The sequence below is a fragment of the Pseudomonas sp. GW821-FHT04C07 genome (assembly GCF_059420325.1).
Window position 1 is genome coordinate 346029 of the sequence record NZ_JBWKTM010000001.1, and the last position, 53879, is coordinate 399907.

Below are 53879 nucleotides of genomic sequence, written 5' to 3' on the forward strand. Positions count from 1 at the left end.
CTTGAGCCGCACGTAAAGGGTTTTATCGACCCGCGCCACCAGCGTGCCGCCGTGATGAATCTTGAAACGCCGGGTCAGCCAATTAAGCATCGGGACGCGTGCCCAGGCCCATCGCCTGCCGGGCGAACCAGCGCTTGGCCGGCGGCAGCAGGTCGAGGCCAAGCAGGCCAATGTTACGACCCAGTGAAACCAATGGCTGCGTGCTGCCAAACAACCGGGTGACCTGATCGGAGAAGCCGACGGTCAATTGCTGATCCAGCCGTTGCCGCTCGCGATAGGCCTGCAAGGTGGCGAAGTCGCCCGGCATGCTCTCGCTGGCCAGCAACGTATCGGCCAGTGCCTGTGCATCTCGCAGGGACAGGTTGAAACCCTGACCGGCAATCGGATGCAGGCTGTGGGCCGCGTTACCCAGCACGGTCAGATGGGGACGAACCTGTTCTTCGGCCTCCACCAGCGTCAGCGGATAGAGATGCCGTACACCGACTTGTTTGAGGGCGCCCAGCCGATAACCAAACACGCCCTGCAACTCGCTCAGGAAGCTGCGCTCATCAAGGTTCGCCAGACGCTGGGCGTCCATGCCGATGCGGGTCCAGACCAGCGCGCAACGGTTTTCCGGCAGCGGCAGCAAGGCCATCGGGCCATCATCGGTAAAACGCTCGAACGCCATGCCGTTATGGGCTTCGCTCGGGGTGATATTGGCGATCAACGCGCTCTGGTTGTACGGACGTTTTTTGACGCCGATGCCCAACTGCTCACGCAAACCGGAGCGACCGCCATCGGCCAGCACCGCCAAGTCGCACTCAAGGGCAGTTTCATCGTCGAGGGTCAGGCGATAGCCATCCTCAAGCGGCTCCATGCGCGTAACTTCGGCCGGGCAGCGCCAACTGATCACGTCCTTGTCCAGGCCTTGCCAGAGGCATTGACCGAGCCAGGCGTTCTCCACCACATAACCGAGCGCCGGAACGCCCTCTTCCATGGCAGACAAGCGCGCGGTGGAAAACCGCCCGCGATCGGAAACATGGATCTGTTTGATCGGCTCGGCGCGGCGGGAGATTTCCTGCCACAGGCCGAGCCGCTGATAAATTTGTCGGGCGCCGAAGGACAGCGCCGAGGAGCGCGCGTCATAGCTCGGTTGATAGGTGTGGCCAGGCGCGAAAGGTTCGATCAGCACGATCTTCCAGCCGCGGGCCTTGGCCCCGGCTTGCAAGGCCAACGCCAGACTGGCGCCAACCAGACCGCCACCTATGATTGCCAGATTGACTCTGCTCATGCCGCTTGCATCCGGGCAGCCGCCATCAGCGCCTCGATCTCGGCCACCGTTTTCGGTACACCGCTGGTCAGAATTTCACAGCCCTGCCTGGTCACTACTACGTCATCCTCGATGCGCACGCCAATGCCGCGCCATTTCTTCGCCACATTTTGATTGTCCGGTGCGATGTAGATACCCGGCTCGACCGTCAGCGCCATGCCGACTTCCAGCACCCGCCATTCACCGCCGACCTTGTACTCACCAACGTCATGCACATCCATCCCCAGCCAGTGACCGGCGCGATGCATATAAAAAGCCTTGTAGGCTTCGCTGGCAATCAGCTCATTCACCTCGCCCTGCAACAAGCCAAGTTCCACCAACCCTGCCGTGATCACCTGAACCGTGGCTTCGTGCGCCTGGTTCCAGTGTTTGTTCGGCGCGATTTGGGCAAACGCTGCTTCCTGAGAAGCCAGCACCAATTCGTAGATCGCCTTCTGCTCAGGGGAAAACTTGCCGCTGACCGGCCAGGTTCGGGTGATATCGCTGGCGTAGCAGTCGATCTCGCAACCAGCGTCGATCAGCACCAGATCACCGTCCTTGAGCACTGCGTCATTTTGCTGGTAATGCAAGATGCAGCTATTGCGCCCAGAGGCGACGATCGAGCCATATGCCGGCATTTTCGCTCCACCTTTACGGAACTCGTAATCCAGCTCCGCCTCCAGGCTGAACTCATGCAAACCGGCACGGCTGGCCTGCATGGCACGAATATGGGCCTGAGAGGAAATCCGCGCGGCTTCGCGCATCACCTTCACTTCTGCCGCCGATTTATACAGGCGCATGTCGTGCAACAGATGATCCAGGGCAACGAATTCGTTCGGTGGCTGGGCGCCCAGGTGCGCTTTAGAGCGGATCACGTTGATCCAGTCCATCAGATGGCGGTCGAATTCCGGGTTGCTGCCCATGGCCGAATAGACCCGGTCGCGACCTTCAATCAGGCCCGGCAGAATATCGTCGATGTCGGTGATCGGGAACGCGTCATCGGCGCCAAAGTCGCGAATCGCGCCTTCCTGGCCAGCGCGTAAGCCGTCCCACAATTCGCGTTCGGCGTTGCGTTCACGGCAGAACAGCACATATTCGCCATGCTCACGACCGGGCATCAGGACCAGCACCGCCTGAGGCTCGGGGAAACCGCTGAGGTATTGAAAGTCACTGTCCTGACGGTAGACATGCTCGACGTCACGGTTACGGATCGCCACTGCGGCGGCAGGCAAAATCGCGATGCTGTTGGGTTCCATCTGCGCCATCAACGCCTTGCGGCGACGGGTGTACTCCGATTTCGGGATATGAATCATGGGCAGATGGATTTCCCTATCTAACGATTAATGCAGCGAAGGCTTGGCAGCCGGCTTCTTGGTCTCGGTGAATAACAGCAACGGCGCGACCCGCAGGTATTCCATGACTTCCATGTAGTCACTTTCACCGTCGTCGGACTCTTCCAGGGCGTCCTGAACCTGGGCGATAGCCGCGAGGTCTTGCAGGACTTCGCTGGCCTCGGTGCTCAGCATGCTGCTGTCACGGCAGTTCAGGCCGAAACCGCTGAGGAAGCCCTGGCACCACTGGCCCAGCGCGGCAGCGCGCTCGGTGAGCGGCGCGTCGTCGGTCGGCAACAGCAGAACGACGGTCATGTCGTCGCTGGTCAGCTCGCCCTTGACCATTTCTTGCAGGCCGATCAGGGCGTTGCGAACGTTGTCTTGTGGCTCGCCTTCGAGCAGTTCGGCGGCGTCGACCAGCCAGCCATCGACTTCAAAACCGGCGCCGGCGCAGCTGCGGCCGAGCAGCAGGCCATGCAATTCAGCAGGCGAGACGGGATGGCCGCTGGTGCTCAGCAGGTTGGCGAAGGCTTGATACGGAGAATTCTGAATGGGCATGGGTAGCTAGGCGCCAAGCGGCGCTATGTCTAGAATGAAGGCCTTGTATCCTACATCGACAGACTCGCCAAGACTATTAAAGGCTGTCCGCCAGTTACCGCCCATCAGACAAATCCCGTGGAACACTATGGAAGACACAGACCTGCAAGCGCTGATGGCTAGACTCGAACTGCTAATTACCCGGGTCGAGCAACTAAAGAGCCAAAACGGACTCCTATTAGCTCAGGAAAAGACCTGGCGCGAGGAACGCGCGCACCTCATTGAAAAAAACGAAATCGCCCGGCGTAAGGTCGAATCGATGATTTCGCGCCTGAAGGCCCTGGAGCAAGACTCATGAGTTCAAGCAATAGCGTTACCGTGCAGATCCTCGACAAAGAATATTCAATCATCTGCCCCCAGGAAGAGCGCAGCAATCTGGTGAGTGCCGCCCGTTATCTGGACGGCAAAATGCGCGAAATCCGCAGCAGCGGCAAAGTCATCGGTGCCGACCGCATTGCCGTGATGGCCGCGCTGAACATCACCCATGACCTGCTGCATAAACAGCAGCGCCCTGAAGTGCAGGTCAGCGGTTCGACCCGCGAACAGGTGCGCGACCTGCTCGATCGCGTCGATCTGGTGCTCGCCACCGATCCGGATGTCAGCAAGGGCTGATTCCTGAAGGTGGTTGCGCTATACTCGCGCCACTCCCTGGGGTGCTTGCCAGTTGGCGATGTCCCTGAGCCGATTCGCACTACCCTGGAGGTTGCACGTTGGGCCGGTGTGCATGTCCGCTAGACGGAAAGCCTTAAGGTCTACTGCATCTTCCACCTTGAACTTTCGGGTTCAAGGGCTAAGTCGACAGCGGTTCATCCGGGGAGCCTGAATTCCAGTCCAATGCCAGTTTCTTCAAACTGGCATTGGTTTTTTACGAGTGCGCCATCCTGCCGCGCTCGATCCTGATCAGCCAGAATCCATGACCGAACCTGCGCCGCTATCCCGCCCGCAACTTCGACGCATGCTGCGCAAAGCCCGCCGCGAACTCACACCCAGTGAACAACGCGAGGCGGCCCGCGGACTTTATCGGCAACTGGCACAGCACCCGCTGTTTCGCCGGGCCAGACATATCTCTCTTTATCTACCCACCGACGGTGAAATCGATCCGCGCTTGCTGCTGCGTGCCGCTCAGCGTCGGGGTAAGGCCACCTATCTGCCGGTACTCAGCGCCTGGCCGCGCACCAAAATGGTGTTCCAGCGCATTCGCCCCGGGGAAAAGTTGCAGCCCAACCGCTTCGGCATTCTCGAGCCACGGATCAACGCGGCCCGGCAACGCAAGGTCTGGGCGCTGGATCTGGTGTTGTTACCGTTGGTTGGCTTTGATGAGTTTGGCGGACGTCTGGGGATGGGCGGCGGTTTCTACGACCGCAGCCTGGCGTATCTGGCGCGTCGAAAAACCTGGCGCAAGCCGACACTGTTGGGGCTGGCCCATGAATGTCAGAAAGTCGAACGACTGGCTCAGGCGAGCTGGGATGTACCGATGCAAGGAACGGTCACGGACAGGAAGTGGTATATCGCCGGGTAGACGCCACTTGAGTCAGCGGCGCCCGGTGAGCACTATCAGCGCTTGAAGGGTTTTTGCTGAGCGACTTCAATCGGTGCATTGGCCTGGTTCGACCACAGGCTCTGCGCATAACCCGTGGTCACGACGCCCAAACCGAACAAAATAACCAAAATCCAGAGTAAATCCGGTTTGCGTTTCATCGATTGCCCCCCTTCAGGCATATCACACACGATGACAGCAACGGTTTCCGATATAGGCCGTGCAGCAGCGTCAAGCTTAAAAGCCCGGCATTTTGCGGTAACGTGAACCGACACGCAAACGGTGGCGTCAACCGACTGTCGGTTAGTCATAAAGTTGCCCGACAACGTGCCCAACCCCACTCCAGGAGCAAAAAAGATGGCCTATTGGCTAATGAAATCCGAGCCGCAAGAGCTCTCGATCAAGGGCCTGGAGAAGCTCGTTGAAGCGCGCTGGGACGGCGTGCGCAATTACCAGGCGCGTAACTTCTTGCGGGCGATGGCGGTGGGCGATGAGTTTTTCTTTTATCACTCCAGCTGCCCTGAACCAGGCATTGCCGGGATCGGGCGAATCGCCGAAGCGGCGTACCCGGACCCCACGGCCCTGGAGCCGGAAAGCGTGTATTTCGACCCGAAAGCCAACGCTGAGAAAAACCCCTGGAGCGCGATCAACGTCGCTCATGTCCAGACCTTCCCCAAAGTGCTCGGGCTGGGTTACCTGAAACAACAAACAGCACTGGCTGAGTTGCCGCTGGTTCAAAAAGGCAGTCGCCTGTCGGTGATGCCGGTAACCGCCGAGCAATGGGCAGCGGTTATGGCGCTTCGTTGATCGCGGCGCGGAGCACGGCTTGTCGGGGACCACGCCTTTTGTAGGAGCACGGCTTGCTGGCGATGGCGGTCTGAAGGCCACGCATGTTGTAGGAGCACGGCTTGCCGGCGATGGCGGTCTTGAAGGCCACGCATGTTGTAGGAGCACGGCTTGCCGCCGATGGCGGTCTGAAGGCCACGCACGTTTTAGGAGCACGGCTTGCCGGCGATGGCGGTCTGAAGGCCACGCATGTTGTAGGAGCACGGCTTGCCGGCGATGGCGGTCTTGGGGCCGCTATCGCGAGCAAGCTCGGCTCCTACAGGATCCAGCATTACTGGATAATCAAATTGTTGAACAACAGGTCATCAACCATCGGCTTGCCGGTTTCGTCGTTCATCACTTGCTGTGTCTGCTTCAAGGCTTCCTGGCGGAGCTTTTCCTTGGCTTCGACGTTACTCATGCTCTCGGTGGTTTGCTGGGAAAACAGCGCCACCAACTGATTACGGATCAACGGTTCGTTGGCCTTCACCGCTTGTGCCGCTTCATCGCCCGTCACACGCAAGGCCACGTCAGCTTTGAATACCTTGAGTTTCGGACTGCCATCCAGACCATAGTTGCCAACGAATGGCGGAGTCAGGCTGATGTAGCTGACTTTCGGTGCTGCACCCTCTTTGGCTTCTTCGGCCATCGCTGCCATTGGCAGAGACAGGGCCAGCATCAACATGATCCACGCTTTCACAATTCGCTCCTTATCCGGTTTGCAGTCTAGTGGCCAGTATGGCCACCAGGATACTGACCCGCCTGCCCGAGCCCAAGCACAAAGCTTATGGCTGACTATCAGGGCGGGGCATGCTCATTGACCGCTTGATTCACACACCTACACTTATCGGCCATCACTCCCAAAGGAATAGCCCTGATGAAAGCCGTGCTGTGCAAAGCCTTCGGCCCCGCCGAAACGCTGGTGCTGGAAGAAGTCGCCAGTCCTCAAGCAAAGAAAAACGAAATCCTGCTGGACGTGCACGCGGCCGGAGTGAATTTCCCGGACACGCTGATCATCGAGGGCAAGTACCAGTTCAAGCCACCCTTCCCGTTTTCACCCGGTGGAGAAGCGGCCGGCGTGGTCAGTGCGGTGGGCGAAAAGGTCAGCCACCTCAAGGTCGGCGACCGGGTAATGGCGCTGACGGGCTGGGGCAGCTTCGCCGAGCAGGTCGCGGTGCCTGGCTACAATGTATTGCCGATTCCAGCGGCCATGGACTTCAACACCGCCGCCGCGTTCAGCATGACCTATGGCACCTCGATGCACGCGCTCAAACAACGCGGCAATCTGCAACCCGGCGAAACCCTGTTGGTACTCGGAGCATCCGGCGGCGTCGGCCTCGCCGCCGTGGAAATCGGTAAAGCCATGGGCGCCCGCGTCATCGCCGCCGCCAGCAGCGCCGAGAAACTCGCCGTCGCCAAGGCCGCCGGGGCCGATGAACTGATCAACTACACCGAAACCAATCTGAAAGACGAAATCAAACGCCTGACCGACGGTCAGGGCGCCGACGTCATCTACGACCCGGTCGGCGGCGACCTGTTCGACCAGGCCATTCGCGCCATCGCCTGGAACGGCCGCCTGCTGGTAGTCGGCTTTGCCAGCGGACGCATCCCCGAATTGCCGGTCAACCTTGCGCTACTTAAAGGCGCCGCCGTAGTCGGCGTGTTCTGGGGTTCGTTCGCCCAGCGCCAACCGCAGGACAACGCGGCGAACTTCCAGCAGTTGTTCAGGTGGTTCGCAGAGAGCAAGTTGAAGCCATTGGTGTCGCAGGTTTATCCATTGGCGCAAGCGGCAAATGCCATTAATGATCTTGGCCAGCGCAAGGCAGTTGGGAAGGTTGTTGTTCAAGTTCGGTAAGTACAGGAATGATTACCCGAAAGGCTACGATGCCAGCAACGAAGACGAATTCAGCGCCAAGACAATTTTCGTCAAATACGTGCCGCGCAACAAAATGCTCTGGTACGTGGCCATGGCCAACGTCTTCGTCTATCTGCTGCGTTATGGCGTACCGGACCGGGCACCGACCTTGTGGCACACAAACCGCCAGTCAGGGCCGCGAAGCGCTCGCTTAATGCGAGCCTGATCTACAGCGCTTAAGCCGCGCCTCCAGATTCCGGTCTGGCATGGCGTGGCTACGCAGGGCGTTGACGGTCTGCTCGACATAATCGCGAGTGGTGCCGTAACGCCCGCAAGCGCTCTCGAACACCTGGCTCAGTACATGGTCCGGCAAGTTGCCGGCATAGCTGGGCAGGTGCCGCTCCAGCACAAATCCCAGGGCCTGTACCTGGCTTCCGTCTTCGAGACGGCAGCTGAGCCAGTGTGGGCGATAGGAGGGATAGGGCATTTCGCGTTGCCACAAGGCATACAGCGCGGCTTCCAACTGTTCGTCCGGCAGCCGATAGGCAAAGCCGCTGCAAGAGCCGCCGCGATCCAGGCCGAACACCAGCCCCGGCATTTCCGGCGTGCCACGGTGCTCGTGGGACCACAGGTACAAGCCGCGATGGTAACCATGCACTCGCCCGCGCATCCGCTCGACTGCCGTGCACTCAGGGCGCCAGATCAACGAGCCATATGCAAACAGCCAGACTGGCCCACCCTTGTGCCGGGCCATGGTGGCCTGCATTGAGCTGAGCAATTGTTCGTGAGTCAGCTGCGCGCCCAGATCAAGCCGCGGAGGGTAAGCCAGATTCAAAAAAGCAGATTCAATGGCTGTCATGGCAAATGGTGTTCGGCCCCACAAGTATTACAAGATGTAAGTAACTTTAGCCTAATAGAACATATAGCAGTAACCATAAAACGGAAAGTGCTAAAGGACGTATGACCCTCTATACATCACGACAGAGGCTAAACTCTGCACATCAATGCCCTGCGTATATAGCCTAATACCCTTTGATAATTATCTTAAATACCAGAATGAAATATGCATAAGCATTGCGCCCGTTCAGGATAAAGGACCATTGAGCAGCATTTTCCCCACCTATTACCGGGGTACCCTGCTTATCTGCTCTTCGGACGCCCGCGTACGACGGCCTCCCACAGGCGCAAGCCTATCTGTTTAATAGCGGCCACATGATGAAAAACCTATGGTTTTACGGTCTGCTGTCAATGACCCAGGCCTCCCACGCCCTTGCACTGGATAACTCAACGCCAGAAGACAAAGGCTTCTGGTACGTGCAGACCAGCATCTACACCAAACACTATTCGCCAGACCCCGATCACAATGACAACCAGGACCTGCTCGGCCTTGAACGCAATGACGCTAGCGGCTGGGTATTTGGCGCGGCGACCTTCCGTAACTCGTTCAGCCAGCGCTCGTACTACGCCTATGCAGGCAAGCGTTACGAAAGTGCTAACCATCCGGTGTATATCAAACTGACCGGTGGATTACTCGAAGGTTACAGCGGCCAGCATCAGGACAAGATTCCCCTCAACCGCTTCGGCGTGGCGCCGGTGATCATCCCGTCGCTGGGCGCCCACTACGGCCCGGTGGCCGCCGAGCTGGTGTTGCTCGGCGCCAATGCCGCGATGATCACCACCGGCGTACGCTTCTAGGCAGGATCAACCGGTCAAGGCCGGGGCGCGTAGGCAAACACGTCGGCGCGCATCTGATGTGCATCCATCCCGGCCTCCACCAGCGCATCGAGCGTGGCGTAGATCATTGCCGGCGAACCGCTGGCGTAGACGTACACGGCGGACAGGTCGCTGATATCTTCACAGACGGCTTCATGCAGCATGCCGCAACGCCCCTCCCAGCCGCAGAGATCGCTGACCACTTTGTGCAGATAGAGGTTGGGCGTTTGCTGCCATTGCTCCCAATGTTCGATCTGGTAAAAATCTTCCGGCCGACGCACGCCCCAGTACAGATGCACCGGATGCTTGAAGCCCCTGGCCCGGCAATGCTCGATCAAGCTGTGCATTTGCGCCATGCCGGTACCGGCGGCGATCAGCACCAGCGGCCCGTCGGGTAGTTCACACAGATGAGTGTCGCCAAAGGGCAACTCGACCCGCACCATCGGGCTGCGCTGCAGTTGCTCGAGCAGGGCTTGAGCACTGGTTTCTCGAACCAGTACGTGCAGCTCCAGATCACGCCCGGAATGCGGTGCGGAGGCCAGCGAAAATGCGGCTTTTTCGCCGCTATCACGCTCCAGCATCAAGTATTGGCCCGCATGATAACGCGGCGGTTTACCCGCCGGCGCCCGCAGCCGGACCCGCCAGACATCGCCGCCGACTTCAACACATTCACTCACCTGACACGACAGGCTGCGCACCGGCAGTTCTCCCAGCGCAAGGACGCCATCCCAGAGCACGATGCAGTCTTCCAGCGGCTCTGCAATGCAAGTGTAGAACTCACCGTGATCACGAACATCACCCGCCTGTTCGACCCGGCCCTCGACCAGCAGCGCACCACACACATGGCAATTGCCGTTGCGACAGCTCTGCGGGCATTCATAGCCCAGGCGTCGCGCCCCATCGAGAATCCGCTCGCCGGGCAATATCTCAAGCACTGCTCCGGACGGCTGCAAGGTTACACGCATCAATCTATTCCTAACTGATTCCAGATGGCATCGATCCGGCGGGTGACCGCCTCATCCTTGACGATAACCCGGCCCCACTCGCGAGTGGTCTCACCGGGCCATTTATGCGTGGCATCGAGTCCCATTTTCGACCCCAGGCCGGAAACCGGCGAGGCGAAGTCGAGGTAGTCGATTGGCGTGTTGTCGATCATCACCGTGTCGCGCTTGGGGTCCATGCGCGTGGTAATGGCCCAGATCACGTCGTTCCAGTCGCGTGCGTTGATATCGTCGTCAGTGACGATAACGAACTTGGTATACATGAACTGTCGCAAAAACGACCAGACACCCAGCATTACCCGCTTGGCATGGCCGGGGTACTGCTTCTTCATGGTCACCACCGCCATGCGGTACGAACAACCTTCGGGCGGAAGGTAGAAGTCGGTGATCTCCGGAAACTGCTTCTGCAGGATCGGCACGAAGACTTCGTTCAGCGCCACGCCGAGAATCGCCGGCTCATCGGGCGGACGACCGGTGTAGGTGCTGTGGTAGATCGGTTTGATGCGATGGGTGATGCGTTCGACGGTGAACACCGGGAAGCTGTCGACTTCGTTGTAGTAGCCGGTATGGTCGCCGTAAGGACCTTCGTCGGCCATCTCGCCTGGGTGAATCACGCCTTCAAGGATGATCTCGGCAGTCGCCGGAACTTGCAGGTCATTGCCACGGCACTTCACCAGCTCGGTACGGTTGCCGCGCAGCAGGCCTGCGAAAGCATACTCGGAGAGGCTGTCCGGCACCGGTGTGACCGCACCGAGAATGGTCGCTGGATCCGCACCCAGCGCCACGGACACCGGGAACGGCTGTCCCGGATGCTTCTCGCACCACTCACGGTAGTCCAGCGCGCCGCCTCGATGACTCAACCAGCGCATGATGACTTTATTGCGGCCGATGACCTGCTGGCGGTAAATGCCGAGGTTCTGCCGGTCCTTGTTCGGGCCTTTGGTAACCGTCAGGCCCCAGGTGATCAGCGGACCGACATCGCCAGGCCAGCAGGTCTGCACTGGCAACATGGCCAGATCGACGTCATCACCTTCGATGACCACTTCCTGGCAGACCGCGTCTTTGACGACTTTCGGCGCCATGGCAATGATCTTGCGAAAGATCGGCAGCTTCGACCAGGCGTCCTTCAAACCTTTTGGTGGCTCTGGCTCTTTCAGAAACGCCAACAGTTTGCCGATCTCCCGCAACTCGCTGACTGCCTCGGCGCCCATGCCCAGCGCTACGCGCTCAGGGGTACCGAACAGGTTGCCGAGCACCGGAATGTCATAACCGGTAGGGTTTTCGAAGAGCAGGGCCGGGCCTTTGGCACGCAAGGTGCGGTCGCAGACCTCGGTCATTTCCAGCACTGGGGACACCGGAACCTGGATGCGCTTGAGTTCGCCGCGCTTTTCCAGGCCGCTGATAAAGTCGCGCAAGTCGCGATACTGCATGCGTGAGCCTCGTTGTGGCCATGGCGTTCGGGGGCCTGAGTTTAGCGCCGAACCCACCTGTTCAGAATAGTGACCTGCCAGATCATCAATGGTCAGATAGCAAAAAGCCGGGTTTCCCCGGCTTTTGCTGACTTCCGCGATTTACTTGCGTTTCATCGACAGGAAGAACTCATCGTTGGTCTTGGTCTGCTTGAGCTTGTCGACCAGGAACTCGATGGCCGCGACTTCGTCCATCGGGTGCAGCAGCTTGCGCAGGATCCACATGCGCTGCAACTCGTCGTCAGCGGTCAACAACTCTTCACGGCGGGTGCCGGAACGGTTGATGTTGATCGCCGGGAAGACGCGTTTTTCAGCGATCTTGCGATCCAGAGGCAGCTCCATGTTGCCGGTGCCTTTGAATTCTTCGTAGATCACTTCGTCCATCTTCGAGCCGGTTTCAACCAGCGCGGTGGCGATGATGGTCAGCGAACCGCCTTCTTCGATGTTTCGCGCGGCACCGAAGAAACGTTTCGGTTTCTCCAGGGCGTGAGCATCGACACCACCGGTCAGGACCTTGCCGGAGCTCGGGATCACGGTGTTGTAGGCGCGAGCCAGACGAGTGATGGAGTCGAGCAGGATCACCACGTCTTTCTTGTGTTCGACCAGGCGCTTGGCCTTCTCGATCACCATTTCGGCAACCTGCACGTGGCGGGTTGGTGGTTCGTCGAACGTCGAGGCAACCACTTCGCCGCGCACGGTGCGCTGCATTTCGGTGACTTCTTCCGGACGCTCGTCGATCAGCAGAACGATCAGATGAACTTCCGGGTTGTTACGGGCAATGTTCGCTGCGATGTTTTGCAGCATGATCGTTTTACCGGCTTTCGGCGGCGCGACGATCAGGCCGCGCTGGCCTTTACCGATCGGCGCGCACAGGTCGATCACACGGCCGGTGAGGTCTTCAGTGGAACCGTTGCCGGCTTCCATCTTCATCCGCACGGTCGGGAACAGCGGGGTCAGGTTCTCGAAGAGAATCTTGTTCTTCGCGTTCTCTGGACGATCGAAGTTGATCGTATCGACCTTCAGCAGGGCGAAATAACGCTCGCCTTCCTTCGGAGGGCGGATCTTGCCGACGATGGTGTCACCGGTGCGCAAGTTGAAGCGACGGATCTGACTCGGCGAGACGTAGATATCGTCTGGGCCGGCGAGATAGGACGCGTCTGCAGAGCGGAGGAAGCCGAAGCCGTCCTGGAGAATCTCCAGCACGCCATCACCGGAGATTTCCTCGCCGCTTTTAGCGTGCTTTTTGAGCAGAGAGAAAATCACGTCCTGCTTGCGCGAACGGGCCATATTTTCTATGCCCATCTGTTCGGCCAATTCGAGCAGTTCGGTAATCGGCTTTTGCTTGAGTTCAGTCAGATTCATATAGGAATGACGTAATCATTTATGGAGGGGGGAAATTAAGCTTTTGGCTTAATGAGGCCGCGCCGCAGAGAAGGCGACAGGATCGCGTACTAATCGAAAAGGAGAGCGTCGGCGACGGCTTGCAGGGGGCAATGGAGAAACCAGTGCGGGGCCGAATGTACCACCTGAGTTTCAGAGCGTCTAGCCCTCTTTCATTAAAAAGCCCCGCGATTTGCGGGGCTTTTTATTAGGCAACTTGCAACGACACTCAGATGTTGGCGTCAAGGAATGCAGCCAGTTGCGACTTCGACAGTGCGCCGACCTTGGTGGCTTCGACGTTGCCGTTCTTGAACAGCATCAGCGTCGGGATACCGCGCACGCCGTGCTTGGCCGGAGTTTCCTGGTTTTCGTCGATGTTCAGCTTGGCGACGGTCAGTTTGCCAGCGTAGGTGCCAGCGATTTCGTCCAGAACCGGGGCGATCATTTTGCAAGGGCCGCACCACTCAGCCCAGTAGTCAACGAGCACTGGGCCAGCAGCCTGAAGTACTTCTGCTTCGAAGGTAGCGTCGGTGACGTGCTTGATAAGATCGCTGCTCATGGATGTCTCCGGGGGTTGTAAGCAAAAAAAAACGTTGCCCATCATAGCCGCCCTTCCCCCGTTCAGGAAGCCGCAGGTGATTGACTCTAACTATGGTGACGCATGAGTTTGGGTATAGCTCAACTCAGGACGTCGTGGGGGTCACGATGGCAATCCCGGTGCGCAGGGCTGCATTACGCACGTGCTCCTGCATGGCCTTCTGCGCGGCACCGGACGCACGACGAGCCAAGGCACGGAGGATCTTGCGGTGCTCCTGCCAGGTTTCCATAGCGCGTTCGGGCCGGATGAACGGTAACTTCTGACTCTCCAGAAACATCTCGGCACTGGTACTGAGAATGCTCAGCATCGCCTGATTACCACAGGCCAGCAGGATGCGCCGGTGAAACTCGAAGTCCAGCCGCGCCGCCGCGTCGAAATCTTCGGCGCGCAATTGGTTGCGCATCGCCTCGACATTGTCCTGCAACGCATCCAGCTCATCCGCCGTCAGCGTCACCGCCGCCAGACCCGCCGCAAAACCTTCCAGGGCATAGCGCAACTGGAAGATATCCACAGGCGACGCCTGGGCCGCGAAGGGCCAAAGTATCCCCGACTCGCTACGGGGCAGGTCGATGAGCGACTGCACGAACACCCCTTTTCCCGGCTGCACACTGATCACCCCCAGCGCGCTCAAGGACGACAACGCCTCACGCAACGACGCCCGGCTGACACCCAGTTGCAACGCCAGATCCCGTTGCGAGGGCAGCATATCCCCCGGCCCGAAGCCTTGTTCGGCGATCAGTTTTCGAATGGCTTGCAAGGCCACTTCAGGTACGGCGCGGGAGATCGAATTCATGGTTTTTTTGAGGAATCAGGCCTGAGACCGGCTAGTTGTAAAGCTATTGACGACGCACGGCAAGTCACGCCCCAAGCGGGTTCAGGCGTGCCGATGGACGCTCGATAACGGGGCAAAAAGCACTTCAACTGTTCAGACCAGTAAGACCGACAAACCCCAGATAAACCCTGCCTTCCAAAGCATTTAGAGGCTGCTGGCATGGGCTGTGCACTGTCCGAACGCAGAAATCACTTCCCTGGATTCGGAGAGTTGCCATGACCAAGCGTTGCAGCGCCCTGCTCACCGCCCTGTTTGCCAGTCTGATGCTGAGCCAGGCGCCCGCCCATGCCGACGGCCTGGACGATGTCGTCAAACGCGGCACCCTCAAAGTCGCCGTGCCACAGGACTTCCCACCCTTCGGTTCGATCGGGCCAGACATGAAACCCCGAGGCCTGGACATCGACACCGCTGCGCTGTTGGCCAAGCAACTCAAGGTCAAACTCGAGCTGACCCCGGTCAACAGCACCAACCGGATTCCATTTCTGACCACCGGCAAGGTCGATCTGGTGATTTCCAGCCTCGGCAAAAACCCTGAGCGCGAAAAAGTCATCGACTTCTCCCGCGCCTACGCGCCCTTCTATCTCGCGGTGTTCGGCCCGCCCGATGCGGCCATCAACACCCTGGATGACCTCAAAGGCAAAACCATCAGCGTCACCCGTGGCGCCATCGAAGACATCGAGCTGACCTCCGTGGCTCCGCAAGGCGCGACCATCAAACGCTTCGAAGACAACAACTCGACCATCGCCGCCTACCTGGCCGGCCAGGTGGATCTGATCGCCAGCGGCAACGTAGTGATGGTCACCATCAGCGAACGCAATCCCAAGCGCATTCCTGTCCTGAAAGTGAAACTCAAGGATTCGCCAGTCTACGTCGGCGTAAACAAGAACGAGCCGGCGCTGCTGGAGAAGGTGAATCAGATCCTGGCCAGCGCTAAAACCGACGGCAGCCTGGAAAAAAATTCGCAGCTGTGGCTCAAGCAGCCACTGCCGGCTGATCTCTGATCGCTGTCACGGAGGTTAGCCATGGCTTATCAGTTCGACTTTTTACCGGTGCTGGACAACACTGGCCTGCTGCTTCGCGGTGCGCTGTTCACCCTTGAGCTGACAGCCATCGGCGCGGTACTCGGGGTCAGCCTGGGGACCGTCGGCGCGGTGGTTCGGGCCTGGCAGATCAAGCCATTTGCAGCGATATTCGGGGTATATGTCGAGTTGATCCGCAATACGCCGTTTCTGGTGCAGCTGTTTTTCATTTTCTTTGGCCTGCCGTCACTCGGCGTACAGATTTCCGAATGGCAGGCCGCCGTGCTGGCGATGGTGGTCAACCTTGGCGCCTACTCCACGGAAATCATTCGCGCGGGCATTCAAGCGATTCCGCGCGGCCAGCTGGAAGCGTCGGCGGCTCTGGCGATGACTCGCTTCGAAGCCTTGCGTCATGTGGTGCTGCTGCCGGCGCTGGGTAAAGTCTGGCCGGCGCTGAGCAGCCAGATCATCATCGTCATGCTCGGCTCGGCGGTGTGTTCGCAAATTGCCACCGAAGAGCTGAGCTTCGCCGCCAACTTCATTCAATCGCGCAACTTTCGTGCCTTCGAAACCTATGCCCTGACCACCCTGGTTTACCTGTGCATGGCGCTGATGATCCGCCAATTGCTGAACTGGATCGGCCGCCGGTATATAGCAAGAAGCAGCACGAGGAACAGCCGATGAGCGATTTCACATTCCTGGACATCGTGCGCAACCTGCTCACCGGCCTGCAGTGGACGCTGGCGCTGTCGCTGGTGGCATTCATTGGCGGCGGACTGATCGGCTTGCTGGTCATGACTCTGCGAATTTCCGACAAGGCGTTCCCCAGTGCATTCGCCCGCACTTACATCGAACTGTTCCAGGGCACGCCGTTGTTGATGCAGCTGTTTCTGGTGTTCTTCGGCATCGCGCTGCTCGGCATCGACATTTCGCCGTGGCTGGCGGCCGCGATCGCGTTGACGCTGTTCACCAGTGCTTACCTGGCGGAGATCTGGCGCGGCTGCGTCGAATCGATTCCCCATGGTCAGTGGGAGGCCTCATCGAGCCTGGCACTGACGCCGCTTGAACAACTGCGCTACGTGATCCTGCCGCAAGCCTTGCGTATTGCCGTGGCGCCGACCGTGGGCTTCTCGGTGCAAGTGGTCAAAGGCACTGCCGTGACATCGATCATTGGCTTCACCGAACTGACCAAGACCGGCGGCATGCTCGCCAACGCCACCTTCGAGCCCTTCATGGTCTATGGCCTGGTGGCGCTCGGTTACTTCCTGCTCTGCTACCCCTTGTCCCTCAGTGCGCGCTACCTGGAAAGGAGACTGCATGCCTCTGCTTAGAATTTCCGCCCTGCATAAATATTACGGCGACCACCATGTGCTCAAAGGCATCGACCTGAGTATCGACGAAGGCCAGGTCGTCGCGATCATTGGTCGCAGCGGCTCGGGCAAAAGCACCCTGCTGCGAACCTTGAACGGCCTGGAGTCGATCAACGACGGGGTGATCGAAGTCGACGGCGAATACCTGGACGCCACTCGCGCCGACTTGCGCAGCCTGCGGCAAAAGGTCGGGATGGTGTTCCAGCAGTTCAACCTGTTCCCTCACCTGACCGTCGGCGAAAACGTGATGCTCGCGCCGCAGGTGGTGCAGAAAGTGCCGAAAGCCAGGGCTGCCGAACTGGCGCGGCAGATGCTTGAACGGGTCGGCCTCGGGGAAAAGTTCGATGCCTTCCCGGAACGCCTGTCCGGCGGCCAGCAACAGCGTGTGGCGATTGCCCGGGCGCTGGCCATGTCGCCAAAAGTGTTGCTCTGCGACGAGATCACCTCGGCGCTGGACCCGGAACTGGTCAACGAGGTGCTCAGCGTGGTCCGGCAACTGGCCAGGGATGGCATGACGCTGATCATGGTCACCCACGAAATGCGCTTCGCCCGGGAGGTTGGCGACAAACTGGTGTTCATGCACCAGGGCAAGGTGCATGAGGTCGGGGATCCGAAGATTCTGTTCGCCAATCCGCAGACGGCGGAACTGGCAAATTTTATCGGGACGGCTGAACACACGGTCTGAAGCAGACGATCGTTCCCACGCTCCCGCGTGGGAATGCAGCCCGTGACGCTCCGCGTCACTGCCCAAGCGGGACGCAGAGCGTCCAGTGAGGCATTCCCACGCAGAGCGTGGGAACGATCAACAGGCTCTTGTGTAGGAATGATCAATCAAAAGATCGCAGTCTTCTACAGCGCCTACGCGTTGGCGGCAGCGGTTGATCGTGGCAGGATGACAAGGTTATCGACCGAGACCCTTTAACCATGCCGCAATCCCAAGCCATTAATCTTTCGCTGATCGCCGCTATCGACCTGGGCTCCAACAGCTTCCACATGGTCGTGGCCAAGACCCAGAACGACGAAGTACGCCTTCTGGAGCGGCTCGGCGAGAAGGTTCAGCTGGCCGCCGGGATCGACGAGGAGCGTCAACTCTCCGAAGAATCCATGCAGCGCGGGCTCGATTGCCTGAAACGTTTCGCTCAACTGATCAACGGCATGCCCCCGGGCGCGGTGCGTATCGTGGGCACCAACGCCCTGCGCGAGGCGCGCAATCGTGGCGAATTCATCCGCCGCGCCGAAGAAATTCTTGGCCACCCGGTAGAGGTCATCTCCGGTCGTGAAGAAGCACGCCTGATCTACCTCGGCGTCTCCCACACCCTTGCGGACACTCCGGGCAAGCGCCTGGTGGCCGATATCGGCGGCGGCAGTACCGAATTCATCATCGGCCAGCGCTTCGAACCGCTGCTGCGTGAAAGCCTGCAAATGGGCTGCGTCAGTTATACCCAGCGCTATTTCCGCGACGGCAAGATCACCCCGGCCCGTTACGCCCAGGCTTACACGGCGGCGCGACTGGAGATCATGAGCATCGAACATGCCCTGCATCGCCTGACCTGGGATGAAGCTATCGGCTCCTCAGGCACCATCCGCGCCATTGGCCTGGCGCTCAAGGCCGGCGGTTACGGTACTGGCGAGGTCAACGCCGAAGGCCTGGCCTGGCTCAAACGCAGACTTTTCAAGCTTGGCGACATCGAGAAAATCGACTTCGAAGGCATCAAACCCGATCGCCGGGCGATCTTTCCGGCGGGTCTGGCGATTCTTGAAGCAATTTTCGATGCCCTCGAACTGCAACGCATGGACCACTGTGAAGGCGCCCTGCGCGAAGGCGTGCTCTATGACCTGCTGGGACGTCATCATCACGAAGACGTCCGTGAGCGCACTCTCAGCTCGCTGATGGAGCGTTACCACGTCGATCTGGAACAAGCGGCCCGGGTTGAGCGCAAGGCGCTGCATGCCTTCGATCAGGTCGCTATGGATTGGGATCTGGATGACGGAGTCTGGCGCGAACTACTGAGCTGGGCAGCCAAAGTCCACGAAGTCGGGCTGGACATCGCCCATTACCAATACCACAAGCACGGCGCCTACCTGATCGAGCACTCCGATCTGGTCGGCTTCTCCCGCGAAGACCAGCAAATGCTGGCGCTACTGGTGCGCGGCCACCGGCGCAATATTCCCAAGGACAAGTTCGCCGAATTTGGCGATGACGGCATGAAGCTGATTCGCCTGTGCGTGTTGCTACGCTTTGCGATTCTGTTCCACCACATCCGCGGCACCCAGGAAATGCCTCAGGTGGTGCTGCACGCCAACGGCGACAGCCTGGATGTGCTGTTCCCACAGGATTGGCTGGACGAGAACCAGCTGACCCAGGCTGACTTCGCCCTGGAAGCCGAGTGGCTGACCCGCGTAGGCATCGTGCTTAACGTTCGCTGAAAACAAAATGGCGATCCGCAAGGATCGCCATTTTTTTACATCTCTCAACCCTCGCCGGCGTTATCGAACACTCAGCACTGGATTGCTCAAGCGCTCCAGCAATGTTGCCTGGGCGCTGCGCGGGTTCTGGTTACCGGTCGGTGTGTTGCGAATGTATCGACCGTCCGACTGCAGGCTCCAGCTATGGGTGTTATCGGTGAGATAACTTTCCAGCTCTTTCTTGACCCGCAGAATCAATTTCTTGCCCTCGACCGGGAAGCAAGTTTCGACGCGCTTGTCGAGGTTGCGCTCCATCCAGTCGGCGCTGGACAGGAACATCTGCTCTTCGCCACCGTTGAGGAAGTAGAACACCCGCGTGTGCTCCAGGAAGCGACCGATGATCGAGCGCACATGGATATTGTGCGAAACCCCGGCGATACCCGGCCGCAGGCAGCACATGCCACGTATCACCAGATCAATGCGCACCCCGGACTGACTGGCCTTGTACAGCGCGCGGATGATCTTCGGATCGGTCAGCGAGTTGAACTTGGCAATGATGTGCGCCGGTTTGCCGTCGAGGGCGAACTGGGTTTCCCGGGCAATCATGTCGAGCATGCCCTTCTTCAGGGTAAACGGTGCGTGCAGGAGCTTCTTCATGCGCAGCGTCTTGCCCATGCCGATCAGCTGGCTGAACAGCTTGCCGACGTCTTCGCACAAGGCATCGTCTGAAGTCAGCAGACTGTAGTCGGTGTAAAGACGGGCGTTGGCGGCGTGATAGTTGCCGGTACCCAGGTGGGCGTAGCGGACGATTTCCCCGGCTTCACGACGCAGGATCAGCATCATCTTGGCGTGGGTCTTGAAGCCGACCACGCCATAGATCACCACCGCACCGGCCGCTTGCAGACGGCTGGCCAGTTGCAGGTTGGATTCCTCATCGAAACGCGCACGCAACTCGATCACCGCAGTGACCTCTTTGCCGTTACGCGCCGCATCGACCAATGCATCAACGATTTCCGAGTTGGCGCCGCTGCGGTACAGCGTCTGACGGACCGCCAGTACATGCGGATCCTTGGCGGCCTGACGCAGCAGGTCGACCACCGGTGTAAAGGATTCGAACGGGTGCAGCAGCAGGATGTCCTGCTTGCTGATCACGCTGAAAATGTTCTCGCTGTTTTGCAGCAGTTTCGGAATCTGCGGCGTGAACGGCGTGTATTGCAGCTCTGGATGGCTGTCCAGGCCAGTAATGCTGAACAGACGCGTCAGGTTGACCGGACCGTTGACCTGATACAACTCGGTCTCATTCAGGTTGAACTGCTTGAGCAGGTAGTCGGACAGGTGTTTCGGGCAAGTGTCGGCCACTTCCAGACGCACTGCATCACCGTAGCGACGGGAGAACAGCTCGCCACGCAGAGCGCGGGCCAGGTCTTCCACATCTTCGGTATCTACCGCCAGGTCAGCGTTTCGGGTCAGGCGGAACTGGTAGCAGCCCTTGACCTTCATGCCCTGAAACAGGTCATCGGCATGCGCGTGGATCATCGACGACAGGAATACATAGTTGTCGCCCGCACCGCCGACTTCTTCCGGAACCTTGATAATCCGAGGCAGCAGACGTGGCGCCGGGATGATCGCCAGACCGGAATCGCGACCGAAGGCGTCGATGCCTTCGAGCTCGACGATGAAGTTCAGGCTCTTGTTTACCAGCAGCGGGAACGGATGCGTCGGGTCGAGGCCGATCGGGGTGATGATCGGCGCGATCTCGTCGCGGAAATAGCGGCGCACCCACGTCTTGAGTTTGGTCGTCCAGTAGCGGCGACGAATGAAGCGGACCTGATGTTTCTCCAGCTCCGGCAACAGTATGTCGTTGAGGATTGCGTACTGGCGGTCGACCTGACCGTGTACCAGTTCGCTGATGCGCGCCAGCGCCTGGTGCGGTTGCAGACCATCGGCCCCGGCCTGTTCCCGGGCGAAGGTGATCTGTTTCTTCAGACCGGCGACGCGAATCTCGAAGAACTCGTCCAGGTTACTGGAGAAGATCAGCAGAAATTTCAGCCGCTCCAGCAACGGGTAGGACTCATCCAGCGCCTGTTCCAGAACGCGGATGTTGAATTGCAGCTGCGACAGCTCGCGATGGATGTACAGGCTGCTGTCATCCAGGCTGGGAAGCACAATCGCCGGCACCGGTTGATGCGGCTCGAACACTACCGACGGCGGGGCTTCCTGCTCCGGCGGGGTTTCGACGATTGGCTCGACCACAGGTTGAGCCTCATTTACTGCAACTTCGGTGAGTCCTTCGGTATTCATCGAGTGTTCCTGGGAGGGCTATTTTTGCTCTCGTAACAATTGAGCAGCACGAACGGCAAAGTACGTCAGGATGCCATCAGCGCCTGCACGTTTAAAGGCGGTAAGGGATTCAAGAATAACCCCTTCACTCAACCAGCCATTCTGGATCGCCGCCATGTGCATGGCGTATTCACCACTGACCTGATAGACAAAGGTCGGCACTTTAAATTCTTCTTTGACCCGAAAAAGGATGTCCAGGTACGGCATGCCTGGCTTGACCATGACCATATCCGCGCCTTCTGACAAGTCAGCCGCCACTTCATGCAGGGCTTCGTTGCTGTTGGCCGGGTCCATTTGATAGGAGGCCTTGTTGGCCTTGCCCAGGTTCAGCGCAGAGCCGACAGCATCGCGGAACGGGCCGTAATAAGCACTGGCGTACTTAGCGGAATAGGCCATGATCCGCACATTGACGTGATCGGCCAGCTCAAGGGCTTCGCGGATCGCCTGGATCCGACCGTCCATCATGTCCGATGGCGCGACCACCTGAGCACCGGCTGCGGCGTGGGATAGCGCTTGTTTGACCAGCGCATCGACGGTGATGTCGTTCTGCACGTAGCCTTCTTCGTCGAGGATACCGTCCTGTCCGTGGGTGGTGAACGGGTCCAGCGCCACGTCGGTGATTACACCCAACTGCGGGAAGTGCTCACGCAGCGCACGGGTCGCACGCTGAGCGATGCCATCCGGGTTCCAGGCTTCGGCGGCGTCGAGGGATTTGAGCTCCGGTGGCGTTACCGGGAACAGTGCCAACGCAGGAATCCCCAGCTCGACCCACTTGGCAGCTTCTTCGAGCAGCAAGTCGATGGTCAGGCGTTCGACCCCCGGCATCGAAGCGACTGACTCGCGACGGTTTTCACCGTCCAGCACAAAAACCGGGAGGATCAGATCGTCGACAGTCAGAACGTTTTCACGAACCAGACGGCGGGAAAAATCATCACGACGATTGCGACGCAGGCGGGTAGCTGGAAACAAACGGTTGGCGGGCGTGAAGCTCACGGCAAACTCCTGAGCCCGCGCTGGCGGGCGAGTGTGACAGTTATAAGCGGCCATTATGACGAACAGATTACAGTCGTGCTCACCCCTGTGACCGGTAGTCGCTGGCATTGTCCTTGTAGGAAATGTTCACGTCGAGACACATTTCGATACTTTCCTGAATGTGCCTGAAGGGTTAGGCTGCGCGTTCATTTCGCCAGCATCCAGACAATGCTCCAACAATTTCTTCAGGATTTCGGCTACTTCGCCCTATTTCTCGGCACGTTCTTCGAAGGCGAAACCATTCTGGTTCTCGCAGGCTTCCTCGCGTTCCGCGGATACATGGATATCAACCTGGTCGTGGTCGTGGCTTTCTTCGGCAGCTATGCCGGCGATCAGCTGTGGTACTTCCTGGGGCGCAAACACGGCCGCAAATTGCTGGCGCGCAAACCGCGCTGGCAATTGATGGGTGATCGGGCGCTGGAGCATATCCGCAAGCATCCGGACATCTGGGTACTAAGCTTTCGCTTCGTCTATGGCTTGCGCACCGTCATGCCAGTAGCGATAGGCCTGTCCGGCTATCCACCGGGGCGCTATCTGCTGCTCAACGGGATTGGTGCCGCCATCTGGGCCGCGGCCCTGGCTGCGGCGGCTTACCATTTCGGCGCGGTACTGGAAGGGATGCTGGGCAGCGTCAAGAAGTACGAGCTGTGGGTACTGGGCGCGCTATTGCTGCTCGGCTTCGCCTTATGGCTGCGTCGGCGCTTCAAGAACGCCCGCCTCGCAAAAAAAATCTACGAAGATGAACAGGTCCAAAAGGCCGAACACGCCGAACACGCCAAAACCAACAAACCTACGACGCCAGTCGAGTGAGTCGGTTTCTACAGCAGTAGAGACCGATGCCACTGAGCAAGCTGTAACTCAGCAGGCCGACCCAGCCCACCGCGTTGGCCGGCCAAAGCCCCAGGATCGGCGCCAGCCACACCAGTGGAACGTTCAGCGCAAGGCGCAGCAGTTCCAGCTTGAACGCCCACGGGCGATTCTCCAGGGCCACACCCAGCACAAACAAACCAAACGCCATGTAACTCCAGCCCAGCACCAGCGCGGCCGTCGGCAAACTTTCGCCCAGGTTCAGCAGATAGCTACCGAGCGCCGTGTACACAGCGAACTGCATCGCGACATACAGCTGCTGTCGCCCGTCCAGCGGCACCTCGAACTTGCGGAACTGGTTCAAGTCCGGCTTGGTCATCGGGTGCTTCGCTGCCACATCCGCCGGCCGCCAGCCGGTAGGCATGAACCAGATCCGCAGCTTGTCCCACCCGCTTTCGGTACGCCGTGCGTCACTGAGCAGCTGCGCATAAAACTGCAGATTGGCCCACAACGGGTTCCAGCTCGCCAGCGGCGTGGTCACGCCGAAAATCACTGGCTCGTTGTCGTCCTCTTCCTGGAATGAGCCGAACAAGCGGTCCCAAATAATAAACACCCCACCATAGTTGCGATCCATATAGAGAGCGTTCTGCGCATGGTGGGCCCGATGATTGGAAGGCGTGACGAAAAACCACTCGAACCAGCCAAGCTTGGGTATGTGCCTGGTATGTACCCAGAATTGATAGAGCAAATTCAACGCCGCGACACTGACGAACACCAGCAGCGGCACGCCGAGCACAGCCAGTGGCAGGTAGAAAATCCAGCTCAGCAGAAATCCCGTGCTGGTTTGGCGCAGCGCCGTGGACAGGTTGTAGTCCTCGCTTTGGTGATGCACCGAATGCGCCGCCCAGAGGATGTTGCGCTCATGGCCCAAGCGATGCAGCCAGTAGTAGCAAAAGTCATAGAAGACGAAGGCAAACACCCAAACCTGGACGCTCTCGGCCGACAGCTCGATCACTGCCAGATGCTTCAAGGCAAAAGCATAGGTGATCAGCCCTACACCTTTGGTCAACAGGCCCGTAGTGGTCGACAACACGCCGGTACTGAGGCTGTTGATCGCGTCTGCCACGCGATAATTACTCACGCCACGCCAGCGGTCAGCCAGTAACTCGACAGCGATCAACACAAAGAAAAACGGCACCGCATAAAGGATGAAGTTCATGACGCGACCTGATCAGAATCGTTATCCAAAGATTAGGTGGAGTCGCGCAATAACCCTATGGCAACGAGTGACAAATTAGTGGACATTTAACGCCATGAATCTGGAGAAAAACCCATGAGCAAAAAAGTTGCAGTGATTCTTTCCGGCTGTGGCGTGTATGACGGCGCCGAGATCCACGAAAGCGTGATCACCCTGCTGCGCCTGGATCAGCGCGGTGCGCAGGTGCAGTGCTTCGCCCCTGATATTGCCCAATTACACGTGATCAACCACCTGACCGGCGACGAAATGCCCGAGTCGCGCAACGTGCTGATTGAATCGGCGCGCATTGCCCGTGGCCAGGTAAAGGATATTCGCGAAGCCAGCGCAGAAGACTTCGACGCACTGATCGTGCCCGGCGGTTTCGGCGCGGCGAAAAACCTCTCCAACTTCGCCATCGAAGGTGCCGGCTGCTGCATCCAGACAGAAGTCCTGGCCCTGGCAGAAGCCTTTGCCGAGGCCGGCAAACCGGTCGGGCTGATCTGCATCTCGCCTGCATTGGCGGCAAAGATCTACGGCCCAGGCGTGATCTGCACCATCGGCAACGACGCCGATACGGCGGCAGCAATGAACAAGATGGGCGCCACCCATGAAGAGTGCGCCGTGAGCGATATCATCGAAGACAAAGCACGCAAACTGGTCAGTACCCCGGCCTATATGCTCGCGCAATCCATCAGCGAAGCGGCTTTGGGCATTAACAAACTGGTTGATCGGGTACTGGAGCTGACTGACGAAAACGAGGCGTAAAGCCGGCTGCATGATCGCTTGATCGTTCCCACGCTCTGCGTGGGAATGCAGCCCGTGACGCTGCGCGTCACATCCAGAGCATCCAGTGAGGCATTCCCACGCGCGAGCGTGGGAACGATCAGTTCAGCGCATCAGTCGCGTGAGGATCCGGTCCAGCGCATTGGCGAACGCCTGCTTCTCGCGATCACCGTGGGGCGATGGACCGCCGCCCATCTGGCCCTGATCGCGCAGGTCAGTGAACAAGTTACGCACTGCCAGCCGCTCGCCCATGTTCTGCGGGTCGAACTCCTTGCCACGCGGATCAAGGGCAGCGACGCCCTTTTTGATCAAACGATCAGCCAGCGGTACATCGCTGCAAATTACCAGCTCGCCGGGCACTGCGTGTTCGACCAGATAATCATCGGCCGCATCCGGGCCGCTGGGCACCACAATCAGCTTCACGCAGGCATAGCCCGGCTTGATCTGGCTCTGCCCCGCCACCAGCAGCACTTCGAACTGGCGCTTCAAGGCAAACTTGATCACCTGATCCTTCGCCGCCTTGGGGCAGGCGTCGGCATCGATCCAGACACGCATTTTGTATGTCCCTCTAAAAGCATCGCGGGCAACGACTGGGCGCCCCTACGCTAGACGGTGGGAGCGAGGCTTGCCCGCGAAATGAGCGAAGCGAATGCGTCAAGAAGCCTGCAACCGCCGCGTCTCTGCCATGCGACTACGGCTGTAAAGCACGATAATCGCCAGTATCGCCACTGCCTGGGCACTCAGTGAATAGGCATCAGCGTGGATCCCCAGCCAGTCGAAGTCAAAGAACGGTACCGGCCGGGTGCCGAAGACTCCGGCTTCCTGCAAGGCTTTGACGCCATGTCCGGCAAACACCACCGACAGCGCGCACAGCAGACCGGCGTTGATCCCGAAGAACAGCGCCAGCGGCAGTTTCGCCGAGCCACGCAGAATCACCCAGGCCAGACCGACCAACAGCACCAGCGCCGTCGCACCGCCCGCCAGCACCGCATTGTGACCGGCCGCGCCGGCTTGCAGCCAGAGGGTTTCATAGAACAGGATCACTTCGAATAGCTCGCGGTACACCGAGAAGAACGCCAGCATCGCAAAGCCGAAACGTCCACCGCCGCCGACCAGGCTGCTCTTGATGTAATCCTGCCAGGCAGCTGCGTGGCGGCGATCGTGCATCCATACACCCAGCCAAAGCACCATGACGCTGGCGAATAACGCCGTCGCACCTTCGAGCAATTCACGCTGGGCACCGCTGACATCGATCAGGTAAGCCGCCACCGCCCAGGTCGCCAGACCGGCCACCAGCGCCAAACCCCAACCGATGTTAACGCTGCGCACCGCCGACTGCTGGCCGGTATTACGCAGGAACGCCAGGACCGCAGCCAACACCAGAATCGCTTCCAGACCTTCACGCAGCAGGATCAGCAAGCCGGAGATATAGCTCAGGGACCAGCTCAGACCATCGCTGCCCAACAGACTGGCCGACTCCTTCAACCTGGCTTTTGCGATGTCCAGACGCTGCTCGACCTGAGCCATTGGCAAACCGTCCTGCAACGACTGACGGTAGGTCATCAGGGATTTTTCAGTGTCTTTGCGCACCTTGGCGTCGACGTTGTCCAGGGAGCTCTCGACCAGCTCGAAGCCTTCCAGATACGCCGCAACCGAGAGATCGTAAGCCTGTTCACGATCGCCAGCACGGTAGGCCGCGAGGCTCTTGTCCAGCGTCGCCGCGGTGTAGCCGAGCAACTGCGCCGGGCCGCGTTTGGCCTGCGGCGGCTGAGCGCGCTGGCCACGGAAAGTCACCGCGGCCTCAGGGCCTTCGGCGGCCAGCACTTCACCCGGAGTCTGGCGGGCCAGATCGGCGAGGTTGAAGTTCTTCTGGCTTTTCGCCGCAGCCGGGGCGGCGCTGAAGCTGGCGATGTATGTCGCCAGATCCCAACGCTGGCGATCATCCAGTTGATCGGCGAAAGACGGCATGTCCGTACCCTCGACACCCAATCCGAGGGAGTTGTAGATCGCGTAAAGGCTCAAGCGATCCATCCGCGCAGCATCGCGCAGGTCAGCCGGCGGTGGCGTCAGACCGACGCCTGCCGGACCGTCGCCAACGCCTGTGTCACCGTGGCACACCGAGCAATGCTGGGCATACAGCGGTGCACCACGAGTCGGGTCCGGTGTGATGATCGGGGCCTGGCTGACCTCGTAGGCCACTGCCAGTCTGGCCCCCAACTGCCGTGCTTGACGGCTGACAGCGGCACCGTCCTGGCGAGCCGTGACGGCGGCGCGCAGGCTACCGACACCCTGCTCCAGCTCGGCCTGTTCCGGTTTGCCCGGCAAGGCAACGATCAGCCCTTGCAGAACGCTCAGAAACTCAAGTTGCTCGCGATACTCGGGCTCATCAATGACCTTTCCCGCCTCAACCGTGGACGGGTAATCCGCCCCAATGTAGTCGAGCAAATGCAGCGCCTTTGGAGCGCCTTCCACGGTATCGGCCAGTAGATTGAAGCTGCATAGCGCAAACACCGGCAGCACCAGCCAGGCCAGGAAACGGGACGGGGCAGTCATTAATGAATCTCAATTGAAAATACGAAGTAACATATTGTTCACTTCGAATGAGTTTCACTCAAGCGCTGTCATGCACTCATGTCTAAGGCCAAAAAGCCGAAAAATCCTCCTGAACCCTTGCCATACAGGGTGTGGCGCCATTTTTGCCGCGAGCACAAATAATCTGACTACCCCAAGTATCCCGTCGGCCAGAGCTGCGAAAGCCCAGAAATATCGGAAGCCCTGATAGTGGCACCGTGCCAAAAAATGAAATTAAAAAGCCATTACATTGCCATCTTCGAAGTCTATAATGCCGTAGCCCGGTTATTCCTAAAGGGTATTCAAGCTCCTCTTCTAATGAGGAATTGGCAGGATAGTCTCTCTCCCTACCGATTGGTTCATCCAGCCCGACCAGCACGCTCGGCTGATTACGTTCAGGGAAGAAGTATTCCAAATGGCATCCCGCGCCCTCACTTCGCTCGCGCTCAGCGCAGTCACTTTGCTTGCCGGTTGTACGGCATTGCGCAGCTACGACACCGAGCTTCAGGAAACCAACCAGCAGTTGAGCACCGGTAACGTCGATGCCGCACTGACCTTGCTGGAAAAGAACAACCGCAGCGAAGACAAAGACCTGCTCTATTACTTCGAGAAAGGTGAACTGTTGCGTGCCAAAGGCGATTTGGCCGGTAGCCAGACCGCATGGAAAAGCGCCGATCAGGTGGTGGGGGCCTGGGAAGATTCGGTCAAGCTCGATACCGGCAAGTACCTGTCCCAGTTCGGCAGCTTTCTGGTCAACGACAAGGTCCGTCGCTACGAAGGTTATGACTACGAAAAAGTCATGCTGACCACCCAGATGGCGCTGAATTTGCTGGCCGTCAACGACTTCGACGGCGCCCGCACCGAAATCAAGAAGACCCACGAACGTGAAGCAGTCATCGCCGAACTGCGCGACAAGGAATACCTCAAGCGCGAAGACGAAGCCGGGAAGCAGGGGGTCAAGACCGAGTACAAAGACCTCAAGGGGTATCCGGTGGAAAGCCTCGATGCACCAGAGGTAGTCAATCTGAAGAACAGCTACCAGAGTGCTTTCAGCCATTACCTGGCCGGTTTCATCTACGAAGCTCTGGGTGAAAAAGACCTCGCCGCTCCGGGCTATCGTAAAGCCGCAGAATTGCGCCCCAATACCCCGCTACTTGAACAAGCGTTGCTGAACCTCGACAAAGCGGCCGGCAAGACCGAAGAAAGCGACATCCTGATCGTCGTGCAAAGCGGCCTGGCGCCCGCCCGCGACTCCATCCGCATCCCGCTGCCATTACCGATCAGTGGCAATCTGGTCATCACTCCCCTGTCGTTCCCGGTGATCAAGCCGGACACCTCGACCGCGACCTTCGCCCAGATCGGCGTGGACGGCCAGCAACAGAACCTGACACCACTCAACAGCACCACCGCCATGTCCCGTCGCGCCCTGCGTGACGATATGCCGGGGATCATTCTGCGCACCACTGTGCGTGCCGTTACCCGCGGCGTTGCACAAAAGCAGTTGAACGACGTCAACCCGCTGGCCGGCCTGGCCTTGGGTATCACTTCGACAGTGATGGAAGGTGCCGATACCCGTACCTGGCGCACCCTCCCTGACGCTACCCAGGTCACGCGCCTGCGCCTCAAGAAAGGCGAGCATCTGGTGAGTCTGCCCAACGCCCTTGGCGGCTCTCAGGTGATGGTCAAAGTCGATCAACACTATCAAGTCATCACCCTGCGTGTCGTAGGTCATCAGGTGTTCACCAGTGGCATCGCTGCCCATGTAACACCTGCTGCCAATCCGCAGGCCGTGGCCAGCCTCAAACAACCTTAAGCAGAGAGTCTTTCATGCGCTTCAAAATCATTGCTGTCGTCGCACTGGCCCTGCTGGCCGGTTGCGCCACCCCACCGCCGGAACCCGGCAGCGCGGCGAGCAAAGTCGTGACCATGGGCAAGCTGAACAACATCGTGGTCGGCGCCATGCGTGTCGCTCGCGAAAATGGCTTTCTGACCGTCAACGTTCAGCTGAGCAACACCAGCTTCAACAACAAGACCATGTACTACCGTTTCGCCTGGCTGGGACCAGAAGGCTTCCCGATCGGTGAAGAAGAAACCTGGAAAAGCCTGACCCTTTACGGCACGCAAACCAGCTTTCTGCCGGCCATTGCCCCTGTGGCGAAAGCTGTGGATTTCCGTCTGGAAATCAAAACGCCTTAAGTCATCCACCCGTTTCGTTCAGCTTTAGAGAGCATTCCCATGTTTGCACGCTTTTCGTTCCTCGCCGTTATCGCCCTTCTGGCCAGCGGTTGCGCCAACAATAATTCTCCGGTTCTGGGCGGAAAAAACATCGCTTACGGCGACAGCAAGGCTGTAGAGCTGGTAACCAACGAGTTCGGTTCCACCGACTTGCAGATGATCGCCGAAACCATGACCCGCTCCCTGGCCCAGTCCGGGATCCTGCAGGGGCGTCCGGTGGTACAGGTTTACGACGTGAAGAACAAAACCAGCGAGTACATCGATACCCGTGAAATCACCACCAGCATCAAGACTCAGCTGATGAAGTCCGGCACCGCCCGCTTCGCCAGCGACAACACCGCCATGCAGAGCCAGGTTGACCAGCTCAAGCTGCAAAACCAGAGTGGCCTGTACAAAAAAGGCACCGTGGCCAAGACCGGCAACATGATCGCCGCCAAATACCGTCTTGAAGGTTCGATCAGCTCGATCGTCAAGCGCAGCAGCGATTACAAGGACGTCTTCTACAAATTCAGCCTGCAATTGATCGACGTCGAAAGCGGTCTGGCCGAGTGGATGGACGAGAAAGAGATTCGCAAAACCACGGAGCGTTAAGCAATGCGTGCATGGATTGGCATCATCGGCCTGGCCTGCGCCTTTGGCGTTCAGGCGGCCCCGAAAATCGCGGTCACCGACCTCGCCTATCAGGAGCGGGTGGAGCAATACATCCACGTCGTTTCGGCGCAGAACAACTACCAGGCAGGCGTCTACCACGCCAGCGGTTCGTCGAGTTACAACGAGATCGAAGCCAGCAGCAGTTATATCGAGCAGGGTGAGCTGCGCAAATTCACCGGCGATATCAAGGGCGAGATTCTCAAGTCCGGGATGTTCCAGTTGGTGCAAGGTACGCCGCACACCGCCAAGTCCAGGGAAGACGTCTACGACGTGATCAAACGGATCAAGGCCGGTAACTACAAGGGCGCCGACTACGTGTTGTTCGGCACCTTGTCGGATATTGACTTCACCCGTGATATTACCTCGCTGGCCAACACCGACAGCTATTCGGCGATTCTCGGCCTGAGCCTTGTCGCCGACTTCAGCCTGATCAACACCCGGACCTTCGAAATCACCTCGGCGTTTACCGCCATGGGCGATGGGCAAGACACCAAACTGGTGAACAGCCAGGACGTCAAAGTCTCGCTGAACCGACCTCGAGTGGTTCGCGATGTGTCCAGGTCGCTGGGTGAAGATGTGGCCCGCCAGTTGAGCGAACAACTGGGTGGCCCCCGTTACGGGCAGCCAGGGCAAGCTCCATTGCAAAACAACCTGCCGCGGGATACGGCGCCAGTCATTCTGCGCTAAGCCCCAAACGAAAAAGGCGACCTCAAGAGGTCGCCTTTCTTGTGAGCTGAGTTTTTAAGTCGCGGCGCGGCGAATGGTCGCCAACAACCCGGCTGCGCCGATGAACAAACCGGCAAACGTGCGATTCATGCGACGCTGCTGCTTGGGTGTCCGCAGCAGGCGCAGCACCTTTGAAGCAAGACCGGTATAACCCGCCATCACGATCAAATCGACAATGATCATGGTCACGCCCAGGATCATGTACTGCCCCACCAGCGGCGCGTGCGGGTCGATGAACTGTGGCAACACCGCGAGCATGAATACCAGCGCCTTGGGATTGCTGACATTCACCAGAAAGCCACGGAATACCAGGGCCAGCGGTTTGCCGATCGCCCGAATCGCCGCATCGTCACTCATGTTGCTCGGCAGCGCCCGCCATTGCTTGACCGCCAGGTAGACCAGATAGGCCACACCAAACCATTTGATCGCATAGAAGGCCGTGGCCGAGGCCGCGAGAATTGCACCGACACCGGCGGCAACAATCGCAATCTGCATCGCCAGCCCCAATTGCAGGCCCAGAGCGTTCCAGTATCCGCGCCAGAAACCGTACTGCAAACCGCAGGACATCGACGCAATGGCGCCAGCGCCAGGAGAAAGACTGATCACCCAGCAGGCGGCAAAAAACGCCAGCCATGTTTCAAGCACCATCGCACACCTCACTCAGACTCGTTATAGGTGTCTAAGCTAATGCGCCTTCTGGCGAATGACTATCGATTTTTTGCAGGACAGATGGCCAGCGCAGCGCCTTGCGGCAGCCTTGGGCAGCGGCTAGAGGTTGCTCGGCTACTTTTCGCCTGAGTTCGACGGCAACACATCACTGCCACGCCAGCGGCGCACGGAGCGCTGGAAGAACAGACTGTTGGGGACTTGCACCATCGCGCTGCCATTGCCGGCTTCAGCCGACTCGATCAACGTGGTGTAAAGCAGATTGATCGCCACCACCCGGCCCTTGACGCCTGGCTTGTCGGTGGTGTCCACCAGTTCGACCACATCGCCCAAGCGAAACGGCCCAACGGTGAAAATCAGAATCGCGCAGAGCAGGTTGGAAAGTACGCTCCACATGGCGAAGAACGCCACCGCAGCCACCGCGACAAACCCCGACAAGGCAGTCCAGAGCACCGTCGCCGAGACGCCAAGGCGCTCCAGCACAAGGATCAGCGCGCTGCCCATGATCAGCCAGCGCAAACCTCCACGCAGCGGCATCAGCAACTGCGGCGGGAATGGGTAGCGCTCGCCCAGACGAGTCAGGCATTTGGCCACAAAACGCTGGGCCAGATAACCGGCCAGCAGGATCAGCAGAATTTGCCCGCCAAGCCACAGCGGCTCGACCCAGACCGCAGACAACGGGAGCTGGAACGCTCCCATCAGGACAGCGCCTCCAGCTCCGCCTGCATGCTCTCAAGCAGCTCCAGGGCTTGCATCCAGTTATCCTCCAGCTCGGCTTCACGCACCTTCAGCCTGGCTTGCTCAGCCAATAGATCGCGCAGCTCATCCTTGCGCGAGGCCTCATAGACCGCGCTATCACCGAGGCTGGTTTCGATCCTGGCGAGTTTTTCGTGGAGCTTGCCCAACTCAGCTTCAAGCTTATCGGCTTCACGCTTATGCGGCGCCAGTTGCTGACGCAACGCGGCAGCGGCCTGGCGCTGGGCTTTCTTGTCGGTTTTGTCGGCATTGACCGGCGTGTTGTTGACCGGCGCATTGCGCAGACGGTAGTCAATCAGCCAGCGAGCGTAGTCTTCCAGATCGCCGTCGAACTCCTGAACCTTGCCATCGGCAACCAGCAGGAACTCATCGGTGGTGCTTTTCAGCAAATGCCGATCGTGGGAAACCACCAGCACCGCACCACTGAACTCCTGCAAAGCCATGGTCAGCGCCAGACGCATTTCCAGGTCGAGGTGGTTGGTCGGTTCGTCGAGCAATAACAGGTTAGGTCGACCCCAGGCGATCAACGCCAGCGCCAGACGGGCCTTCTCGCCCCCGGAGAAATTCAGCACCGGCTCATCGATGCGTGCACCGCGGAAGTCGAAACCACCGAGGAAGTCACGCAAGGTCTGTTCGCGCTCGGTTGGCGCCAGACGCTGCAAATGCAACAGCGGGCTGGCCTTGGCATCGAGCGAGTCCAGCTGATGCTGAGCGAAGTAGCCCACCACCAGGTTCTCACCGCGCACCAGGCGACCAGCCAAAGGCTCCAGCTCACCGGAAAGGTTCTTGATCAGCGTCGACTTACCCGCGCCGTTCGGACCGAGCAGGCCGATACGAGCTCCCGGAGTGAGTTGCAGTTTGACCTTTTCCAGCACGGTCTTCTCGCCGTAACCCAAGCGGGCGTCAGAGAGATCAAGCAACGGACTGGAGATTTTTACCGACTCGCGGAAAACGAAATCGAATGGAGAATCAACGTGGGCCGCGGACAACTCTTCCATGCGCTCCAGGGCCTTGATCCGGCTCTGGGCCTGACGGGCCTTGGTGGCCTGGGCCTTGAATCGCGCGATGTAGCTTTCCATGTGCGCACGTTGTGCCTGCTGCTTCTCGTAGGCTTGCTGTTGCTGAGCCAGACGTTCGGCGCGGGCGCGTTCGAAAGCACTGTAACCACCACGATAGAGGGTGATCTTGCGTTGATCAACGTGGGCCACATGGTCGACCACGGCATCGAGGAAGTCGCGGTCGTGGGAGATCAGCAGCAAAGTGCCGGGGTAACTTTTGAGCCAGTCTTCCAGCCACAGAATGGCGTCGAGGTCCAAGTGGTTGGTCGGTTCGTCGAGCAGCAGCAGGTCCGACGGACACATCAGTGCCTGCGCCAGGTTCAGGCGCATTCGCCAGCCACCGGAGAAATCGCCAACCTGGCGATCCATCTGCTCGTTGGTGAACCCTAGACCCGCGAGCAGCTTTCGCGCCCGGGCGTCTGCGGTGTAACCGTCGGCGCTGTCCAGTTCGGCATGCAGACGCGCCTGAGCGGCACCGTCATGGGCCGCTTCGGCATCCGCCAGCTCACGCTGCACCTGTCGCAAGCGCAGGTCGCCATCGAGCACGTAGTCGACCGCCACCCGTTCAAGGGTATCGACCTCCTGGCGCATGTGGGCGATACGCCAGTCCGCCGGCAGGAAGCAGTCGCCCGAATCAGGGGTCAATTCACCCTGAAGCAAAGCGAACAAGCTGGATTTACCGGCACCGTTGGCACCGATCAGGCCGGCTTTGTGGCCGGCGTGCAGGGTCAGCTCGGCGTCTTCTAGCAGACGTTGCGGACCACGCTGTAATGTTAGGCTTTGAAGTCGAATCATAATGGCGGCGGAGTCTACCAGCTTCGCTCGCAACTGGCGCGAGTAGGAATATGTCCTCTGACCTGTGGAGCTCCACCCTCACGACCTACGCCAGGCCCGGCGTCGAAAGCGCGTGCCTGGAACTGCAAGCGGCAGGCGCCAATGTCTGCCTGCTGCTGTGCGCGGTCTGGCTGGGCCAGCGAAACGTGGCGTGCAATGCACAACGCCTGCAGCAGCTGCATCAACTGGCCGGACCGTGGCATGGCGATGTTGTGCAACCACTCAGGCAACTGCGTATGCAATGGCGCTCAATGGCCCTTCAGGATGTGCAACTGAATATTCTGCGCGAGCGCGTCAAAGCGCTGGAGCTCGAAGCGGAACGGCAACTGTTGTTGCGTCTGGAGACAACGGCGCGAGATTGGCCAGAAGATGAAGCAAAGGATTTAACAGCCTGGCTGGAAGGACTGGCGCCGCAAGCCGCCAACCTGAACCGCGACGCGCTAAATAAACTGCGCGTCGCGGTAACCGGCGCTTAGGACGCGCTGGTTGAGGTGGTGACGCTCGCTGAGGCTGCTGGTGCTGCAGCAGGAGAGGCTGCTGGAGTGCTCGCAGTCGGTGATGGCGACGTGACTGGAGCTTGCATCGCTGGCTTGGCCACAGCTGGAGCCGTTGCCGGTTTAGCGGCCGCGACCGGCTTTTTCACGGCTGGTTTTGCAGCCGGCTTGGCGGCAGGCTTGGCTGTGGCTTTCGGTGCCGCAGGCTTGGCGGCAGGCTTGGCAGCAGCCGGTTTTGCGGCTGCCGAAGCGGCAGGTTTGGCTGCCGGTTTAGCTGCAGCTTTGGCAGGCGCTTTAGCCGCGACTGCTTTTGCAGCAGCAGGCTTGGCGGCAGGTTTGGCAGCAGCGGTTTTAGCAGCAGCCGGTCTGGCCGCCGGTTTTGCAGCAGTCGCTTTCGCGGCAGCAGGTTTAGCTGCAGCCATTCTTGCAGCTGCTGGCTTGGCAGCGGCAGGTTTCGCAGCAGTCGATTTAGCGGCTGGTTTGGCAGCGCTGGCTGCAACTGTTTTTTTCACAGCAGGTTTTGCAGCGGCTTTGGCAGGTGCCTTGGCCGGCGCTTTAGCTGCAACCGGTTTGGCCGCTGGCTGCTTCGCCGGGGCAGCGGCAGGCTTGGCGGAGCGCAGGGTCAACGCTTTGCTGACAGCGTCTTTCACGCGACCAACACCCTGGGCCAGCTTCAGGCTTTCCTGGGCATCGCGCTTGAGTTGAAGAATGTAGGTGCGGGTTTCGGATTGACGATCCTTGAGCGCATCAAGCAAATCTTCAAGCTCCGTCACTGCGTCCTTGGCTTTGGCTTGCGCCTTGGCCTTTCCGGCCGTCGCAGCGTCCTGCAATTTGGTACGAGATTTGTGCAGTTTTTCCTGCGCTTTTCCGCGCTGCTTTTCCAGTTTGGCGAGCAGTTTTTCAGCATCAGCCAAGGCTTGGGAACAAGCGTTTTCCAAATGTTCGAGCAGACTGCCCGAGAGCTGTTGAAGTAAGTGCAACGGAGTATTTACAGGCTTCTTATTGGCCGACATGGTTTACCTCCTGGCTGACGTGACTGCGGCTCATACTAGACCTCTGCTGCTACCGCCGCTAGGGCATGTTGACAGTATCGAATGCTCTACGTTGCAGCGAATTGAAAATGTTCTTCACACCCTTGAAAGTTGCTCAGTCATCAGCGCGTTCACGCTGGCATAATCCATCGCATCTCAGGCCGGAGAGCGCCCATGTCGCGTTATCTTTTTTTATCGTTATGCGTGTTTTTTTCTTTGGCTCAGGCTGCTGAAAAAATCAAAGAAAATGACTCCCACGATCTCGCTTACAGTCTCGGTGCCAGCCTCGGCGAACGCCTGCGTCAAGAGGTTCCCGATCTTGACATTCAAGCGTTGGTGGATGGCCTGCAACAGGCCTATCAAGGCAAGCCGTTAGCCCTCAAAGAGGAGCGAATCGAACAGATCCTTACGGAGCACGAAGCTCAAGTCACAGAGAAATCGGCGCTACCGCAAAGCGAAATTGCCCTCCAGGAGGAGCATCGGTTTCTTTCAGCTGAAAAAGCCAAGCCCGGTGTTCGCGAGTTGGCGGATGGAGTTCTGCTGACCGAGTTGATGCCTGGCAACGGTCCAAAGGCAGGACCAAACGGCAAGGTCCAGGTTCGCTATATCGGTCGCCTGCCCGACGGCACAGTGTTCGATCAGAACAATCAGCCGCAGTGGTTTCGCCTTGATAGCGTGATCAACGGATGGCGCAGCGCATTGCAACAGATGCCTACCGGCGCGAAGTGGCGATTGGTCATTCCATCAGCCCAGGCATACGGTGCCGACGGAGCGGGCGACCTGATTGCGCCCTTTACACCACTCGTCTTCGAAATCGAGTTGCTCGGCGCCACTGACTGAGCAGCAGCACAAACGAAAAACGGCGCGCATAGCGCACCGTTTTGGAGATCTTTTTTGCTGAAGCGAAACTCAGGCCTGAGCCGGAGCCTCTTCTTTGTGAGCCGTGTGCAGCACTTCGATCAGGCAGTCTTCCAGTTCGAAGCGTTCATGCAACAGACCGCCCAACTCTTGGAATTTTTCCGCAACGCATTTTCCCGCGTCACAGAGATCATTGAACGCCAACAATTTTTCGGTGATCACATCGATACGGGGATAAATCGTCTCGGCCAACTCCAGCCCACGTTTGTCACCAAACGCTTTGGCTTCGCCGGTCAGCTGTTCGTAGATCTCGAAATGCCCGGCCGAAACGTAATCGACCAGAACTCCGCAGAACTCCTGCAACGGCTTTCGGTTCTCGCCCAGCGCTTCTGGCTTGGCGCCGAGAGCATCGTAGGCCCGAACCAGTTCGTGACGCTCCTGCAACCAGCGATCGATCAGCAGATGCACTCCACCCCAGCGTTCCTGAGCATTCTGACAACTTTCGAGCATGGTGATCTCTCTTCCCTTATGGGTCGTACCGCCCTACACCCGCCGCAAGACTTGAAAGATCAAGATTCGGCCAAGCAGAGCGCCACTGAACAACATAATTCCAATAACACTTGCGGGCCAGATTATGCCCGCACGACATCGGCTTCAAGGTACGCAGGAGATAAAGTTCATACAAGCGTTTAATCTCGAACACATCGCACCAGGACGATCATTACCTGGCCGCTGTCCGGCAGGTAAAACGCAAGAGGTGCAGCAGCTGAACAACGCCCAGAATCGTCATCCCGACGAAGAACAGCAGGCTCCATTCGGGGATGCTCATATCGAACAGCGTCCATGTGATTTGTGTGCAGTCTGCCGTTCCCTGAAAGACCCGCTTCAAGACATACCACCAAGACATATTTCCAAGCATGTACTCAAGGCCGGGAGAACACTCCAGCCACCGTACCGGGGGGGCATCTTGCAGCAATACATGGCGCCATGCGGTGACCAGCCCGCCCAGACAACTGAAGATGCTCAACAACCAGTACACACAACAACCCGACCGTTTTGGCCCATGCACGGCTGCGATCAGGCAAATACCCGCGAACACCATCAGAAAAAACCGCTGCACCATACTCAACGAGCAAAGTTGGAGCCCGACCGCATACTCCAGATACAACGAAGCGCTCAAGGCCAGAGCACCTGCAATGAAAGCCATGAAGAACAAGGATCGTGAAGAGGCCAAAAGCATGGCTTATCCGTAACAGAAGAGACAGGCAGTTACGGTAGAGGAAAGCGCTCAACCCTTTCAAGACAGGTCGTAGCGGACACTTCCTCAAGACTGTAAGGAATTCCCGGCAGAAAAGAGAGGATTGGGTGTAGCTCCATGTAAGACGCTGCCATCACGGACATTCATGCGCAGAAATTCCAGCGTCTCTGAACGGCTGGCCCCCTTGGCGCCAGAGCCAGCCGTGCGTGGTGCGTCTTACACCTGAGCCGGAACTGGCAGAGGTGAGGCCAGTAAGCGCTTGTCCAAAAGACCCAGGCCCTCTTGAAAGAGCTGATTGCTGCGCTCGGTGTCACCCAATTGAGCCAGCAAGCGTGCAAGTTCGGCACAGGCCTCTGGATTACGCTGTACTCGCAAACTGCTCTCCAGATAATCACGCGCCTTACCCCACAGACTGCTCTGCAGGCAAAGGCGACCAAGGGTCAGCAGCAGACTTGAATCCGCCGGGTGATCTTTCAACCAACCCTCGGCGAATTGCAATTGCCGCGCAGGATCGCGGCCACGAAGCAGCCCATAGAGCCGGGCCAGATGGCTGTCGTATTTGCGCTTGAGCGCACCACGCAGAATCTCTTCGGCCTCAAATTCTGCACCCAGTTGGCGCAGCTGTTCGGCGTACGCCAGCACCAGTTGCGGCTCCTGGCGCTGAGCGGAAGACAGTTGTTCCCAGGCCCGATTGAGCGATTGCAAACCAACCGCGCCATCTTCTTCCCGCCGAGCTGCCAAAGTGAGATTTTCACCCCAGGCTCTGCGCTCCAGTTCGGCCAATTCGCCAGGGGGCAGAACCTTGTCTTTGCGTAGTTCCGGCAACAGACGGATCAGCGCCGACCAATCGCCCCGCTGCTGATGCAGGCGCTGCAACTGGCGCAGGACCTGAATGCTGCGCGGATGGCGCTCATGCATGGCTTGCAGTGTGACGAGCGCGCCTTGCGTATCATTGCGGTCGGTCTGCAGCTGTGCGTGGCTCAAGGCAATCGCCAACTCGGCCTGAGGCTGGCGCTCAAGGGCCCGCTCCAGCAGGCTGTCGCTTTCGTCATAAAGACCCTGCTCGTTCGCCGCTCGCGCAGCGCCGAGGTAGTACAGTAATGGCTGACGCTCGGCTTCGGCGGCACGATGCAAGTGCCGCTGAGCGCTGGCCCAGCGCCCTTCAGCGAGGTCCATCTGGCCATGCTCGATCGCCAGTTGCACACGGCGACTACGGTTGCGGCGCGACCATGGATTGACCACGCCACCGGACGTTGTCACCAACCCGACCAGCATGTTTATCCCCCAGACCACCAGCCAGATGACTGCCAGCAGCGCCAGGGTCGCCCACAGGCTCGACTCATAGCGAAAACTCTTGTAGGCAATCAGGACATAGCCTGCGTGCTCGGCGATCGCCAGCCCCAGCAACGCCGCAGCGGCGATGACCACGAACACAATCACATAGAGACGCTTCATGGGCTGGTCTCCTGCACAGTATTCGCGGCAGGCTTGGCGGAAGTCTTCAGCGACTCTTCGGCACTCAGACTCCGACGCTCGAGGTAGGCCTGGACCGTGCCTAAAGTCGTCGTCAGATCAGGGGTGGTCACCGTAACCGGCTGCTTGCTCAACTCGGCGACGCGCTCAAGCATCACTTTGCTTTGCGGGTTGTCCTGGCTGAAGCTGCTCTTGAGAACATCCCGGGCCTCAGCCAATGCCTGGGTATATACCGGTGCCTGCCCATTCAGCGCAGCCCATTGCGCCTGCTCGAGAGCCAGGCTGAGGGCCAGACGTACCTGGGTCAGGCTCTGCCCCGCGAGCAGCGGCCGAATGCTCTTGTCGGCATTGAAGTCGATACGGATATAACGCGAGATTTCATCCCACCACTGCGTCCAGCGACTGGCGCCGTCGCCATCAGAAGTCAGGCCCGACAGCGAATCGCCGCGGTTCTGATACTCAGGCGCCAATGCGCTGAGTTCGACCACCTGATCACGCAAGGCTCCCAGTTGCAGAAACAACCCGGTACGGTCCGGCTGTTCAGTACTGCGCAGCGCCGCAAGGCTTTTTGCCAACTGCTCACGGGCGGCGAAGGATGCGGGGTCATTCTGTTCGCGCAGGATCTCGTCGGCGCCTTGCACCAACGCCTGGGCGCTGCTGATATCTTGCAACGCCGACAGGCGAAGGCTGGCCAGACGCAGCAGGTGCTCGGCTTCGGCCAGGCGCCAGTCCTTGCGGCTGGCGCCTAACACGGTTTCCAGTCGCTGACTCAAGCGCTGCTGATCGCCTTGCAACTGAGCCACCAAGCGTCGCCGACTTTCCAGCTCCTCGGCAGCAGGCAATTGCTCCAACTGCGCCGTCAGACGCTGTTCGCTGAGTTTGAGGGTTTGAGCCTGATCGCCGAGCGCCTGCAACTGCCCAAGCTGCTGCTGGTTATTGGCTTGCAGGTTGCGAACCTGCCAAATCCCCCAACCGCCAGCGGCAACGCCCGCAGCCCCCAACAACAAGGCCAGTATCACCAACCCATTGCCTCGGCGTTGCGGGGCAATGGTCGCAGCTTCAGTCGGCGCGTCGAGCGCAGGCTGGATATCATCTTTAGGCAAGGTTGTTTCGCTCACGTATCCATCCTTTGCGTTAGAGAACGGGTACGGGGTGCTCCCGTAACGCCGTTAGCAATGCCGCGGCACTGGCACCACGACAATCCACAACTTTTCTGGCCCCGGCAGCTCGCGCCATCTCAGCGACCCGAGGGCTTGGAACAAACAACGGCAACCGCGCCAACTCGGGCCAGGCTGTGCCTGCCAATTGGTGCAGGTGCACAAAACCCTGCCCACTGCTGACCACCAGGCCGTTCAGGCGTTCCGAGGCAATCCGCGCAGGCAACGCTGCGGGGGCATACTGCGGCAGGCAGCGACGATAAAGCTCCAGATAATCGACACTAACACCTTGCTCGCGTAAACGCTCAGCCAGCAGCTCACGCCCGCCCTCGCCCCTGAGGATCAACACCCGCGCGTCAGGCCGCGAGATAGCCTCGCGCAACTGTGGCAGTTCAAGCAATGCTTCGCTGTCATCTCCCGCCTGGGGATTGCTCACATCAAGACCGTAATCGGTCAGAATTTGCGCGGTGGCCGCGCCCACGCTGAACCAGCGCTGGATCGGTGGCTGCGGCCAATACTGGTCGACCAGATCCACCCCCAACCGGGCAGCAGGTTTACTGACGACAATCACCGCACAGTAGAGATCCAGGTCGAGAATCCTGGCGCGCTGTGTGCCAGAGACCGGCAGCGCCTCGATTTCCAGCAACGGCAAGCTGCTGCTGAAAACACCGGCTTCAGTCAGGATTGCCGCCAGCGCTGCTGACTCATCCGTCGGCCGGGTCAGCAGCAGACGCCAACCCTTCACTCTTCGCCAGCCTCGCCGTAGACCGCTTGCAGAATGGCATCGGCCCCCTGGGCCAGGAGGTCTTCAGCCACTTGCACGCCCAGTGCCTGCGCCGCGCTTTGCGGGCCTCGGGCCTCGGCGCTCAGCAGCAGACCACCGCTTGGGTCGCCGACCAGGCCGCGCAACCAGATCTGCTCGCCTTCAAGCACCGCGTAGCAGGCGATCGGCACTTGGCAGCCGCCATTCAGGTGCTTGTTAAGAGCACGCTCAGCCGTGACCCGAATGGCCGTGTCCTGGTGATGCAGAGGCGCGAGCAGGGCATGTATTTCGGTATCGGCGCTGCGGCATTCAATACCGACTGCACCCTGACCGCCCGCCGGCAGGCTGTCGTCGACACTGATCGAGGATCTGATGCGATCTTCAAAGCCCAGGCGAATCAAACCGGCGGCCGCCAGAATGATTGCGTCGTACTCACCGGCATCCAGCTTGGCCAGACGCGTGTTGACGTTGCCGCGCAGGAATCGGATTTTCAGGTCAGGTCGGCGGGCCAGCAACTGAGCCTGGCGACGCAGGCTTGAGGTACCAACCACACTACCGTTGGGCAAGTCATCAAGACTGGCGTAGGTATTGGAGACAAATGCATCGCGCGGGTCTTCGCGCTCGCAGATGCAATACAGACCGAGGCCTTCAGGGAAGTCCATCGGCACGTCTTTCATCGAGTGCACGGCGATGTCGGCTTCATGCCCGAGCAGGGCGGTTTCCAGCTCTTTGACGAACAGGCCCTTGCCGCCAATTTTCGACAGCGGTGAGTCGAGCAGCTTGTCGCCGCGACTGACCATGGGCACCAACGTCACGAGCAAGCCAGGATGAGCCTCTTCCAGACGAGCTTTGACGTATTCGGCCTGCCACAAGGCCAGAGCACTTTTGCGGGTAGCGATGCGGATTTCGCGAGAGGACATGGATCAATCCGTACTGAATAGATACGGCAGATAATAACAGCTCAGCCAAATCAGCTTTGACTTGAATCAGAGTCTGCGCGACCTCCCTGGCCTTGTATACCCGGAGATAGGGTGTGAAATCCGTGCGCAAGCGCCGGGCTAAAGCTGTTGCATCATTTTGCGCACGCCGGCTACATGTCGTCGGCTGACGATCAGGGCATCGCCGTTGAGGCCTTTGAGATACAGCTGAAAATGTCCAAGAGGTGTGCGCTGCAGGCGTTCGATTCGCTCGCGGGCCACCAGCGCGTTGCGGTGGATGCGCACGAAACGCTCGCCAAACTCGTCTTCGAGGGCTTTCAGCGGTTCATCCAACAGAACTTCGCCACCTTCATGGCGCAAGGTCACATACTTGTGATCGGCAATGAAATAGACAACCTGATTCAGCGGGATCAGCTCGATGCCTTTTCGGGTTCGTGCGCTGATGTGGCTGCGCGGACCATTACCACTTTCTGCAGCCGGACGGGTCAGGGCTGCAAGCTGGATGCGGTTGGGTCGCTCAGCCTTTTTCAGCGCTTCGAGCAGAAGCTCGGCGCGTACTGGCTTGACCAGATACCTCACCTCACTGACCTGAAAAGCCTCTAGGGCAAACTCGTCATGGGCAGTGCAAAACACCACCGCAGGTGGCGTCTCACGCTCGCACAGCCTGGCGGCCACTTGCAAGCCGTCGAGGCCAGGCATCCGGATGTCCAGCAACACGACATCCGGCTTAAGACTGTCAATCAGGGCCAGAGCCTCTTCGCCATTGGTGGCGCTCGGCTCCAGGACACTGTAACCCTCGAGCTCGCTGACCATACGGCTCAGTCTCTCTCGGGCCAGGGGTTCGTCATCAACGATCAGGACATTCATATTGCGCTGGATTCCTGCGTGAGTCTCGCACAAGGATAGCGTAGACAGGTGACGTGACATCCGTCACGGCGATCCACGCTAAGACTAGCGCGAGGGCCAAAAAGTGCCTCGGGTCGGGCACCTATATTTACCAGTGTCCGCTGATTACCGCTCCAAGCCCGTTCTGGCGCGGCATCGTCGTAGGAATTGCTGATACACAATACGAACACTTCCTCTTTATAGCTGGCTTCTACTCTGACCGCATCGTCCCCGGTTCGCGGTGCGACTCCTCGGATCAGAGCGGATCAGAGCCTTTTCCAGGAACGGTTGCAAGGTCAGTTGCGCGACAGGCAAATCATCTGCTGCGCCTACCCTCTAGTCCAACTGTAGACGCTCGCCAAGACGACATTGCCCAATCGACAAATATCGTTTTGTCAGCGCAAGCCCGTCACGCCAAAACATCAGCCTTCCAGGCTCGCCAGATTTGCCCGGAACAGCCCGCAAGGGTCGGTATCGCGTTCCCGCTCAGATACGGATTGACCACCAAGGTGGCAATCCGCCACAAACCAAGTCTCTGCGCACGCGGGCTCAACGGCAAGGTGCCAGGAGTCTCCTGGAGAAATAAAAAACGTACCGACCAGTGTCAACGACAGGATTGGCAACCCTGTTATTATCCGCAGCAACTTTTCACGCCATTTTCCTTCAGCAAATCACGAGCGAATTCATGAGCACTGACAAGACCAATCAGTCCTGGGGCGGCCGCTTCAGTGAGCCCGTCGACGCCTTTGTCGCCCGCTTCACCGCCTCCGTCACATTCGACCAGCGCCTCTATCGCCACGACATCATGGGCTCGATTGCACACGCCACGATGCTGGCCAAAGTCGGCGTCCTGACCGACGCCGAGCGCGACAGCATCATCGACGGTCTGAAGACCATCCAGAGCGAAATCGAAGCCGGCACGTTCGACTGGCGCATCGACCTGGAAGATGTGCACATGAACATCGAAGCCCGCCTGACAGACCGCATCGGTGTCACCGGCAAGAAATTGCACACCGGTCGTAGCCGTAACGATCAGGTGGCGACCGATATCCGTCTGTGGCTGCGTGATGAGATCGACCTGATCCTGGCGGAAATTACCCGCCTGCAAAAAGGCCTGCTGGAACAGGCCGAGCGCGAAGCCGGCACCATCATGCCCGGCTTCACCCACCTGCAAACCGCACAACCCGTGACCTTCGGGCATCACCTGCTGGCCTGGTTCGAAATGCTCAGCCGCGATTACGAGCGTCTGGTGGACTGCCGCAAACGCACCAACCGCATGCCGTTGGGCAGCGCCGCACTGGCCGGCACCACCTACCCGATCGATCGCGAACTGACCTGCAAGCTGCTGGGCTTCGACGCCGTCGGCGGCAACTCGCTGGACAACGTTTCCGATCGCGACTTCGCTATCGAATTCTGCGCTGCCGCCAGCCTGGCGATGATGCACCTGTCGCGCTTCTCTGAAGAGCTGGTGCTGTGGACCAGCGCACAATTCCAGTTCATCGATTTGCCTGATCGTTTCTGCACCGGCAGTTCGATCATGCCGCAAAAGAAAAACCCTGATGTTCCTGAGCTGGTTCGCGGCAAGAGCGGTCGAGTGTTCGGCGCGCTGATGGGCCTGCTGACCTTGATGAAAGGCCAGCCTCTGGCTTACAACAAGGACAACCAGGAGGACAAGGAGCCGCTGTTCGACGCCGCCGATACGCTGCGTGATTCGTTGCGGGCCTTTGCCGACATGATTCCAGCGATCAAGCCCAAACACGCCATGATGCGTGAAGCAGCATTGCGTGGTTTCTCCACCGCCACCGACCTTGCCGACTACCTGGTGCGTCGTGGCCTGCCCTTCCGTGACTGCCACGAAATCGTTGGCCATGCCGTTAAATACGGCGTGGACACCGGCAAGGATCTGGCGGAGATGAGCCTGGAAGAACTGCGCAAGTTCAGCGACCAGATCGAGCAAGACGTGTTTGCAGTGTTGACCCTGGAAGGCTCGGTCAATGCACGCGACCATATCGGCGGCACCGCACCGAATCAGGTCAAGGCTGCCGTGGCTCGCGGCCAGGCGCTTCTGGCCAGCCGTTAAGCAATCAAAAGCATCGCGAGCAGGCTCGCTCCCACAGGTTCAGCGTGATCCTTGTGGGAGCGAGCCTGCTCGCGATGACTGACTTCAGATCACTACAAGACTTACTTCTTGGCGCTGATCATCGCCAAAAACCCTGGCATCGCCGCTTCCTTGTCTGCCGCGATGCGCTTGGCATGCGGTGTCTGCTGCAATTGTTCAAGCAATGCCTTGGCCGCTGGCAGCTCGGCCAGCAGATCCAGATCGAAGAGCTTATGGCCAACCGCACAGGCTATGCTGACGCTGTACAGAAAGTACAAATCCGCCACGCTCAGTGTTTCGCCCGCCACGTACGGCGCAAACTTGCCGTGACGTCCCAGCGATGCAATCCCCAACAACAGCTCGGCCTTGGCTTTTTCCTTGATCGCTTCCGGCACTGACATGCCGAAGAAGGCCTCAGGGAAACAGGCGCGAGCCGGCAGCTCGATGTACAGCTCGATTTCCTTGGCCAGCGCCAGAACCTGGGCCCGCTCGAACGGTCTTTTGGGTAGAAGCGCCGGCCCCGTTTGCGTGTCTTCGAGGTACTGAAGAATCACGCTGGTCTCGTTGATGAAACCTTGCTCGACACCCAGCACCGGAATCTTGCCGCGCGGACTGATGGCCAGCGCCTCAGGGCTTTGACCGGCGTAAAACGCTACTTCCTCAAAGGGCAGGCCCTTCTCCAGCAACGCGTGTTTGACCATGTTGTAGTAGTTGCTGACGGAAAATCCATAAAGTTTGAGCATTACATGGCCTCCAGGCCGTGCAGGGGGTTGGCAGCGACTGTTATAGAACGTCGGGAGCACTCTCGCCAGCAGCATCGCACGGCTGAATGCAGGTAAACTGGCGACCTTTCCTTGAGGAGCCTGCCATGAGCGAGCCAGCCGATATCGACAACGACAACGACGAAGAAGAGTTCGCCGAAACCACCCTGATCGAAGCGATCGAAAACCAGATCGAAAGCGACAACCCGCCAGCGGCCAAGGCAACGTTCAACAAACTGACCCTGGTCGGTTACGAGCGTGAAGAAATCTTGAACCTGATGGCCCATGTGCTGGCCGTTGAAATCGACGCACTCCTCGAAGAAGACCGCGCGTTCAATACCGAATGGTATGAAGCCGCCCTGCGCGCACTGCCGGAGCTGCCGCCAGAGAAGAAATAACCCCTGTTCCAACTGTGAGGTGCCAATCAACCCGGCATTCCTCCAGACCCTGACTACACTGTTTACCACCCCGCTGTCGCACGACCCACGGGGTGATGCTGTCCCGGGCAAAAAAAGCCCTCAGTCAACACTGGACAGGCTGCATGAGTGCGGTCACCTTAGAGGCGCTACTGTCTAATTCCTAGAAAGTCTGGAGTCCTTATGTCGTATACCCCTGAGTTGGTTGCCGAACTGGAAATCCTTGCACTCTTTAACCTGGGGAGCTCCCAGGAAGGCCTGAAAATTCATCAGACCGCTGCCCCGAAAGCCATCGCTGCCGCACAACGCCTGTTCGACAAAGAGCTGATCACTCAACCCGATGGCGGTTATCTGACCAGCCTGGGCCGGGATGCTGCCGAGCATGCCCAAGGGCTGCTGACGATTCTGGCCGTTCAAGAAGCCGCATAAACACCCGCGTATTGCCCACGGGATCCCCTCAAACGGATTCCGCGGGCGCACTTTCGCCACCCAATAAAATCTGACGCCAAAAATAAAATTCAGCTTAAAGGTCGAAGTCTTGAGCCTGTAAACTGCTAGCCGCCCTGAGACCTCCCACATTCGAGCTCCGCGAGCCGGTTTGAGTTTGACATGACCCGCACCCATGAAATCCGCCCCGATCTGGACGAGGGAATCGATCGCAAGGTTCTCAGCCAGCTGCGCGCACGGTTTCTGAAACTCAACGAGGGCCGCATGGCCCGCGCGATGGAGGGATTGTCGCCACGCCAGCAAGTGGTTTTGACTCTGTTGCCACTGTTCTTTCACGTCAACCATCCGCTGTTGCCGGGCTATGTTTCGGGCAGCACGCCGGCCGGGCTGTCGAATTTCGAGCCTGACGCCACAGTACTTGCCGAAGCGCAACGCCTGACCCGCTCCTTTTCGTATAAGCCCCGCCACGGTAATCCGTCGCGGCCGATTCACGGTTTGTTCCTGATGGGCAGCCTCGGCACCCTCGCTCAGGCCGATCAGAGCGACATGGACGTGTGGGTCTGTCACGCCTCGGACTTGAGTGAAAGCGAACTCACTGAGCTGCGTAAAAAGTGCCAGTTTCTGGAAGTCTGGGCCGCCAGTCAGGGTGCCGAGGCGCATTTCTTTCTGATCGACCCGCAACGCTTCGTCTGCGGCGAACGCGACACCCAATTGAGCTCCGACAACTGCGGAACCACGCAGCATTATTTGCTGCTGGACGAGTTCTATCGCACGGCCATCTGGCTCGCCGGACGCACGCCGATCTGGTGGCTGGTGCCGGTGTACGAAGAGTCCGGTTACGATCAGTACACTCATACGCTACTGTCCAAACGCTTTATCCGCGCCGACGAAACCCTCGATCTCGGCCACTTGGCACACATTCCGCCCGGCGAGTTCATCGGGGCCGGGCTCTGGCAGTTGTTCAAAGGTATCGAGTCACCCTACAAATCAGTGCTCAAACTGCTGCTGACCGAGGTCTACGCCAGCGAACACCCGAACGTCGAATGCCTGAGCCTGCGCTTCAAGCAAGCAGTGTTCGCCAACCGCCTTGATCTGGATGAGCTCGACCCGTACATCGTGGTCTACCGGCGCATCGAGGAGTACCTCACGACCCGAGGCGAGCCAGAACGGTTGGAGCTGGTTCGGCGCGCCTTGTACCTCAAGGTCAATCGCAAGCTGACCGGCAACAGCGGCCAGCGCAGCAAAAGCTGGCAGCGTCTGCTGCTGGAGCGGCTGGCTCAAGAGTGGGGCTGGGATCACCGGCAATTGGCGATGCTCGACAGCCGCAGTCAATGGAAGGTCCGTCACGTCAGTTCCGAGCGCCGCGCACTGGTCAACGAGCTGAACTACAGCTACCGCTTCCTGACCCAGTTCGCCCGCACCGAACAAACCGTCAGCCTGATCAACAAACGCGACCTCAACGTACTGGGTCGCAGGCTGTACGCGGCCTTCGAACGCAAGGCCGACAAGATCGAGTTCATCAACCCCGGCATCGCGCCGGACCTGGCCGAAGACACACTGACCCTCGTCCAGTCAGCGAACAAGAAAGAATCCGGGCAGACCCACTGGGGCTTGTACAACGGCAACCTGGGCAATCTGGAGTGGGAGAATTTCGCGCCGATCAAGCGCAGCCGCGAACTGCTGGAACTCCTGACCTGGTGCCACCGCAACGGCGTGATCGACAGCAGCACTCGCCTGGCCTTACACCCCGGCAGCAGCGACCTGAGCGAGTTCGAGCTGTTCAACCTGCTGGGCAGCCTGCAACAGACCATCGCCCGGCCCCTGACCAGCGTCAGCGAAGAACAGCTGCTGCGCGCCAGCGTGCCGAGCGAGGCGCTGATTCTGGTGAACGTTGGCGTCGACCCACTCAAGCACCACCGCGACCTGAACATCCTGATGACCACCGAGCGCACAGACTCGCTGAGCTACGCCGGGGTACGCGAGAACCTGGTGCTGACCCTCGATCAGGTCACGCTCAACAGCTGGAACGAAGTGCTGGTCAGTCGCTACGACGGCGCCCACGCCCTGCTCGACTGCCTGCGCGATTACCTCAACAACCTGCCGAGCGGCCCGGAGCAACCTCGACTGCGAGTGCGCTGCTTCTGCCATAACCGTGCGCAGTTCATCGCCCAACGTGTCGAAGAAGTCCTCGATACCGCGCAGAACCTGCTGCTCAGCAAGCTCAATCATCGCTACCTGATTCAGGTCCAGCAGCATTACCACGTGTTGGAACTGGTTCCCGGTCAGGTCAACCATGTCGCGCTGGCGAGCCTGCCGGCGCTGCTCGATTACCTGAGCGAAGACCTGACCCGTTACAGCCCGCTGCAACTGGACCCAATGGCGCTGGAGGATCACGATCTGGCGTTGATCCTGCCGATGGGCCAGCCCGACTGCATTCAGGTGTTCTACCGCATCAACGATGCCTGTGCCGAGTTGTACGTGCTCGATGAGTTCAATGCCCTGTGGCAACAGCGCCAGCCATATCACGACGAACAAAGCCTGCTGGTGCCACTGCAACGTTTCCTGCAATCGATCCTGTATCGCCGTGACGCGCTGCTGCCGATGGATGCCGCTCAACCGATGACGGTGCTGGGAACCCTGTACTACCAACTGCTGCCGTCGGGCACCAACCGTGCACGCCGGGTCGAACCACGGCCGGCGCCGCAGACACCGGTGAACAAGCCGTTCTACGACGTCCAGGCGATTGTCGGCAAAGCCGTACCCGGGCAAGGTCAGGTCACCCTGTATTGCAATCAGCGAGAGTTTTGCGAATTGGAGCACGGCGACCGGCTATTTGCCGTGGTCGCACAGGAGATCGTCGGGCAGCGTCGCGAGGCGCAACAGTATCGCTGCTACATCACCGACCTGGACCTGTCCGGCCTGCTCGGTGATGGTCAGAGCTCAAGCAATCTTTACCTGCGCTACAAGGCAGACCTGGAGCGCGCATTGAACAAGGCGCTCGAACAGGTCTGAGGTGTTGTCAGAATGAGCAGTCACCGCCATTCTTTGGCTGCGACTCAACCTCAAGCAGTGTGAGCTTCAGAGTCTTGCCGCCTGGTGCCGGCCAATCGATGTGCTGGCCAACCTTCAAACCGAGCAATGCGCTGCCTACCGGCGCAAGAATGGAAATCCTGCCTTCGTCGGCATTGGCGTCCTGTGGATAAACCAGGGTCAGGTGATAGTCCTTGCCGCTGCTTTCTTCACGGCAATGCACACGCGAGTTCATGGTCACGACATCGGCTGGCACTTCATCGTGACCGACCAGCGTATCGGCGCGATCCAGTTCGGTTTGCAGCGCGATAACACCTGGCAGCGAGTCATCCAGGCTGTCGATCAAACGCTCCAGACGTTGCACGTCCAGGCGGGTAAGGATGATGGAAGGTGCGGTCATGATTGAGGCAGGCTCCTTTTTTCTGCACGACAAAAGCAAAACCCCGCCAGAAATAGGCGGGGTTTTCACGGACCTCGATGAGTTGAGGCGTATCTGGACACTATCACAGCTCAAAAAATATACAAGCCAATGCCGGACAGCCCGCACGATCCCTGTAGGAGCTGCCGCAGGCTGCGATCTTTTCGGCGCGACGCGACTGGAGCAGATGTCTGAACAGGCAAGATCAAAAGATCGCAGCCTGCGGCAGCTCCTACGGGTGGCTTGCGGTCTTGCGTAGCTGGGCCTGGGCGCAAATCACCCGTCGCCGCTCGTCATCGGCCGAGCGCCATTCGCGGATATCTTCGACGTGGCGGAAACAGCCCAGGCAGACTTTCTGCTCGTCCAGTCGACAGACGCTGGTGCATGGCGACGGCACAGCCGCGCTGACATTGCTGTACAGCGGTTTGGGCGCACGGGTGGGAGCTGCCTCGCTCACAAGATCACAGCCCTTCGAAATCGAGTTCGACGTCGGCCTGCTGCTTGACGATGCGCTCAAGCATCTCACCGAGCTGCTCTTCGCTCTTGTCACACATCCAGCGCTCGCTTTCTTCGTCGTAGTCGAAATGGAAGCCGCCGGACACTGCCGCCAGCCACAGCTGACGCAGCGGTTCCTGACGACTGAAGATCAACTGGCTACCGCCTTCGAACTTGACGGTGAGTACACCGGCCGAGCTTTCCAGATCAACATCCAGGCCACTCTCGTCGAAAATATCCTCCAGCGTCTGCTGGGTGGCATCGACCAGATCGTGGAAACGGGCTTCAGTCAAACTCATCGCAGGAACCTCAAAAAGTGTCTACTCACGCTCAAGCGCCGCAAGATACGGCCGAGCCCCAGCGATTGCAAAGGATACTGACCAAGCACCGGTATCCACGCGCCTCGCACTGCTTGACCACCTGCCACAGGCAAAGGCCCGCCGGACGGGTGGTCCGTCGCATAGGCAAGCTGCCGGGTGGCCGGTATACTCCGGCGCAATTAACGTATTTTCAAGGATTTCGCCATGAAGCGCCTGATCTCCTCCCTTGCTGCGCTCGTCGCGGTTGCCTGCCTTGTTGCTGCCTGTGGTCAAAAAGGTCCGCTGTATCTGCCCGATGACAGCAAATCTCCTGAAGACCAGGCAAAGTCGTCGCAGTCAAAAGCGCACCAGCACAGCACCGGTACCAGCACCTACTAAGGGAACATCATGGACGCTTTTAACTACCGTGACGGCGAGCTGTTCGCGGAAGATGTTGCCCTGTCCGCCATCGCCGAACGCTTTGGCACACCCACCTACGTCTACTCCCGCGCGCACATCGAAGCCCAGTACCTGGCGTACGCCGATGCCCTGGCCGGCACGCCGCACCTGGTCTGCTTTGCGGTCAAGGCCAACTCCAACCTGGGCGTACTGAATGTCCTGGCGCGTTTGGGCGCCGGTTTCGATATCGTCTCCCGTGGCGAACTGGAGCGCGTTCTGGCCGCTGGTGGCCAGGCTGACAAGATCGTCTTCTCCGGCGTCGGCAAGACCCGTGATGACATGCGCCGCGCCCTGGAAGTCGGCGTGCACTGCTTCAACGTCGAGTCGACCGACGAACTCGAGCGCCTGCAAGTCGTCGCTGCCGAACTCGGTGTTCGCGCGCCGATCTCGCTGCGGGTCAACCCGGACGTCGATGCCGGCACACACCCATACATTTCTACCGGTCTTAAAGAAAACAAGTTCGGCATCGCCATTGCCGACGCCGAAGACGTGTACGTCCGTGCCGCCCAACTGCCTAACCTGGAAGTGGTCGGCGTCGATTGCCACATCGGCTCGCAACTGACCACCCTCCCGCCCTTCATCGATGCCCTCGACCGCCTGCTGGCGCTGATCGACCGTCTGAGTGATTGCGGAATCTACCTGCGCCACATCGACCTCGGTGGCGGTTTGGGTGTGCGTTATCGCGATGAAGAGCCGCCATTGGCTGCCGACTACATCAAATCCGTACGCGAACGCATCGACGGCCGCGACCTGGCGCTGGTGTTCGAACCGGGCCGCTTCATCGTCGCCAACGCCGGCGTGTTGTTGACCCAGGTCGAGTACCTCAAGCACACCGAACACAAAGACTTCGCCATCGTCGACGCGGCCATGAACGACCTGATCCGTCCGGCGCTGTATCAGGCCTGGATGGACGTCACGGCCGTGCGCCCGCGTGCAACCCCGGCGCGCGCCTACGATATCGTCGGGCCGATCTGCGAAACCGGCGACTTCCTCGCCAAGGATCGTCAGCTGGCGCTGGAAGAAGGTGACTTGCTTGCCGTGCATTCGGCCGGTGCTTACGGTTTTGTCATGAGCTCCAACTACAACACTCGCGGCCGTTGCGCCGAAGTGCTGGTTGATGGCGATCAGGCTTTTGAAGTGCGTCGCCGCGAGACGGTAGCCGAGTTGTTTGCTGGCGAAAGCCTGCTGCCGGAGTAAAACCATGCTGCTGCGTTTTACCAAAATGCACGGCCTGGGCAATGACTTCATGGTCCTCGACCTGGTCAGCCAGCACGCGCATATTCTGCCCAAGCACGCCAAGCAATGGGGCGATCGGAACACCGGTGTCGGCTTCGATCAACTGCTGATCGTCGAAGCGCCGAGCAACCCGGACGTGGACTTCCGCTATCGGATCTTCAACGCCGACGGTTCCGAAGTGGAACAATGCGGCAACGGTGCGCGCTGCTTCGCGCGCTTCGTGCTGGACAAACGCCTGACCGCAAAACGACAGATCCGCGTCGAGACCAAAAGCGGCATCATCGAACTGGATATCCGCAGCGACGGCCAGATCAGAGTCAACATGGGCCCGCCGCGCCTGGTTCCGGCCGATATTCCATTTGAAGCCCAAGCTCAGGCCTTGAACTATCCGGTCGAAGTCGACGGCAAGACCGTCGAGCTCGCCGCGGTGTCCATGGGCAACCCGC

At 59.2% G+C, this 53879-nt stretch carries 58 protein-coding genes, 1 other RNA gene and 3 pseudogenes (2 of these 62 cut by a window edge); 28 read left to right on the plus strand and 34 right to left on the minus strand.

Annotated elements, in window-relative coordinates; translation table 11 throughout:
- The 4 genes and pseudogenes from AC07UI_RS01590 to AC07UI_RS01605 form a co-directional block, all read right to left on the minus strand.
- Positions 1-60: pseudogene (locus AC07UI_RS01590) on the minus strand (tetrameric acyl-CoA thioesterase); its annotated part reaches 21 nt to the left of the window's first position; the annotation flags it as partial.
- 22 nt (positions 61-82) lie between these two features.
- Positions 83-1270 carry a 2-octaprenyl-6-methoxyphenyl hydroxylase gene (gene ubiH, locus AC07UI_RS01595; protein ID WP_494990812.1) on the minus strand — a complete coding sequence of 396 codons (1188 nt, stop codon included), beginning with the start codon at positions 1268-1270 and terminating at the stop codon, positions 83-85.
- Positions 1267-2601 (minus strand): Xaa-Pro aminopeptidase, encoded by a 1335-nt coding sequence (pepP, locus tag AC07UI_RS01600; protein ID WP_494990813.1) that lies wholly within the window; start codon positions 2599-2601, stop codon positions 1267-1269. Before pepP ends, ubiH begins: the two co-directional genes overlap by 4 nt.
- A gap of 27 nt (positions 2602-2628) precedes the next feature.
- Positions 2629-3177 carry a YecA/YgfB family protein gene (locus AC07UI_RS01605; RefSeq protein ID WP_494990814.1) on the minus strand — a complete coding sequence of 183 codons (549 nt, stop codon included), beginning with the start codon at positions 3175-3177 and terminating at the stop codon, positions 2629-2631.
- Positions 3178-3304: 127 nt separating this feature from the next.
- Between AC07UI_RS01605 and AC07UI_RS01610 the strand changes: the two genes are divergently transcribed.
- The 4 genes from AC07UI_RS01610 to AC07UI_RS01625 all read left to right on the plus strand — a co-directional run bounded on the left by AC07UI_RS01610 (position 3305) and on the right by AC07UI_RS01625 (position 4735).
- A complete protein-coding gene (locus AC07UI_RS01610) occupies positions 3305-3514 on the plus strand; it encodes a TIGR02449 family protein (protein WP_007982902.1) in 210 nt (69 codons plus the stop codon).
- Positions 3511-3828 carry a cell division protein ZapA gene (locus AC07UI_RS01615; protein WP_494990815.1) on the plus strand — a complete coding sequence of 106 codons (318 nt, stop codon included), beginning with the start codon at positions 3511-3513 and terminating at the stop codon, positions 3826-3828. The genes AC07UI_RS01610 and AC07UI_RS01615 overlap by 4 nt, the downstream gene beginning before the upstream one ends.
- Before the next feature lie 30 nt (positions 3829-3858).
- Positions 3859-4037: non-coding RNA, 6S RNA (gene ssrS, locus AC07UI_RS01620), on the plus strand.
- A gap of 92 nt (positions 4038-4129) precedes the next feature.
- Complete coding sequence (locus AC07UI_RS01625; RefSeq protein ID WP_494990816.1) at positions 4130-4735, plus strand: 5-formyltetrahydrofolate cyclo-ligase; 606 nt, start codon at positions 4130-4132, stop codon at positions 4733-4735.
- Between the two features lie 35 nt (positions 4736-4770).
- On the opposite strand, the gene AC07UI_RS01630 is transcribed toward AC07UI_RS01625, so the two are convergent.
- On the minus strand, positions 4771-4914 hold the full coding sequence (locus AC07UI_RS01630; protein WP_494990817.1) for a hypothetical protein: 144 nt from the start codon (positions 4912-4914) through the stop codon (positions 4771-4773).
- Positions 4915-5110: 196 nt separating this feature from the next.
- On the opposite strand from AC07UI_RS01630, the gene AC07UI_RS01635 reads away from it, so the two are divergent.
- Entirely contained in the window at positions 5111-5560 is a 450-nt protein-coding gene (locus tag AC07UI_RS01635; protein WP_494990818.1) for an EVE domain-containing protein, read from the plus strand.
- A 185-nt stretch (positions 5561-5745) separates the two neighbouring features.
- Here the strand turns inward: AC07UI_RS01635 and AC07UI_RS01640 are convergent, their stop codons facing one another.
- Both AC07UI_RS01640 and AC07UI_RS01645 read right to left on the minus strand, forming a co-directional pair.
- Positions 5746-5871: a hypothetical protein gene (locus tag AC07UI_RS01640; RefSeq protein ID WP_494990819.1), complete on the minus strand. Its 126-nt coding sequence runs from the start codon at positions 5869-5871 to the stop codon at positions 5746-5748.
- Entirely contained in the window at positions 5871-6278 is a 408-nt protein-coding gene (locus AC07UI_RS01645; protein ID WP_494990820.1) for a flagellar basal body-associated protein FliL, read from the minus strand. Before AC07UI_RS01645 ends, AC07UI_RS01640 begins: the two co-directional genes overlap by 1 nt.
- A gap of 177 nt (positions 6279-6455) precedes the next feature.
- Between AC07UI_RS01645 and AC07UI_RS01650 the strand changes: the two genes are divergently transcribed.
- The gene (locus AC07UI_RS01650) at positions 6456-7433 is read left to right on the plus strand and encodes an NADPH:quinone oxidoreductase family protein (RefSeq protein ID WP_494990821.1); all 978 of its coding nucleotides are present in this window, start codon (positions 6456-6458) and stop codon (positions 7431-7433) included.
- Positions 7432-7602, plus strand: a pseudogene (glpT, locus tag AC07UI_RS01655) (glycerol-3-phosphate transporter); the annotation flags it as partial. The gene AC07UI_RS01650 and the pseudogene glpT, both read left to right, overlap by 2 nt.
- Positions 7603-7644: 42 nt before the next feature.
- On the opposite strand, the gene AC07UI_RS01660 reads toward glpT, so the two are convergent.
- Complete coding sequence (locus AC07UI_RS01660) at positions 7645-8292, minus strand: gamma-glutamylcyclotransferase (RefSeq protein ID WP_494990822.1); 648 nt, start codon at positions 8290-8292, stop codon at positions 7645-7647.
- Positions 8293-8648: 356 nt separating this feature from the next.
- Between AC07UI_RS01660 and AC07UI_RS01665 the strand changes: the two genes are divergently transcribed.
- Entirely contained in the window at positions 8649-9128 is a 480-nt protein-coding gene (locus tag AC07UI_RS01665; protein WP_494991178.1) for a sn-glycerol-3-phosphate transporter, read from the plus strand.
- 14 nt (positions 9129-9142) lie between these two features.
- On the opposite strand, the gene AC07UI_RS01670 is transcribed toward AC07UI_RS01665, so the two are convergent.
- From AC07UI_RS01670 to AC07UI_RS01690, 5 genes are all read right to left on the minus strand, one after another.
- Complete coding sequence (locus tag AC07UI_RS01670) at positions 9143-10111, minus strand: CDP-6-deoxy-delta-3,4-glucoseen reductase (RefSeq protein WP_494990823.1); 969 nt, start codon at positions 10109-10111, stop codon at positions 9143-9145.
- The gene (gene ubiD, locus AC07UI_RS01675; RefSeq protein ID WP_494990824.1) at positions 10111-11577 is read right to left on the minus strand and encodes a 4-hydroxy-3-polyprenylbenzoate decarboxylase; all 1467 of its coding nucleotides are present in this window, start codon (positions 11575-11577) and stop codon (positions 10111-10113) included. The genes AC07UI_RS01670 and ubiD overlap by 1 nt, the downstream gene beginning before the upstream one ends.
- A 141-nt stretch (positions 11578-11718) precedes the next feature.
- Positions 11719-12978: a transcription termination factor Rho gene (gene rho, locus AC07UI_RS01680; protein WP_025216061.1), complete on the minus strand. Its 1260-nt coding sequence runs from the start codon at positions 12976-12978 to the stop codon at positions 11719-11721.
- A 247-nt stretch (positions 12979-13225) separates the two neighbouring features.
- Complete coding sequence (trxA, locus tag AC07UI_RS01685; RefSeq protein WP_064680366.1) at positions 13226-13555, minus strand: thioredoxin TrxA; 330 nt, start codon at positions 13553-13555, stop codon at positions 13226-13228.
- A gap of 124 nt (positions 13556-13679) precedes the next feature.
- Entirely contained in the window at positions 13680-14387 is a 708-nt protein-coding gene (locus tag AC07UI_RS01690; protein WP_494990825.1) for a FadR/GntR family transcriptional regulator, read from the minus strand.
- Between the two features lie 254 nt (positions 14388-14641).
- On the opposite strand from AC07UI_RS01690, the gene AC07UI_RS01695 reads away from it, so the two are divergent.
- From AC07UI_RS01695 to ppx, 5 genes are all read left to right on the plus strand, one after another.
- Complete coding sequence (locus AC07UI_RS01695) at positions 14642-15427, plus strand: transporter substrate-binding domain-containing protein (protein WP_494990826.1); 786 nt, start codon at positions 14642-14644, stop codon at positions 15425-15427.
- 21 nt (positions 15428-15448) lie between these two features.
- A complete protein-coding gene (locus AC07UI_RS01700; protein ID WP_494990827.1) occupies positions 15449-16129 on the plus strand; it encodes an amino acid ABC transporter permease in 681 nt (226 codons plus the stop codon).
- Entirely contained in the window at positions 16126-16776 is a 651-nt protein-coding gene (locus AC07UI_RS01705; protein ID WP_494990828.1) for an amino acid ABC transporter permease, read from the plus strand. The genes AC07UI_RS01700 and AC07UI_RS01705 overlap by 4 nt, the downstream gene beginning before the upstream one ends.
- Positions 16763-17500, plus strand: a complete 738-nt coding sequence (locus AC07UI_RS01710; protein ID WP_494990829.1) for an amino acid ABC transporter ATP-binding protein — start codon at positions 16763-16765, stop codon at positions 17498-17500. The genes AC07UI_RS01705 and AC07UI_RS01710 overlap by 14 nt, the downstream gene beginning before the upstream one ends.
- A gap of 239 nt (positions 17501-17739) precedes the next feature.
- Positions 17740-19242 carry an exopolyphosphatase gene (gene ppx, locus AC07UI_RS01715; RefSeq protein WP_494990830.1) on the plus strand — a complete coding sequence of 501 codons (1503 nt, stop codon included), beginning with the start codon at positions 17740-17742 and terminating at the stop codon, positions 19240-19242.
- Positions 19243-19302: 60 nt separating this feature from the next.
- Here the strand turns inward: ppx and ppk1 are convergent, their stop codons facing one another.
- Together ppk1 and hemB are read right to left on the minus strand one after the other, a co-directional pair.
- Positions 19303-21522, minus strand: a complete 2220-nt coding sequence (gene ppk1, locus AC07UI_RS01720; protein WP_494990831.1) for a polyphosphate kinase 1 — start codon at positions 21520-21522, stop codon at positions 19303-19305.
- An 18-nt stretch (positions 21523-21540) separates the two neighbouring features.
- Positions 21541-22554, minus strand: coding sequence for a porphobilinogen synthase (hemB, locus tag AC07UI_RS01725; protein WP_494990832.1), 1014 nt, complete (start codon positions 22552-22554; stop codon positions 21541-21543).
- Between the two features lie 207 nt (positions 22555-22761).
- Here hemB and AC07UI_RS01730 point away from each other — a divergent pair, with 207 nt between their 5' ends.
- Positions 22762-23403: a DedA family protein gene (locus AC07UI_RS01730; RefSeq protein ID WP_494990833.1), complete on the plus strand. Its 642-nt coding sequence runs from the start codon at positions 22762-22764 to the stop codon at positions 23401-23403.
- Here AC07UI_RS01730 and AC07UI_RS01735 read toward each other — a convergent pair.
- Positions 23384-24619 (minus strand): sterol desaturase family protein, encoded by a 1236-nt coding sequence (locus AC07UI_RS01735; RefSeq protein WP_494990834.1) that lies wholly within the window; start codon positions 24617-24619, stop codon positions 23384-23386. The genes AC07UI_RS01730 and AC07UI_RS01735 overlap by 20 nt on opposite strands.
- Positions 24620-24733: 114 nt before the next feature.
- Here AC07UI_RS01735 and elbB point away from each other — a divergent pair, with 114 nt between their 5' ends.
- The gene (elbB, locus tag AC07UI_RS01740; RefSeq protein WP_494990835.1) at positions 24734-25402 is read left to right on the plus strand and encodes an isoprenoid biosynthesis glyoxalase ElbB; all 669 of its coding nucleotides are present in this window, start codon (positions 24734-24736) and stop codon (positions 25400-25402) included.
- 123 nt (positions 25403-25525) lie between these two features.
- Here the strand turns inward: elbB and AC07UI_RS01745 are convergent, their stop codons facing one another.
- Both AC07UI_RS01745 and AC07UI_RS01750 read right to left on the minus strand, forming a co-directional pair.
- Positions 25526-25975, minus strand: coding sequence for a YaiI/YqxD family protein (locus AC07UI_RS01745; RefSeq protein WP_494990836.1), 450 nt, complete (start codon positions 25973-25975; stop codon positions 25526-25528).
- Positions 25976-26074: 99 nt separating this feature from the next.
- Positions 26075-27973: an FTR1 family protein gene (locus tag AC07UI_RS01750; RefSeq protein WP_494990837.1), complete on the minus strand. Its 1899-nt coding sequence runs from the start codon at positions 27971-27973 to the stop codon at positions 26075-26077.
- 433 nt (positions 27974-28406) lie between these two features.
- Here AC07UI_RS01750 and AC07UI_RS01755 point away from each other — a divergent pair, with 433 nt between their 5' ends.
- The 4 genes from AC07UI_RS01755 to AC07UI_RS01770 are packed head-to-tail and all read left to right on the plus strand — an operon-like array spanning position 28407 to position 31564.
- Complete coding sequence (locus AC07UI_RS01755) at positions 28407-29804, plus strand: COG3014 family protein (RefSeq protein WP_494990838.1); 1398 nt, start codon at positions 28407-28409, stop codon at positions 29802-29804.
- A gap of 14 nt (positions 29805-29818) precedes the next feature.
- Entirely contained in the window at positions 29819-30187 is a 369-nt protein-coding gene (locus tag AC07UI_RS01760; protein ID WP_494990839.1) for a YcfL family putative periplasmic lipoprotein, read from the plus strand.
- A gap of 39 nt (positions 30188-30226) precedes the next feature.
- The gene (lpoB, locus tag AC07UI_RS01765) at positions 30227-30817 is read left to right on the plus strand and encodes a penicillin-binding protein activator LpoB (protein ID WP_494990840.1); all 591 of its coding nucleotides are present in this window, start codon (positions 30227-30229) and stop codon (positions 30815-30817) included.
- A gap of 3 nt (positions 30818-30820) precedes the next feature.
- The gene (locus tag AC07UI_RS01770; RefSeq protein ID WP_494990841.1) at positions 30821-31564 is read left to right on the plus strand and encodes a penicillin-binding protein activator LpoB; all 744 of its coding nucleotides are present in this window, start codon (positions 30821-30823) and stop codon (positions 31562-31564) included.
- A gap of 54 nt (positions 31565-31618) precedes the next feature.
- Here AC07UI_RS01770 and AC07UI_RS01775 read toward each other — a convergent pair whose 3' ends face one another.
- The 3 genes from AC07UI_RS01775 to AC07UI_RS01785 all read right to left on the minus strand — a co-directional run bounded on the left by AC07UI_RS01775 (position 31619) and on the right by AC07UI_RS01785 (position 34878).
- Positions 31619-32251, minus strand: coding sequence for a LysE family transporter (locus AC07UI_RS01775; protein ID WP_494990842.1), 633 nt, complete (start codon positions 32249-32251; stop codon positions 31619-31621).
- 135 nt (positions 32252-32386) lie between these two features.
- Complete coding sequence (locus tag AC07UI_RS01780; RefSeq protein ID WP_494990843.1) at positions 32387-32968, minus strand: mechanosensitive ion channel domain-containing protein; 582 nt, start codon at positions 32966-32968, stop codon at positions 32387-32389.
- Complete coding sequence (locus tag AC07UI_RS01785; RefSeq protein ID WP_494990844.1) at positions 32968-34878, minus strand: ATP-binding cassette domain-containing protein; 1911 nt, start codon at positions 34876-34878, stop codon at positions 32968-32970. Before AC07UI_RS01785 ends, AC07UI_RS01780 begins: the two co-directional genes overlap by 1 nt.
- Before the next feature lie 50 nt (positions 34879-34928).
- Here AC07UI_RS01785 and AC07UI_RS01790 point away from each other — a divergent pair, with 50 nt between their 5' ends.
- Complete coding sequence (locus AC07UI_RS01790; protein ID WP_494990845.1) at positions 34929-35393, plus strand: TIGR02444 family protein; 465 nt, start codon at positions 34929-34931, stop codon at positions 35391-35393.
- On the opposite strand, the gene AC07UI_RS01795 is transcribed toward AC07UI_RS01790, so the two are convergent.
- On the minus strand, positions 35390-36424 hold the full coding sequence (locus tag AC07UI_RS01795) for an AlgP family protein (protein ID WP_494990846.1): 1035 nt from the start codon (positions 36422-36424) through the stop codon (positions 35390-35392). The two genes, AC07UI_RS01790 and AC07UI_RS01795, sit on opposite strands and share 4 nt — an antisense overlap.
- 192 nt (positions 36425-36616) lie before the next feature.
- On the opposite strand from AC07UI_RS01795, the gene AC07UI_RS01800 reads away from it, so the two are divergent.
- Positions 36617-37282: an FKBP-type peptidyl-prolyl cis-trans isomerase gene (locus AC07UI_RS01800; protein ID WP_494991179.1), complete on the plus strand. Its 666-nt coding sequence runs from the start codon at positions 36617-36619 to the stop codon at positions 37280-37282.
- Between the two features lie 69 nt (positions 37283-37351).
- Here the strand turns inward: AC07UI_RS01800 and rsd are convergent, their stop codons facing one another.
- The 8 genes and pseudogenes from rsd to AC07UI_RS01840 form a co-directional block, all read right to left on the minus strand.
- Entirely contained in the window at positions 37352-37810 is a 459-nt protein-coding gene (gene rsd, locus AC07UI_RS01805) for a sigma D regulator (protein ID WP_494990847.1), read from the minus strand.
- Between the two features lie 211 nt (positions 37811-38021).
- Entirely contained in the window at positions 38022-38540 is a 519-nt protein-coding gene (locus AC07UI_RS01810; RefSeq protein ID WP_494990848.1) for a disulfide bond formation protein B, read from the minus strand.
- 234 nt (positions 38541-38774) lie between these two features.
- Entirely contained in the window at positions 38775-40013 is a 1239-nt protein-coding gene (locus AC07UI_RS01815) for a heme biosynthesis protein HemY (protein WP_494990849.1), read from the minus strand.
- A complete protein-coding gene (locus AC07UI_RS01820) occupies positions 40010-41149 on the minus strand; it encodes a uroporphyrinogen-III C-methyltransferase (RefSeq protein WP_494990850.1) in 1140 nt (379 codons plus the stop codon). The genes AC07UI_RS01815 and AC07UI_RS01820 overlap by 4 nt, the downstream gene beginning before the upstream one ends.
- Before the next feature lie 16 nt (positions 41150-41165).
- On the minus strand, positions 41166-41933 hold the full coding sequence (locus AC07UI_RS01825) for a uroporphyrinogen-III synthase (RefSeq protein ID WP_494990851.1): 768 nt from the start codon (positions 41931-41933) through the stop codon (positions 41166-41168).
- On the minus strand, positions 41930-42871 hold the full coding sequence (hemC, locus tag AC07UI_RS01830) for a hydroxymethylbilane synthase (protein ID WP_494990852.1): 942 nt from the start codon (positions 42869-42871) through the stop codon (positions 41930-41932). The genes AC07UI_RS01825 and hemC overlap by 4 nt, the downstream gene beginning before the upstream one ends.
- Before the next feature lie 138 nt (positions 42872-43009).
- Positions 43010-43756, minus strand: coding sequence for a LytR/AlgR family response regulator transcription factor (locus tag AC07UI_RS01835; RefSeq protein WP_494990853.1), 747 nt, complete (start codon positions 43754-43756; stop codon positions 43010-43012).
- Positions 43753-44244, minus strand: a pseudogene (locus AC07UI_RS01840) (sensor histidine kinase); the annotation flags it as partial. The pseudogene AC07UI_RS01840 and the gene AC07UI_RS01835, both read right to left, overlap by 4 nt.
- A gap of 215 nt (positions 44245-44459) precedes the next feature.
- Here AC07UI_RS01840 and argH point away from each other — a divergent pair.
- Positions 44460-45854, plus strand: coding sequence for an argininosuccinate lyase (gene argH, locus AC07UI_RS01845; protein ID WP_494990854.1), 1395 nt, complete (start codon positions 44460-44462; stop codon positions 45852-45854).
- Between the two features lie 101 nt (positions 45855-45955).
- Here argH and AC07UI_RS01850 read toward each other — a convergent pair whose 3' ends face one another.
- On the minus strand, positions 45956-46615 hold the full coding sequence (locus AC07UI_RS01850) for a glutathione S-transferase family protein (protein WP_494990855.1): 660 nt from the start codon (positions 46613-46615) through the stop codon (positions 45956-45958).
- A gap of 125 nt (positions 46616-46740) precedes the next feature.
- On the opposite strand from AC07UI_RS01850, the gene AC07UI_RS01855 reads away from it, so the two are divergent.
- The 3 genes from AC07UI_RS01855 (at position 46741) to AC07UI_RS01865 (ending at position 50508) form a co-directional block, all read left to right on the plus strand.
- Entirely contained in the window at positions 46741-47031 is a 291-nt protein-coding gene (locus AC07UI_RS01855) for a hypothetical protein (RefSeq protein ID WP_494990856.1), read from the plus strand.
- A gap of 201 nt (positions 47032-47232) precedes the next feature.
- Entirely contained in the window at positions 47233-47478 is a 246-nt protein-coding gene (locus AC07UI_RS01860; protein WP_494990857.1) for a TIGR02647 family protein, read from the plus strand.
- A 180-nt stretch (positions 47479-47658) separates the two neighbouring features.
- Positions 47659-50508 carry a class I adenylate cyclase gene (locus AC07UI_RS01865; RefSeq protein WP_494990858.1) on the plus strand — a complete coding sequence of 950 codons (2850 nt, stop codon included), beginning with the start codon at positions 47659-47661 and terminating at the stop codon, positions 50506-50508.
- A 7-nt stretch (positions 50509-50515) separates the two neighbouring features.
- Here the strand turns inward: AC07UI_RS01865 and rnk are convergent, their stop codons facing one another.
- The 3 genes from rnk to cyaY all read right to left on the minus strand — a co-directional run bounded on the left by rnk (position 50516) and on the right by cyaY (position 51738).
- The gene (rnk, locus tag AC07UI_RS01870; RefSeq protein WP_123426208.1) at positions 50516-50926 is read right to left on the minus strand and encodes a nucleoside diphosphate kinase regulator; all 411 of its coding nucleotides are present in this window, start codon (positions 50924-50926) and stop codon (positions 50516-50518) included.
- A 250-nt stretch (positions 50927-51176) separates the two neighbouring features.
- The gene (locus AC07UI_RS01875) at positions 51177-51401 is read right to left on the minus strand and encodes a DUF1289 domain-containing protein (RefSeq protein WP_494990859.1); all 225 of its coding nucleotides are present in this window, start codon (positions 51399-51401) and stop codon (positions 51177-51179) included.
- A 4-nt stretch (positions 51402-51405) separates the two neighbouring features.
- Positions 51406-51738, minus strand: a complete 333-nt coding sequence (gene cyaY / locus AC07UI_RS01880; protein ID WP_145014178.1) for an iron donor protein CyaY — start codon at positions 51736-51738, stop codon at positions 51406-51408.
- Positions 51739-51963: 225 nt separating this feature from the next.
- On the opposite strand from cyaY, the gene lptM reads away from it, so the two are divergent.
- The 3 genes in view from lptM to dapF are tightly spaced (at most 9 nt apart) and all read left to right on the plus strand, a layout consistent with a single transcriptional unit that may run on beyond the window.
- Positions 51964-52137 carry an LPS translocon maturation chaperone LptM gene (gene lptM, locus AC07UI_RS01885; RefSeq protein WP_494990860.1) on the plus strand — a complete coding sequence of 58 codons (174 nt, stop codon included), beginning with the start codon at positions 51964-51966 and terminating at the stop codon, positions 52135-52137.
- A gap of 9 nt (positions 52138-52146) precedes the next feature.
- Positions 52147-53394, plus strand: coding sequence for a diaminopimelate decarboxylase (gene lysA / locus AC07UI_RS01890; protein ID WP_494990861.1), 1248 nt, complete (start codon positions 52147-52149; stop codon positions 53392-53394).
- A gap of 4 nt (positions 53395-53398) precedes the next feature.
- On the plus strand, positions 53399-53879 hold the 5' portion of the coding sequence (gene dapF / locus AC07UI_RS01895) for a diaminopimelate epimerase (RefSeq protein WP_494990862.1). Its footprint extends 350 nt past the window's final position; the window shows 481 of its 831 coding nt (coding positions 1-481); its start codon is at positions 53399-53401; its stop codon lies off the right edge, out of view.

What these genes read in the sequence shown, in the direction of transcription:
- AC07UI_RS01775 (WP_494990842.1), bottom strand. Translation starts at nt 32,251, where the DNA reads ATGGTGCTTGAAACATGGCTGGCGTTTTTTGCCGCCTGCTGGGTGATC.
- rho (WP_025216061.1), bottom strand. Translation starts at nt 12,978, where the DNA reads ATGAATCTGACTGAACTCAAGCAAAAGCCGATTACCGAACTGCTCGAA.
- AC07UI_RS01650 (WP_494990821.1), top strand. Translation starts at nt 6,456, where the DNA reads ATGAAAGCCGTGCTGTGCAAAGCCTTCGGCCCCGCCGAAACGCTGGTG.
- AC07UI_RS01695 (WP_494990826.1), top strand. Translation starts at nt 14,642, where the DNA reads ATGACCAAGCGTTGCAGCGCCCTGCTCACCGCCCTGTTTGCCAGTCTG.
- AC07UI_RS01665 (WP_494991178.1), top strand. Translation starts at nt 8,649, where the DNA reads ATGAAAAACCTATGGTTTTACGGTCTGCTGTCAATGACCCAGGCCTCC.
- ubiD (WP_494990824.1), bottom strand. Translation starts at nt 11,577, where the DNA reads ATGCAGTATCGCGACTTGCGCGACTTTATCAGCGGCCTGGAAAAGCGC.
- lpoB (WP_494990840.1), top strand. Translation starts at nt 30,227, where the DNA reads ATGTTTGCACGCTTTTCGTTCCTCGCCGTTATCGCCCTTCTGGCCAGC.
- rnk (WP_123426208.1), bottom strand. Translation starts at nt 50,926, where the DNA reads ATGACCGCACCTTCCATCATCCTTACCCGCCTGGACGTGCAACGTCTG.
- AC07UI_RS01670 (WP_494990823.1), bottom strand. Translation starts at nt 10,111, where the DNA reads ATGCGTGTAACCTTGCAGCCGTCCGGAGCAGTGCTTGAGATATTGCCC.
- trxA (WP_064680366.1), bottom strand. Translation starts at nt 13,555, where the DNA reads ATGAGCAGCGATCTTATCAAGCACGTCACCGACGCTACCTTCGAAGCA.
- AC07UI_RS01610 (WP_007982902.1), top strand. Translation starts at nt 3,305, where the DNA reads ATGGAAGACACAGACCTGCAAGCGCTGATGGCTAGACTCGAACTGCTA.
- AC07UI_RS01660 (WP_494990822.1), bottom strand. Translation starts at nt 8,292, where the DNA reads ATGACAGCCATTGAATCTGCTTTTTTGAATCTGGCTTACCCTCCGCGG.
- ppx (WP_494990830.1), top strand. Translation starts at nt 17,740, where the DNA reads ATGCCGCAATCCCAAGCCATTAATCTTTCGCTGATCGCCGCTATCGAC.
- hemC (WP_494990852.1), bottom strand. Translation starts at nt 42,871, where the DNA reads ATGTCCTCTCGCGAAATCCGCATCGCTACCCGCAAAAGTGCTCTGGCC.
- AC07UI_RS01735 (WP_494990834.1), bottom strand. Translation starts at nt 24,619, where the DNA reads ATGAACTTCATCCTTTATGCGGTGCCGTTTTTCTTTGTGTTGATCGCT.
- AC07UI_RS01760 (WP_494990839.1), top strand. Translation starts at nt 29,819, where the DNA reads ATGCGCTTCAAAATCATTGCTGTCGTCGCACTGGCCCTGCTGGCCGGT.
- AC07UI_RS01800 (WP_494991179.1), top strand. Translation starts at nt 36,617, where the DNA reads ATGTCGCGTTATCTTTTTTTATCGTTATGCGTGTTTTTTTCTTTGGCT.
- lptM (WP_494990860.1), top strand. Translation starts at nt 51,964, where the DNA reads ATGAAGCGCCTGATCTCCTCCCTTGCTGCGCTCGTCGCGGTTGCCTGC.
- AC07UI_RS01855 (WP_494990856.1), top strand. Translation starts at nt 46,741, where the DNA reads ATGAGCGAGCCAGCCGATATCGACAACGACAACGACGAAGAAGAGTTC.
- AC07UI_RS01815 (WP_494990849.1), bottom strand. Translation starts at nt 40,013, where the DNA reads ATGAAGCGTCTCTATGTGATTGTGTTCGTGGTCATCGCCGCTGCGGCG.
- AC07UI_RS01755 (WP_494990838.1), top strand. Translation starts at nt 28,407, where the DNA reads ATGGCATCCCGCGCCCTCACTTCGCTCGCGCTCAGCGCAGTCACTTTG.
- rsd (WP_494990847.1), bottom strand. Translation starts at nt 37,810, where the DNA reads ATGCTCGAAAGTTGTCAGAATGCTCAGGAACGCTGGGGTGGAGTGCAT.
- pepP (WP_494990813.1), bottom strand. Translation starts at nt 2,601, where the DNA reads ATGATTCATATCCCGAAATCGGAGTACACCCGTCGCCGCAAGGCGTTG.
- AC07UI_RS01730 (WP_494990833.1), top strand. Translation starts at nt 22,762, where the DNA reads ATGCTCCAACAATTTCTTCAGGATTTCGGCTACTTCGCCCTATTTCTC.
- AC07UI_RS01860 (WP_494990857.1), top strand. Translation starts at nt 47,233, where the DNA reads ATGTCGTATACCCCTGAGTTGGTTGCCGAACTGGAAATCCTTGCACTC.
- cyaY (WP_145014178.1), bottom strand. Translation starts at nt 51,738, where the DNA reads ATGAGTTTGACTGAAGCCCGTTTCCACGATCTGGTCGATGCCACCCAG.
- AC07UI_RS01705 (WP_494990828.1), top strand. Translation starts at nt 16,126, where the DNA reads ATGAGCGATTTCACATTCCTGGACATCGTGCGCAACCTGCTCACCGGC.
- AC07UI_RS01810 (WP_494990848.1), bottom strand. Translation starts at nt 38,540, where the DNA reads ATGCTTTTGGCCTCTTCACGATCCTTGTTCTTCATGGCTTTCATTGCA.
- AC07UI_RS01780 (WP_494990843.1), bottom strand. Translation starts at nt 32,968, where the DNA reads ATGGGAGCGTTCCAGCTCCCGTTGTCTGCGGTCTGGGTCGAGCCGCTG.
- ubiH (WP_494990812.1), bottom strand. Translation starts at nt 1,270, where the DNA reads ATGAGCAGAGTCAATCTGGCAATCATAGGTGGCGGTCTGGTTGGCGCC.
- AC07UI_RS01785 (WP_494990844.1), bottom strand. Translation starts at nt 34,878, where the DNA reads ATGATTCGACTTCAAAGCCTAACATTACAGCGTGGTCCGCAACGTCTG.
- AC07UI_RS01700 (WP_494990827.1), top strand. Translation starts at nt 15,449, where the DNA reads ATGGCTTATCAGTTCGACTTTTTACCGGTGCTGGACAACACTGGCCTG.
- lysA (WP_494990861.1), top strand. Translation starts at nt 52,147, where the DNA reads ATGGACGCTTTTAACTACCGTGACGGCGAGCTGTTCGCGGAAGATGTT.
- AC07UI_RS01615 (WP_494990815.1), top strand. Translation starts at nt 3,511, where the DNA reads ATGAGTTCAAGCAATAGCGTTACCGTGCAGATCCTCGACAAAGAATAT.
- AC07UI_RS01750 (WP_494990837.1), bottom strand. Translation starts at nt 27,973, where the DNA reads ATGACTGCCCCGTCCCGTTTCCTGGCCTGGCTGGTGCTGCCGGTGTTT.
- AC07UI_RS01605 (WP_494990814.1), bottom strand. Translation starts at nt 3,177, where the DNA reads ATGCCCATTCAGAATTCTCCGTATCAAGCCTTCGCCAACCTGCTGAGC.
- AC07UI_RS01795 (WP_494990846.1), bottom strand. Translation starts at nt 36,424, where the DNA reads ATGTCGGCCAATAAGAAGCCTGTAAATACTCCGTTGCACTTACTTCAA.
- AC07UI_RS01630 (WP_494990817.1), bottom strand. Translation starts at nt 4,914, where the DNA reads ATGAAACGCAAACCGGATTTACTCTGGATTTTGGTTATTTTGTTCGGT.
- ppk1 (WP_494990831.1), bottom strand. Translation starts at nt 21,522, where the DNA reads ATGAATACCGAAGGACTCACCGAAGTTGCAGTAAATGAGGCTCAACCT.
- AC07UI_RS01710 (WP_494990829.1), top strand. Translation starts at nt 16,763, where the DNA reads ATGCCTCTGCTTAGAATTTCCGCCCTGCATAAATATTACGGCGACCAC.
- AC07UI_RS01835 (WP_494990853.1), bottom strand. Translation starts at nt 43,756, where the DNA reads ATGAATGTCCTGATCGTTGATGACGAACCCCTGGCCCGAGAGAGACTG.
- AC07UI_RS01745 (WP_494990836.1), bottom strand. Translation starts at nt 25,975, where the DNA reads ATGCGTGTCTGGATCGATGCCGACGCCTGCCCCAAGGCGGCGAAGGAT.
- AC07UI_RS01865 (WP_494990858.1), top strand. Translation starts at nt 47,659, where the DNA reads ATGACCCGCACCCATGAAATCCGCCCCGATCTGGACGAGGGAATCGAT.
- elbB (WP_494990835.1), top strand. Translation starts at nt 24,734, where the DNA reads ATGAGCAAAAAAGTTGCAGTGATTCTTTCCGGCTGTGGCGTGTATGAC.
- AC07UI_RS01625 (WP_494990816.1), top strand. Translation starts at nt 4,130, where the DNA reads ATGACCGAACCTGCGCCGCTATCCCGCCCGCAACTTCGACGCATGCTG.
- AC07UI_RS01640 (WP_494990819.1), bottom strand. Translation starts at nt 5,871, where the DNA reads ATGCTGGATCCTGTAGGAGCCGAGCTTGCTCGCGATAGCGGCCCCAAG.
- AC07UI_RS01850 (WP_494990855.1), bottom strand. Translation starts at nt 46,615, where the DNA reads ATGCTCAAACTTTATGGATTTTCCGTCAGCAACTACTACAACATGGTC.
- argH (WP_494990854.1), top strand. Translation starts at nt 44,460, where the DNA reads ATGAGCACTGACAAGACCAATCAGTCCTGGGGCGGCCGCTTCAGTGAG.
- AC07UI_RS01790 (WP_494990845.1), top strand. Translation starts at nt 34,929, where the DNA reads ATGTCCTCTGACCTGTGGAGCTCCACCCTCACGACCTACGCCAGGCCC.
- AC07UI_RS01690 (WP_494990825.1), bottom strand. Translation starts at nt 14,387, where the DNA reads ATGAATTCGATCTCCCGCGCCGTACCTGAAGTGGCCTTGCAAGCCATT.
- AC07UI_RS01770 (WP_494990841.1), top strand. Translation starts at nt 30,821, where the DNA reads ATGCGTGCATGGATTGGCATCATCGGCCTGGCCTGCGCCTTTGGCGTT.
- AC07UI_RS01635 (WP_494990818.1), top strand. Translation starts at nt 5,111, where the DNA reads ATGGCCTATTGGCTAATGAAATCCGAGCCGCAAGAGCTCTCGATCAAG.